56 protein-coding genes and 1 tRNA gene (1 of these 57 cut by a window edge) are annotated in these 55,475 nt (G+C 66.1%); 36 read left to right on the forward strand and 21 right to left on the reverse strand.

From position 1 onward, the window contains the following. The first annotated feature begins 273 nt into the window (after window positions 1-273). A complete protein-coding gene (gene cofG, locus FJT57_RS08550) occupies window positions 274-1,449 on the forward strand; it encodes a 7,8-didemethyl-8-hydroxy-5-deazariboflavin synthase subunit CofG (RefSeq protein ID WP_144904126.1) in 1,176 nt (391 codons plus the stop codon). Window positions 1,450-1,468: 19 nt separating this feature from the next. On the opposite strand, the gene FJT57_RS08555 is transcribed toward cofG, so the two are convergent. Further along, a complete protein-coding gene (locus FJT57_RS08555; protein WP_144904128.1) occupies window positions 1,469-2,017 on the reverse strand; it encodes a metal-dependent hydrolase in 549 nt (182 codons plus the stop codon). 89 nt (window positions 2,018-2,106) lie between these two features. Further along, window positions 2,107-3,504 (reverse strand): 7,8-didemethyl-8-hydroxy-5-deazariboflavin synthase subunit CofH, encoded by a 1,398-nt coding sequence (gene cofH / locus FJT57_RS08560; protein ID WP_144904130.1) that lies wholly within the window; start codon window positions 3,502-3,504, stop codon window positions 2,107-2,109. A gap of 196 nt (window positions 3,505-3,700) precedes the next feature. Between cofH and FJT57_RS08565 the strand changes: the two genes are divergently transcribed. The 4 genes from FJT57_RS08565 (at window position 3,701) to FJT57_RS08580 (ending at window position 6,563) form a co-directional block, all read left to right on the forward strand. Next, window positions 3,701-4,783 (forward strand): phosphoribosylaminoimidazolesuccinocarboxamide synthase, encoded by a 1,083-nt coding sequence (locus FJT57_RS08565; protein ID WP_144904132.1) that lies wholly within the window; start codon window positions 3,701-3,703, stop codon window positions 4,781-4,783. A gap of 131 nt (window positions 4,784-4,914) precedes the next feature. Continuing rightward, window positions 4,915-5,166, forward strand: coding sequence for a phosphoribosylformylglycinamidine synthase subunit PurS (purS, locus tag FJT57_RS08570; RefSeq protein WP_144904134.1), 252 nt, complete (start codon window positions 4,915-4,917; stop codon window positions 5,164-5,166). Further along, window positions 5,166-5,843 carry a phosphoribosylformylglycinamidine synthase I gene (gene purQ / locus FJT57_RS08575; RefSeq protein ID WP_144904136.1) on the forward strand — a complete coding sequence of 226 codons (678 nt, stop codon included), beginning with the start codon at window positions 5,166-5,168 and terminating at the stop codon, window positions 5,841-5,843. Before purS ends, purQ begins: the two co-directional genes overlap by 1 nt. A gap of 207 nt (window positions 5,844-6,050) precedes the next feature. Beyond that, the gene (locus tag FJT57_RS08580) at window positions 6,051-6,563 is read left to right on the forward strand and encodes a TspO/MBR family protein (RefSeq protein WP_144904138.1); all 513 of its coding nucleotides are present in this window, start codon (window positions 6,051-6,053) and stop codon (window positions 6,561-6,563) included. Window positions 6,564-6,590: 27 nt separating this feature from the next. On the opposite strand, the gene FJT57_RS08585 is transcribed toward FJT57_RS08580, so the two are convergent. After that, window positions 6,591-7,688 carry an archaeosine biosynthesis radical SAM protein RaSEA gene (locus tag FJT57_RS08585; protein ID WP_144904140.1) on the reverse strand — a complete coding sequence of 366 codons (1,098 nt, stop codon included), beginning with the start codon at window positions 7,686-7,688 and terminating at the stop codon, window positions 6,591-6,593. A gap of 204 nt (window positions 7,689-7,892) precedes the next feature. On the opposite strand from FJT57_RS08585, the gene FJT57_RS08590 reads away from it, so the two are divergent. Further along, window positions 7,893-9,830, forward strand: a complete 1,938-nt coding sequence (locus FJT57_RS08590) for an aldehyde ferredoxin oxidoreductase family protein (protein ID WP_144904142.1) — start codon at window positions 7,893-7,895, stop codon at window positions 9,828-9,830. Between the two features lie 215 nt (window positions 9,831-10,045). Here FJT57_RS08590 and FJT57_RS08595 read toward each other — a convergent pair whose 3' ends face one another. Continuing rightward, on the reverse strand, window positions 10,046-10,945 hold the full coding sequence (locus tag FJT57_RS08595) for an MBL fold metallo-hydrolase (protein WP_144904144.1): 900 nt from the start codon (window positions 10,943-10,945) through the stop codon (window positions 10,046-10,048). A gap of 111 nt (window positions 10,946-11,056) precedes the next feature. On the opposite strand from FJT57_RS08595, the gene FJT57_RS08600 reads away from it, so the two are divergent. The 8 genes from FJT57_RS08600 (at window position 11,057) to FJT57_RS08635 (ending at window position 17,508) form a co-directional block, all read left to right on the forward strand. Then, a complete protein-coding gene (locus tag FJT57_RS08600; protein ID WP_144904146.1) occupies window positions 11,057-11,455 on the forward strand; it encodes a DUF5778 family protein in 399 nt (132 codons plus the stop codon). Window positions 11,456-11,581: 126 nt separating this feature from the next. Continuing rightward, window positions 11,582-12,493, forward strand: a complete 912-nt coding sequence (locus FJT57_RS08605) for a methyl-accepting chemotaxis protein (protein WP_144904148.1) — start codon at window positions 11,582-11,584, stop codon at window positions 12,491-12,493. Between the two features lie 124 nt (window positions 12,494-12,617). Continuing rightward, window positions 12,618-13,688: a siroheme decarboxylase subunit beta gene (gene ahbB / locus FJT57_RS08610; protein WP_144904150.1), complete on the forward strand. Its 1,071-nt coding sequence runs from the start codon at window positions 12,618-12,620 to the stop codon at window positions 13,686-13,688. 25 nt (window positions 13,689-13,713) lie between these two features. After that, window positions 13,714-14,502 (forward strand): precorrin-2 dehydrogenase/sirohydrochlorin ferrochelatase family protein, encoded by a 789-nt coding sequence (locus FJT57_RS08615; RefSeq protein ID WP_144904152.1) that lies wholly within the window; start codon window positions 13,714-13,716, stop codon window positions 14,500-14,502. Continuing rightward, complete coding sequence (gene hemA / locus FJT57_RS08620; protein ID WP_144904154.1) at window positions 14,487-15,917, forward strand: glutamyl-tRNA reductase; 1,431 nt, start codon at window positions 14,487-14,489, stop codon at window positions 15,915-15,917. The genes FJT57_RS08615 and hemA overlap by 16 nt, the downstream gene beginning before the upstream one ends. 103 nt (window positions 15,918-16,020) lie before the next feature. Then, on the forward strand, window positions 16,021-16,296 hold the full coding sequence (locus tag FJT57_RS08625; RefSeq protein WP_144904156.1) for a 4a-hydroxytetrahydrobiopterin dehydratase: 276 nt from the start codon (window positions 16,021-16,023) through the stop codon (window positions 16,294-16,296). A gap of 12 nt (window positions 16,297-16,308) precedes the next feature. Next, window positions 16,309-16,686 (forward strand): LWR-salt protein, encoded by a 378-nt coding sequence (lwrS, locus tag FJT57_RS08630; protein ID WP_144904158.1) that lies wholly within the window; start codon window positions 16,309-16,311, stop codon window positions 16,684-16,686. Between the two features lie 114 nt (window positions 16,687-16,800). After that, window positions 16,801-17,508 (forward strand): HAD family hydrolase, encoded by a 708-nt coding sequence (locus FJT57_RS08635; RefSeq protein WP_144904161.1) that lies wholly within the window; start codon window positions 16,801-16,803, stop codon window positions 17,506-17,508. A gap of 102 nt (window positions 17,509-17,610) precedes the next feature. On the opposite strand, the gene FJT57_RS08640 is transcribed toward FJT57_RS08635, so the two are convergent. Together FJT57_RS08640 and FJT57_RS08645 are read right to left on the reverse strand one after the other, a co-directional pair. Then, window positions 17,611-19,539 (reverse strand): molybdopterin biosynthesis protein, encoded by a 1,929-nt coding sequence (locus FJT57_RS08640; protein WP_144904163.1) that lies wholly within the window; start codon window positions 19,537-19,539, stop codon window positions 17,611-17,613. Beyond that, window positions 19,527-20,885 carry a molybdopterin molybdotransferase MoeA gene (locus FJT57_RS08645; protein WP_144904165.1) on the reverse strand — a complete coding sequence of 453 codons (1,359 nt, stop codon included), beginning with the start codon at window positions 20,883-20,885 and terminating at the stop codon, window positions 19,527-19,529. Before FJT57_RS08645 ends, FJT57_RS08640 begins: the two co-directional genes overlap by 13 nt. Window positions 20,886-21,105: 220 nt before the next feature. On the opposite strand from FJT57_RS08645, the gene FJT57_RS08650 reads away from it, so the two are divergent. The 8 genes from FJT57_RS08650 to FJT57_RS08685 all read left to right on the forward strand — a co-directional run bounded on the left by FJT57_RS08650 (window position 21,106) and on the right by FJT57_RS08685 (window position 27,792). Beyond that, on the forward strand, window positions 21,106-21,474 hold the full coding sequence (locus tag FJT57_RS08650; protein ID WP_144904167.1) for an Hsp20/alpha crystallin family protein: 369 nt from the start codon (window positions 21,106-21,108) through the stop codon (window positions 21,472-21,474). A 7-nt stretch (window positions 21,475-21,481) separates the two neighbouring features. Next, entirely contained in the window at window positions 21,482-23,158 is a 1,677-nt protein-coding gene (locus FJT57_RS08655) for an ABC1 kinase family protein (RefSeq protein WP_144904169.1), read from the forward strand. Between the two features lie 133 nt (window positions 23,159-23,291). After that, window positions 23,292-23,735, forward strand: coding sequence for a DUF5518 domain-containing protein (locus FJT57_RS08660; RefSeq protein ID WP_162524320.1), 444 nt, complete (start codon window positions 23,292-23,294; stop codon window positions 23,733-23,735). 86 nt (window positions 23,736-23,821) lie between these two features. Further along, window positions 23,822-24,196 (forward strand): translation initiation factor IF-5A, encoded by a 375-nt coding sequence (locus tag FJT57_RS08665; RefSeq protein ID WP_144904171.1) that lies wholly within the window; start codon window positions 23,822-23,824, stop codon window positions 24,194-24,196. Between the two features lie 6 nt (window positions 24,197-24,202). After that, window positions 24,203-25,030, forward strand: coding sequence for an agmatinase (gene speB / locus FJT57_RS08670; protein ID WP_144904173.1), 828 nt, complete (start codon window positions 24,203-24,205; stop codon window positions 25,028-25,030). A gap of 124 nt (window positions 25,031-25,154) precedes the next feature. Continuing rightward, on the forward strand, window positions 25,155-25,925 hold the full coding sequence (locus FJT57_RS08675; protein ID WP_144904175.1) for a Nif3-like dinuclear metal center hexameric protein: 771 nt from the start codon (window positions 25,155-25,157) through the stop codon (window positions 25,923-25,925). Window positions 25,926-26,001: 76 nt separating this feature from the next. Further along, window positions 26,002-27,072 carry a deoxyhypusine synthase gene (locus tag FJT57_RS08680; RefSeq protein WP_144904177.1) on the forward strand — a complete coding sequence of 357 codons (1,071 nt, stop codon included), beginning with the start codon at window positions 26,002-26,004 and terminating at the stop codon, window positions 27,070-27,072. Between the two features lie 111 nt (window positions 27,073-27,183). Beyond that, window positions 27,184-27,792 carry a translation initiation factor IF-2 subunit beta gene (locus FJT57_RS08685; protein ID WP_144904179.1) on the forward strand — a complete coding sequence of 203 codons (609 nt, stop codon included), beginning with the start codon at window positions 27,184-27,186 and terminating at the stop codon, window positions 27,790-27,792. A 15-nt stretch (window positions 27,793-27,807) separates the two neighbouring features. Here FJT57_RS08685 and FJT57_RS08690 read toward each other — a convergent pair whose 3' ends face one another. Next, the gene (locus FJT57_RS08690) at window positions 27,808-28,110 is read right to left on the reverse strand and encodes a hypothetical protein (RefSeq protein ID WP_144904181.1); all 303 of its coding nucleotides are present in this window, start codon (window positions 28,108-28,110) and stop codon (window positions 27,808-27,810) included. Between the two features lie 316 nt (window positions 28,111-28,426). Here FJT57_RS08690 and FJT57_RS08695 point away from each other — a divergent pair, with 316 nt between their 5' ends. Continuing rightward, the gene (locus tag FJT57_RS08695; protein WP_238993947.1) at window positions 28,427-29,479 is read left to right on the forward strand and encodes a hypothetical protein; all 1,053 of its coding nucleotides are present in this window, start codon (window positions 28,427-28,429) and stop codon (window positions 29,477-29,479) included. Between the two features lie 206 nt (window positions 29,480-29,685). On the opposite strand, the gene FJT57_RS08700 is transcribed toward FJT57_RS08695, so the two are convergent. Continuing rightward, window positions 29,686-31,068: a DUF389 domain-containing protein gene (locus FJT57_RS08700; RefSeq protein WP_144904183.1), complete on the reverse strand. Its 1,383-nt coding sequence runs from the start codon at window positions 31,066-31,068 to the stop codon at window positions 29,686-29,688. A gap of 140 nt (window positions 31,069-31,208) precedes the next feature. Next, window positions 31,209-33,365 carry a hypothetical protein gene (locus tag FJT57_RS08705; protein ID WP_144904185.1) on the reverse strand — a complete coding sequence of 719 codons (2,157 nt, stop codon included), beginning with the start codon at window positions 33,363-33,365 and terminating at the stop codon, window positions 31,209-31,211. A 330-nt stretch (window positions 33,366-33,695) separates the two neighbouring features. Between FJT57_RS08705 and FJT57_RS08710 the strand changes: the two genes are divergently transcribed. Together FJT57_RS08710 and FJT57_RS08715 are read left to right on the forward strand one after the other, a co-directional pair. After that, entirely contained in the window at window positions 33,696-35,087 is a 1,392-nt protein-coding gene (locus FJT57_RS08710; protein WP_144904187.1) for an FAD-binding oxidoreductase, read from the forward strand. A gap of 135 nt (window positions 35,088-35,222) precedes the next feature. Beyond that, window positions 35,223-36,590, forward strand: coding sequence for a hemolysin family protein (locus tag FJT57_RS08715; protein ID WP_144904189.1), 1,368 nt, complete (start codon window positions 35,223-35,225; stop codon window positions 36,588-36,590). Between the two features lie 100 nt (window positions 36,591-36,690). Here the strand turns inward: FJT57_RS08715 and FJT57_RS08720 are convergent, their stop codons facing one another. Then, window positions 36,691-37,863 carry an inorganic phosphate transporter gene (locus tag FJT57_RS08720; RefSeq protein WP_144904191.1) on the reverse strand — a complete coding sequence of 391 codons (1,173 nt, stop codon included), beginning with the start codon at window positions 37,861-37,863 and terminating at the stop codon, window positions 36,691-36,693. A 135-nt stretch (window positions 37,864-37,998) separates the two neighbouring features. Between FJT57_RS08720 and FJT57_RS08725 the strand changes: the two genes are divergently transcribed. Together FJT57_RS08725 and FJT57_RS08730 are read left to right on the forward strand one after the other, a co-directional pair. Beyond that, window positions 37,999-38,676 carry a hypothetical protein gene (locus FJT57_RS08725; RefSeq protein ID WP_144904193.1) on the forward strand — a complete coding sequence of 226 codons (678 nt, stop codon included), beginning with the start codon at window positions 37,999-38,001 and terminating at the stop codon, window positions 38,674-38,676. A 151-nt stretch (window positions 38,677-38,827) separates the two neighbouring features. Then, window positions 38,828-39,973 carry a cobalamin-independent methionine synthase II family protein gene (locus FJT57_RS08730; RefSeq protein WP_144904195.1) on the forward strand — a complete coding sequence of 382 codons (1,146 nt, stop codon included), beginning with the start codon at window positions 38,828-38,830 and terminating at the stop codon, window positions 39,971-39,973. Between the two features lie 108 nt (window positions 39,974-40,081). Here the strand turns inward: FJT57_RS08730 and FJT57_RS08735 are convergent, their stop codons facing one another. The 4 genes from FJT57_RS08735 to FJT57_RS08750 form a co-directional block, all read right to left on the reverse strand. After that, window positions 40,082-40,462, reverse strand: a complete 381-nt coding sequence (locus FJT57_RS08735; RefSeq protein WP_144904197.1) for a hypothetical protein — start codon at window positions 40,460-40,462, stop codon at window positions 40,082-40,084. A gap of 158 nt (window positions 40,463-40,620) precedes the next feature. Next, window positions 40,621-40,695, reverse strand: a tRNA-Val gene (locus tag FJT57_RS08740). A gap of 82 nt (window positions 40,696-40,777) precedes the next feature. Continuing rightward, window positions 40,778-41,311: a cob(I)yrinic acid a,c-diamide adenosyltransferase gene (locus FJT57_RS08745; RefSeq protein WP_144904199.1), complete on the reverse strand. Its 534-nt coding sequence runs from the start codon at window positions 41,309-41,311 to the stop codon at window positions 40,778-40,780. Next, window positions 41,308-41,553: a glutaredoxin family protein gene (locus FJT57_RS08750; protein ID WP_144904201.1), complete on the reverse strand. Its 246-nt coding sequence runs from the start codon at window positions 41,551-41,553 to the stop codon at window positions 41,308-41,310. The genes FJT57_RS08745 and FJT57_RS08750 overlap by 4 nt, the downstream gene beginning before the upstream one ends. 115 nt (window positions 41,554-41,668) lie before the next feature. Here FJT57_RS08750 and FJT57_RS08755 point away from each other — a divergent pair, with 115 nt between their 5' ends. Further along, complete coding sequence (locus FJT57_RS08755) at window positions 41,669-41,848, forward strand: zinc finger HIT domain-containing protein (protein WP_144904203.1); 180 nt, start codon at window positions 41,669-41,671, stop codon at window positions 41,846-41,848. A gap of 58 nt (window positions 41,849-41,906) precedes the next feature. Here the strand turns inward: FJT57_RS08755 and pyrF are convergent, their stop codons facing one another. Further along, window positions 41,907-42,761 carry an orotidine-5'-phosphate decarboxylase gene (pyrF, locus tag FJT57_RS08760; RefSeq protein ID WP_144904205.1) on the reverse strand — a complete coding sequence of 285 codons (855 nt, stop codon included), beginning with the start codon at window positions 42,759-42,761 and terminating at the stop codon, window positions 41,907-41,909. 100 nt (window positions 42,762-42,861) lie between these two features. Between pyrF and hmgA the strand changes: the two genes are divergently transcribed. Beyond that, window positions 42,862-44,142, forward strand: a complete 1,281-nt coding sequence (gene hmgA, locus FJT57_RS08765; protein ID WP_144904207.1) for a hydroxymethylglutaryl-CoA reductase (NADPH) — start codon at window positions 42,862-42,864, stop codon at window positions 44,140-44,142. An 8-nt stretch (window positions 44,143-44,150) separates the two neighbouring features. On the opposite strand, the gene FJT57_RS08770 is transcribed toward hmgA, so the two are convergent. The 4 genes from FJT57_RS08770 to FJT57_RS08785 form a co-directional block, all read right to left on the reverse strand. After that, entirely contained in the window at window positions 44,151-44,531 is a 381-nt protein-coding gene (locus FJT57_RS08770) for a hypothetical protein (protein WP_144904209.1), read from the reverse strand. A 4-nt stretch (window positions 44,532-44,535) separates the two neighbouring features. Next, window positions 44,536-45,075, reverse strand: a complete 540-nt coding sequence (locus tag FJT57_RS08775; RefSeq protein ID WP_144904211.1) for a DUF5817 domain-containing protein — start codon at window positions 45,073-45,075, stop codon at window positions 44,536-44,538. Between the two features lie 181 nt (window positions 45,076-45,256). Continuing rightward, window positions 45,257-46,519: an isocitrate dehydrogenase (NADP(+)) gene (icd, locus tag FJT57_RS08780; RefSeq protein ID WP_144904212.1), complete on the reverse strand. Its 1,263-nt coding sequence runs from the start codon at window positions 46,517-46,519 to the stop codon at window positions 45,257-45,259. A gap of 109 nt (window positions 46,520-46,628) precedes the next feature. Next, the gene (locus FJT57_RS08785) at window positions 46,629-47,486 is read right to left on the reverse strand and encodes a hypothetical protein (RefSeq protein ID WP_144904214.1); all 858 of its coding nucleotides are present in this window, start codon (window positions 47,484-47,486) and stop codon (window positions 46,629-46,631) included. Window positions 47,487-47,657: 171 nt separating this feature from the next. Between FJT57_RS08785 and FJT57_RS08790 the strand changes: the two genes are divergently transcribed. Next, window positions 47,658-48,338 (forward strand): DsbA family oxidoreductase, encoded by a 681-nt coding sequence (locus FJT57_RS08790; RefSeq protein ID WP_144904216.1) that lies wholly within the window; start codon window positions 47,658-47,660, stop codon window positions 48,336-48,338. 11 nt (window positions 48,339-48,349) lie between these two features. Here FJT57_RS08790 and FJT57_RS08795 read toward each other — a convergent pair whose 3' ends face one another. Continuing rightward, the gene (locus FJT57_RS08795; protein ID WP_144904218.1) at window positions 48,350-48,760 is read right to left on the reverse strand and encodes a winged helix-turn-helix transcriptional regulator; all 411 of its coding nucleotides are present in this window, start codon (window positions 48,758-48,760) and stop codon (window positions 48,350-48,352) included. A 142-nt stretch (window positions 48,761-48,902) separates the two neighbouring features. On the opposite strand from FJT57_RS08795, the gene FJT57_RS08800 reads away from it, so the two are divergent. The 6 genes from FJT57_RS08800 (at window position 48,903) to FJT57_RS08825 (ending at window position 54,624) form a co-directional block, all read left to right on the forward strand. Then, entirely contained in the window at window positions 48,903-50,000 is a 1,098-nt protein-coding gene (locus FJT57_RS08800) for a ring-cleaving dioxygenase (protein ID WP_144904220.1), read from the forward strand. After that, the gene (locus tag FJT57_RS08805) at window positions 49,997-50,659 is read left to right on the forward strand and encodes an alpha/beta hydrolase (protein ID WP_144904222.1); all 663 of its coding nucleotides are present in this window, start codon (window positions 49,997-49,999) and stop codon (window positions 50,657-50,659) included. Before FJT57_RS08800 ends, FJT57_RS08805 begins: the two co-directional genes overlap by 4 nt. Window positions 50,660-50,750: 91 nt before the next feature. Then, window positions 50,751-51,641 (forward strand): type II methionyl aminopeptidase, encoded by an 891-nt coding sequence (map, locus tag FJT57_RS08810; protein ID WP_144904224.1) that lies wholly within the window; start codon window positions 50,751-50,753, stop codon window positions 51,639-51,641. A gap of 11 nt (window positions 51,642-51,652) precedes the next feature. Next, a complete protein-coding gene (locus FJT57_RS08815; RefSeq protein WP_144904509.1) occupies window positions 51,653-52,234 on the forward strand; it encodes an HIT family protein in 582 nt (193 codons plus the stop codon). A gap of 129 nt (window positions 52,235-52,363) precedes the next feature. Continuing rightward, entirely contained in the window at window positions 52,364-53,161 is a 798-nt protein-coding gene (locus FJT57_RS08820; protein WP_144904226.1) for an SDR family oxidoreductase, read from the forward strand. 377 nt (window positions 53,162-53,538) lie between these two features. Continuing rightward, window positions 53,539-54,624 (forward strand): cation diffusion facilitator family transporter, encoded by a 1,086-nt coding sequence (locus tag FJT57_RS08825; protein ID WP_144904228.1) that lies wholly within the window; start codon window positions 53,539-53,541, stop codon window positions 54,622-54,624. Between the two features lie 9 nt (window positions 54,625-54,633). Here the strand turns inward: FJT57_RS08825 and FJT57_RS08830 are convergent, their stop codons facing one another. Beyond that, on the reverse strand, window positions 54,634-55,475 hold the 3' portion of the coding sequence (locus FJT57_RS08830; RefSeq protein WP_144904230.1) for a tRNA (N(6)-L-threonylcarbamoyladenosine(37)-C(2))-methylthiotransferase. Its footprint extends 412 nt past the window's final position; only the last 842 of its 1,254 coding nucleotides appear in the window; the start codon falls outside the window, past its right edge; the stop codon is at window positions 54,634-54,636.

Consider the following 55,475-nt stretch of genomic DNA (forward strand, 5'->3'; position numbering starts at 1 on the left):
CGCGTCGAGCGGTCGTGAACTGACGTCGGGTGTTGGGTAATCGACGTTGGCCGAGGTACTGTCGTGACGCCCTATCGTGGCGAACAGTCGGCACACGCGGTGTGGCGGGATCGATCCCCGTCAGATCCCGCGTCGGTGTGCCGAGCTATCGCGTGTCGACGCGGGGCGTTCGTTACGTCACGGCGTGACTGGCCGCGCCTTCGGGGATAAACGCTCGGAGCAGTGACCGGAACCAGGACGGTTTTTGTGCGTCGGTTTCGAAGTCCGTTCACGATGTTTCCCGCGGCCGAGAAGTACGGCGTCGACGTCGACATCGACGAGTCCGACGTCCAACGACTGCTCGCAGTGACGCCGGACGACGTCGCGGCCGCAGCCGAACTCACCTTCTCCCGGAACGTCTTCATCCCGTTGACCACCGCCTGTCGGTACACGTGTACGTACTGCACCTACTACGACGTCCCCGGAGAGGCGACGCTGCTCTCTCTCGACGACGTCCGCGAGCGACTCCGCATCGGTGCCGACGCGGGGTGTACGGAGGCGCTCTTCACCTTCGGCGACAAGCCGGACGACCGCTACGAGGAGATTCACGCGCAGCTGACCGAACGGGGGTACGAAGATGTCATCGGGTACCTTCGAGACTGCTGTGAGATCGCGTTAGAGGAGGGGTTGCTCCCGCACTCGAATCCCGGCGATCTGACCGAGACCGAGTTCGAGCGGCTCGCGCCCGTCAACGCGAGTATGGGCGTGATGCTCGAAACCACCGCGGACGTCCGGGCGCACTCCGGAACGCGGCGGAAAACCCCCGGGCAGCGGCTCAACACGATTCGCGCGGCCGGACGGGTCGGGGTGCCGTTCACGACCGGCGTGCTCGTCGGCGTCGGCGAGACGTGGCGCGACCGCGCCGAAAGCCTGCTCGCGATCCGCGCGCTCCACGAGCGCCACGACCACGTCCAGGAAGTCATCGTCCAGAACGTCGTCCCCAACGAGCGTTCGGATTTCGAGCGGCCGTCAGTCGAGACGATGCGACGAGCGGTCGCAATGGCGCGCGTCGCGCTTCCCGAGGAGGTGTCCGTGCAGGTGCCGCCGAACCTCTCGCCGACTCGAACGCTGCTGGACTGCGGCGTCGACGACCTCGGCGGCGTCTCGCCCGTCACGGAGGATTACATCAATCCCCAGTACGCCTGGCCCGCGCTCCGCGAGTTAGAGTCGATCGCCGACGACGCCGACGTTCCGCTGTACGAGCGCCTGCCGGTGTACGATCGGTTCCTTCCGGAGACCCTGCGCCGAGCGGATTTCGCGGGACGACCCGCAGCGGGAGAGTGGCTCCGGCCACCGGTCGAGGCGGCGCTCGCTGCCGACGATGCCCACGGTCACCGGTATCGGGCCGTCGCGCAACGAAGCGGACCGCTCGACGTGGAGCCGTCGCGGGTGAGCGGTGCCGAGGACTGAGGCGGGACGAGAAACCGGATCAGATCCCGAGCCACTCGGGAACGCGTTTTCTGAACAGCGTGTAGGCGACCGCGAGGAGGACACCCGCGACGACGAGAGCGCGGAGCCAGCCGTCGAACGCCACGATCGCTGGGACCGCGAAGACGACCGTGAGCAGGAGGTCCTCCGGTGCGCCGTCGTACCGGACGAGGTAGCGCGGGCGGAGCCACCGGCGGCGCGGATGCAAGTAGACCGCGCGATCGGAGGTCCGTTCCCACGGCCGGAGTTCCTCGCCCGCGCCGAACCAATCCGAGACCGAGTGCAGCCCGGCTGCGAGGAAGAACAGCGCGGCAGCGACGGTCACCGGAGTCGGGGCGAAGAGGGCGACCGCGCCGACGAGAACACCCAGTACCGAGTAGTACACCGGAAAGTGTAGCGTCCTGCGGTGGGTGCCGACGAAGAGGTCGATGTCGGGGAGGATCCCGCCGAGAATCGCACCGATCGCAGCGGCAAGTGTGAACTGCGGTGCGACCGCGACCACCGGAACCGCGAGGAGGAGACCGGCGGCCACGTGCGTCGTGACCATCATCGATCGGGAGGAGGGGCGCGGCCGACTTGAGCCTGCGGGCTCGAACGGCGGGACGCGTGATATGTAGAGTTTGAAAGAGGCGAGGGCGCTCAATCGTCCGCCTGTGCGGGGCCTCGCGTGTCACTCGTAGCGCCGTCGAGCATCGGCGTACCGTCCGCACGCGGACCGAGCGTCGGGCCGTGGACCGGCGCGTCGACGTCGATTCGACGGCGCGTCCGGTAGTCCGTCGAGCGTTCGACCGCGGGCCGACCGATCGCCGAGATCATCTGGACGTACTCCTCGAACGATCGAAACTCGCCGAAGGAACCGCCAGCCCGCGTCGTGATCTCCTCGGAGAGAATCGTGCCCATAAAGTCGTTCGCGCCGCAGTTCAGCAGTTTCAGCGCCTTCGCGTTCCCGTACTTGACCCACGAGGACTGGACGTTCTCGACGTTGTCGAGGAAGAGCCGCGCGACGGCGACGAGCAGTTCGTCCTCGTCGTCGCTCGCGCCGCCGGAGACCACGCCGCACTGGTACAGCGGCGTGTTCTCGTGGACGAACGACAGGGGGACGAACTCCGTGATCCCGCCGGTCCGGTCCTGCAGGTCGCGGATCACCTGGAGATGACGCACGCGGTGGGCCTCGTTCTCGACGTGCCCGTACATCATCGTCGCCGTGACGTCGAGTCCGGCCTCGACCGCGCCTTCCAGCGCTGCGATCCACTCGTCGGTGGAAATTTTCCCGGGGCAGATGACCTCTCGGACCTCCTCGACGAGGATCTCCGCGGCGGTGCCGGGCGCGGAGTCGAGACCAGCGGCGTTCAGGTGCCGATAGACGTCCTCGTAGGACCAGTCGGTGCCGCGTCGCGCGTGCTGGGCCTCCTCGGGCGTCATCGAGTGGAGATGGACGCCGCCGACGGACATCGCGCGCATCTGCTCGACGTACGTTCCCGGGTCGGTCTCGTATATCTCCGGCGGCTTGTAGTCGACCTGGCTCGCGGGGTCGTCGAAGGCCGAGAGAATCTCGCGGTGTTCGTCGTTCAGCGCGAGGGCGGGATGGAGCCCCGACACCGAGGTCACCTCGTAGATCCCCATATCGAGCGCGTCGTCGACGATTGCCCGCGACTCTTCGGGCGTCTTGGTGAACCCCGCGTGCTCGCCGTCGGCGTCGGCCTCGAACCGGTGGGCGGTGTCCTTGAAATTGCAGAACAGACAGCCGGTGTTGCAGGCGGTCGTGACGTTGTTGTTCAGGTTCGCGACGAACGTCACGTCGTCTCCGACGACCTCGGGGGGCCGCCTGTCGGCGGCTTCGAGCACCCGCTCCTTTCTGACGGGATCGATGCGCGCATCGCCGGTCCCGGTCGTCAGCAACTCGATCCCGTCGTCGACGGTCAGGCGCTCGCCCGCCCGCGCCTTCACCAGCGCGTTCTCGAACGACTGGTCCGTCTCGGGGCGGATATCGAACTCGAAGTCGGACCGGTCGTCGATCGGTACCGCTGGCTCGCGCATACCACTCACCGAGGCGTGGGAGACCAAAAAGTTGGGCCTCCCGGCGGTCCCCCCCCCCTGTGGGGTCGCATTGGGGGAAGGGGTGGGGAGGAGACGAGGAGTGATATGCGCGAAGATGGATATACAGGGACAATCCTCGGCAGAAGTACGCACGGGAGTGGAAGGATTCTTGTGTGCTCCCGCGTCAGTTCGGCGTATGACGAGCGTCAAGGAGTTCCGCGTCGAGTCGGAGCCGACCGCGACCGACCTCGGCCGCGGCCGGTTCGTCTTCACCGACCAGTACTCCGTCTTCGACTGGGGAGAGATGCCCGATCACGTCCCGCGAAAGGGAGCGTCGCTGTGCGCGATGGGCGCGTACAACTTCGAGCTGTTGGCCGAGCACGACGTCCCGACCCACTACGCGGGCGTCTATCGCCGGAGCGACGACGACAGCGCTGGCGACGCGGCCGAGGACTCCCCCGTCGCCCTCGACGAGTGCGACGAACCGCCGACCGAGATGGCGATCGAACTCACGCAGGTCCCCGACCTGCCGTACCTCGGCGACGACGAGTACGACTACGACGCCTACCACGACGCCGCGGGCGAGAACTACCTGATCCCCCTCGAAATCGTCTTCCGAAACACGGTCCCGGTCGGATCGAGCCTCCGCTCGCGCGGGTCGCCCGCCGAGTACGGCGTCGACGTCGACGCCTCCGAGGCAGACCTCGATGCCGACGGCTGGCCCGAAGCGGTCGTCGAACTCCCCGACCCCGTCGTCGAGTTCTCGACGAAGTACGAGGAGCAGGACCGCTATCTCGCGCGCGAGGAGGCCGAACGGATCGCGGGCGTCGCCGACCTCGATGCGCTGGAGTCGGTCGCGCTCGCGGTGAACGGCGTCCTCAATCGGCGCGCCGAGGAACGGGGCTTCGTGCACGAAGACGGCAAGATCGAGTGTCTCTACCACGGCGGCGAGATCGTCGTCGCCGACGTCGTCGGCACGTTCGACGAGAACCGCTTCTCCTACCGGGGGCAGGAGCTCTCGAAGGAGGTCGTCCGCCAGTACTACAAGCGGACCGATCCCGAGTGGGTCGCCGCCGTTTCCGACGCGAAGTCCCGGGCCCGCGAGGAGGGCGTCGCCGACTGGCGGACGCTCTGTGAGCGCGAACCGTCGCCGCTTCCGGCGGACGTCGTCGATGCGGTCTCCGACCTCTACGCGGCGGGTACGAACGCCTACACGGGCGGGAACTGGTTCGACGCGCCGGACGTCGACGACGCGGTCGACGCCGTTCGCGATCTGTAACGGCCGGACCGTTCATTATCCAAGCACATACAGCGTCGAGAACACACGTAGTACCGCGTCGGGAATCCATATTCGTGCATATCAGAATCACTCCAAAACGTCTTTTACACACGACCGCGCACTACGAATCGATGACGACGTACACCGCGACGGTGACGGTTCGCCTCAAGCGGGGCGTGTTGGACCCCGAAGCCGAGACGACCAAGCGCGCGCTCGAACGCCTCGGCTTCGAGCTCTCGGCCCTCCGCTCGGCCGACCAGTTCGAGATCGACCTCGACGCCGACTCCGCCGACGAGGCCGAAGCGCGCGTCGACGAGATGGCCGAGCGACTGCTCGCGAACCCGACGATCCACGACTACGACGTCGGGGTGACCGAAGCCTGATGACCGTCGCAGTAATAACGTTCGGCGGCTCGAACTGCGACCGCGACGCGGTCCGCTCGCTCGCACACGTGGGCGTCGAGGCCGAGCGCGTCTGGCACGAGGACGGGCTCCCGGCAGACGTCGACGGCGTCGTCCTCCCCGGCGGCTTCTCCTACGGCGACTACCTCCGAGCGGGCGCGATGGCCGCCCACTCGCCGATTATGCGGGACGTGCGGGACGCCGCGGACGACGGCGTGCCGGTCTTGGGCGTCTGCAACGGCGCGCAGATCGGTTGCGAATCGAAGCTGACGCCCGGCGCGTTTACGACGAACGCCAGCGCGCGCTTCCAGTGTGAGTCCGTGCACCTGCGCGTCGAGCGCGCCGACACGCCGTGGACCGCCGCCTACGACGCGGGCGACGTGGTCGAGATCCCGATCGCGCACGGCGAGGGTCGCTTCGAGATCACCGAGGAGCGGTACGACGACCTCGTCGCCGAGGACCGAGTCCTGTTCCGCTACTGCGATTCGGCGGGGAACATCACAGAGAAGGCGAACCCGAACGGCTCCCGCGGCAACGTCGCGGGGATCCTCGGCGAGCGCGAGAGCGTCGCCGTGATGATGCCGCACCCCGAGCGCGCGACGCTCCCCGATCTCGGCCGGAGCGTCGACGGACAGGGCGTGCTCTCGGCGTTCGTCTGATCGATGTTTCTCTGATCGGTGAGGAGGCGCAGTCAGGAAAGCGCGTCGTCGCCGCCGATCAGACACAGAATGCGTCGTGAACGTGGTCGAACCGTCCGCCGTCGACGCATCCGAACCGTCCGCCGTCGATGCATCCGAACCGTCCGCCGTCGACGCATCCGAACCGTCCGTCGGTCCTATTATGTCGACAGCGACCGATGTTTTCGTATGGCCTCCCTCCAGGCGAGACTCAGCCGATTCCCCCGTGAGCGGCCGCTCATCGCGCTCGTCGTCGCGATTCTCTCCGTCGAACTCGTCGGCGCGTCCGGCGCGGTTTTCACCGCGCAGGGGCTCGGCGAGTGGTACGACTCGCTCGTCCGGCCCGCCGTCGCGCCGCCGAACTGGGTGTTCGGCCCCGTCTGGACCGCGCTGTTCGCGCTGATGGGCGCGGCGCTGTGGCTCGTCTGGAAACGGGCGACAGAAGAGCCCGAAGCGGTCCGCGTCGCTACCGTCGTCTTCGTCGTCCACTTCGCGTTCAACCTGGGTTGGTCGGCCGCGTTCTTCGGAATGCGGGAGATCGGTCTGGGTCTGGCGGTCATCGCCGTACTTTGGGCGCTCATCGTCGCGACGATGCGGGCGTTCGCTCGCGTGGACCGGCGCGCGGCGCTGCTGCTCGTTCCGTACCTGCTCTGGGTCACCTTCGCGGCCTACCTCAACTACCAGTTCTGGGTGCTGAACTGACCGACACCGAGTTCTGAACCCGGAGCGTTACCGGACCAGCGGCATCCCGTAACTCGTCTCCGCCTCGACGACGTACTCCCACGTGTCCTCACACTCGCAGGAGACCTGCGAGAACACCGAGGGATCCTGTCGGCGGTCGAAGTCCTTGATCGCCTTCTGTACTCTGTCGTCGCACTCGCCGCAGTTGTGCGGCCCGCGGTCGGAGCCGTGGCCGACGGGGTCGGAGACGACGATAGCGTCGACGTCGGCTGTCGCTTCGAGCACCTGCGCGACCGACCAGAGCCACGGCGGGCGGTAGCCGCCGCGGAAGAACAGTTCGTCGACCATCGTGTACCGCTGAACGTTCGTCGGGTTCATCGAGACGGTGTGACAACCGTCGACGGCGGCGCATCTCCGGACCGAGGAGATCATATCGTCGATCGCCTCCGACTCCGAGAGGAACGGCGGCTTCATCAGGAGGTACGCCTTCACGCCCGCGGAGACGCCGTCGGCGTCGATGTCGGCGTCGCGGGCCTCCTCGCAGGCGGCCTCGAAGTCGGCGAAGTCGAAGTACTTGTTCACGCAGTCGTGACGGACGCGGTCGGTCGCGGTCTCCAGCCCGATCGCGACGTCAGTCGAGAGGCCGACGTCGGTGAACTCGGCGATCTTCTCGCGGTCGACGAAGTCCGGGAGCGACTCGACGACGATGCGCTCGCGGTCGGCGAACGTCTCGGCGATCGCTTGTCGGGTCCGGGCCCCGACCTCGCGCTCGTCGAGGAACGAGCCGGAGGTGTAGATCTTGATGAGGTCGGCGGGCTCCTCTGCCTCGTCGGCCTCGTGTTCGAGACAGACGTCGATCTGATCCATCAGCGCCTCGTGAGCGACGCTGCCGCCCTCGACGGACTCGGCGACGTAGCCGCACATCGTGCAGCCGCCTGCGCGGGCCCACCGACAGCCGCCGGTGTTGAGGATGATCGTCAGCGACCGGACGACCCCGTCGGGCGTGTTGTCCTCGTCGAGCCAGACGCGCGTCGGCTCGTGCGGATCGTAGTGTTTCTCCTTTTCCGATCGGATCTCCCGCATCACCTGATTGTGGGCGTCCATCCCCCGCCCCCGCTCGTAGACTTCGGGGCTCGATTGACTCATTGCCACCCGTTACTCGACGGGTCGGTAAATCTCCGTCGTCTCCGCGCGCGTCGCTGTGAAGGATGCGACACGGGGCGGACGCCGTTCGCACGACCTCCCGGGACGGCGGTCGCCCCCGACGCGCAGGGGAGTAACGTATTCCGGTTACCCAAGAGCGATAACGACTAACAGATTTCGGACCGTACTAAACTATGGACATTAACTATGAGTAATTTGGGAGGATTCAACGACCGCGTCGCCCGGATCGATCTCACGAGCGGGGACGTCGGCTACGAGGGAATCGACGAGGAGGAGGCGCGCAAGTACATCGGCGGGCGCGGCCTCGGCGTGAAGTACGTGTTCGATCAGGGCCCGGACGTCGATCCGGAGGGTCCGGAGAACCTGCTCGCGTTTATGAACGGCCCGCTCACCGGCACGCAAGCGCCGATGAGCGGTCGGATCGCTGTCTGTACGAAATCACCGCTGACCGGAACCGTGACCGACTCTCATCAGGGCGGTTGGTCCGGCGCACGCCTCAAGTGGGCGGGCTTCGACGGCCTCCTCTTCGAGGGGCAGGCCGACGAGCCGGTGTACGCGTACGTCGAAGACGGCGACGTGGAGCTCCGCGACGCCTCCGAACTGTGGGGCCTCGGCATTCACGACGCGATGGACGCCATCGAGGAGGGACACGACGGCCAGTTCGGCAAGAACCTCTCGGCGATGGTGATCGGGCCGGGCGGCGAGAACGGCACGAAGTTCGCCGCCATTTTGAACGAGGATGACCGCGCCTCGGGCCGCGGCGGCACCGGCTGCGTGATGGGTTCGAAGAATCTGAAGGCAGTCGTCATCAAGTCCGGCACGAAGATGCCGAAGCCCGAGAAGCCGGAGACGTTCACCGAGGGCTACCAGCAGGCGATGCAGCTCATTCGGGAATCGGACGTCACCGGCCCCAACGAGGGCGGGCTGTCGCTGTACGGCACGAACGTCCTGATGAACCTCGCCGAGGAGTTAGACGGACTCCCGACCAGAAATGGAAGATATACCTCGACGCACTCGGAAGCGGAGGAAGATCCGAGCGAACCGAACATCGACTCGGAGAACGTCTCCGGTGAGAACGTCCGTGAGAACATCCTCGTCGACGAACCGACGTGTCACTCCTGTCCGGTCGCCTGCAAGAAGGAGACGGAGGTCACCTACGAACGGAAAGGCGAGGAGCTGAACGTCCGCGGGGAGTCCTACGAGTACGAGTCCGCATACGCGCTCGGCCCGAACTCGATGAACGACGACCGCGACAGCATCGCCGTGATGATCAATATGTGCAACGACCTCGGGATCGACACCATCGAGGCGGGCAATATGATCGCGATGGGGATGGAGATGACCGAGCAGGGCAAACTGGACGACCTCGGGGACGGGGTCGAGTGGGGCGACGTCGAGCATATGATGGACCTCCTCGAAGAGATGGCCCACCACGACTCCGAACTCGGCGAACTCCTCGCGAAGGGACCCCGTCGCGTCGCGGAGGAGCGCGACGCCCACGACAACTCTCTGGCCGTCAAGGGGCAGACGATCGCCGCCTACGACCCCCGTGCGATGAAGGGAATGGGCATCGGCTACGCGACCTCGAACCGCGGCGCGTGTCACCTCCGCGGCTACACGCCCTCCGCGGAGATTCTCGGTATCCCGGAGAAGGTCGACCCGACCGAGTGGGAAGGTAAGGGCGAGCTCTGCGCGCTCTTCCAGGACCTGCACGCGATCTCTGATTCCTTCGATATCTGCAAGTTCAACGCCTTCGCGGAGGGGATCGACGAGTACGTTGCGCAGTACAACGGAATGACCGGCCGCGACGTCACCGAAGACGAGTTGATGGCGGCGGGCGATCGAATCTACACGCTCGAACGCTACTACAACAACCTCGTCGGCTTCGACGGCTCCGACGACTCGCTGCCGGGTCGCTTCGTCGAGGGCGACGAAGCGGTCCCCGGGCAGGGCGCCGCAGAGGGACAGCTCTGTGAGCTCGAACAGATGAAAACGGAGTACTACGAGCGTCGGGGATGGGTCGACGGCGTCGTCCCCGACGAGCGGCTCGAAGAGCTCGAGATCGACATCGGCCCCGGTACGGGCGTCTCCCGCGGCGACAGCCCGGCACCGGCTGACGACTGACAGCGACGACTCCGACGGGGCTTCACGAGTCTCTGCGGACAGGTGCGAACCACGCAACGTTTTTTGATCGATTACTCGCGCTCGGAGACCTGTCTGTGGCTCAGGCAGCGATTCGTCAGTGGCTCAGGCAGCGATTCGTCAGTGGCTCAGGCAGCGATTTGTCAGTGACTCAGGCTGGTATTCGTCTGCGGCTCAGGCCGAGATCACACTGCGACTCAGGTATCGAGCGACGTGAGCACGCCGCGGACGTTCAGACTCGCCTCCGCGCGGGCCTTCCGCTCGCCCCATACCTCGACCATCTCCGAGTGGGTCTCGAAGTGTTCGATGACGGCCTCGTCGTCGCCGAGTTCCGCGCGTTTCTGCCGAACGGCCTCGACCCACTCGACGAGCGTTCGCTTATACGCCTCCAGCAAATCCGGGTCGTACGGGACGTCCCCGAAGTGCGTGAAACAGAGCGTCTCCGGTGCGAGATCCTCGATGGTTCGGACGTCGTCGAGGCACCCCTCGATGTCGAACTGCGGCGGCGGGGACGTCTCGTTGATGACTCCCTTCTCGGGCACGTAGACGCCAGCGGCGTCGCCGGTGAATAACAGTCCGTCGTCGGGCTCGAAGAACACCGTCTGGTGCGGCGCGTGCCCCGGCGCGTGGATCACCTCGACCGTCCGGTCGCCGAGATCGATCTCGTCGCCGTCGACGAGCGCCTCGATGCGATCGTCCGGTATCGGCTTCGGTTCGGCGTAGAACTCCCAATGGTCGCCAACGGCGTCTTTCGTTCCGGCGATGAGTCGGGCGGGGTCGACGAGGTGCGGCGCGCCGATTTCGTGGGTGTACACCGTCGCGTTCGGACACCCATCGACGAAGTAGCCCGCGCCCCCGGCGTGGTCGAGGTGGACGTGGGTCACGAGGACGTGCCGGACGTCCTCGCGGTCGATACCGAGCGCGTCGAGCGCGTCGAAGACGGCGTCTCGATGCCGACCGGTTCCGGTCTCGATGATCGAGGGTTCGGTGCCGTCGATGATGTACGCCGCGCCGTGCCGCGGGATGCCGTGCAAGCCGACGTCGACGTAGTGGACGTCGTCAGTTCCTGTCACGCGAACGCGATCGCCGATAGCCATAGCGGATGGCCGCGGTGCGACGGAAAAAGCGTTCCGTCGGTGGCCTCGTTCTCCGAGCCGACGCCGACGGGAAACCGCCACCCGTTTATCTCACCCGGGCGACGACCACGTATGAGCGAGACGCTCGACGACGACCTCTATCAACGCACCCTCGCGCTCCTCGAACCCGGCGACATCGAACTCGTCGGCGCGATCGTTCACACCGACCTCGCGAGCGCCGAGGACCTCGAAATGCAGGAACTCACCGTGGAGATCAACGAGGTGCTCGCCGACCACTCCGAGAAGGGCAAGACGTACATCTACGCCGGAAACGACACCGAGGAGTTCGCCTCGAACCAGTTTCAGGGCCTGACGCTCGACGACGAATCGTTCGTCTGGGAGTGCCAGCAGTTGCTCCGCGAGGGGACGTTCGATCTCGTGTTCTACTACGAGGCCGGACCGGAGCAAGACGCGCTCGCCGCCGACCTCGAATCCCTCGACCGCGTCGATCGGGTGACACCGGTCCCCTGAGTTTCAGTCGTTGTTTTCAAATTCAAATCAGATACAAAAACGCGGCCAAAAAGTGGATCGTACGAGTATCAGATGCGATATTTTTGGGATAGATTTTATTAAATGAGAACCAGTCCGTCCTTGTGAATGTCAACCCAAGACACACAAGAGACACGGGACACGGTCGACGTCGCCAAATCACAAGGCGATGAGGACATCGAAGAGGCAGCGCACGCACTCGTCGAGCTGAACAGCGCGGCCGACGACATCGCGGGCCGGACCGAGGGGATCGCGACGCTCGCCCAAGAACAGGCAACGGGGATGTACGAGGTCCAGAGCGAGGTCTCCGATATGAGCGCGGCCGTCGAGGAGATCGCCTCCTCCGCGGAGGAAGTCGCGAGCGAGAGCGAGCAGGTGAATCAGCTCGCCTCCGAGGGTCGCTCCTCCGCACGGGACACCCGCGACGCGATGAAGCGCATCGACGCGGCCTCGGACGAGGTCGACGGCCGAGTGCGGCGAATCGACGACAGCGTCGAGGAGATCGACGAGATGGTCGCCGTGATCAACAACATCGCCGATCAGACCAACCTGCTCGCGCTGAACGCCTCGATCGAGGCGGCGCGGGCGGGCGAAGCCGGATCCGGGTTCGCCGTCGTCGCCGAGGAGATCAAGGCGCTCGCCGAGAAATCCCAACAGCACGCCAACGAGATCGAAGCGCTCGTCGACCGAGTCCAAGACCACACCGAGGAGGCCGTCGACGGGTTAGACGACAACGAGGCCGCCGTCGAGGAGGGAATCGACGAGGTCGAATCGACGCTGTCGCGGCTCGAAGATATCGACGACTCCATCGAGGAACTGAACGGCGGCGTCGAGGAAGTCGCGTACGCGACCGACGAGCAGGCGGCGAGCACGGAGGAGATCGCTTCGATGGTGGATCAGACCGCCGCGAACGCGGAGAGCATCAGCGACGACACCGACGCGATCAGCGCGGCCGTCGAAGAGCAGGCGGCGATGATCTCGGAAGTCAATGAGGGGTTTCAGGCGTTCCTGGACGAGTAGAGAGGCGAGCGGAGACCGAACCGCGGTCACACCGAATTCAGACCTCTGGCGGCGGCACCGCGGCAGCACCGTCGCAGCCGCGCCGTTCGAGACGCTTATCCTTCCGGCGATCACTGTGTAGCGTATGAGCGAGGCAGACGCGGTGGAGCCGACGCTTTCGGATCTCGACCGCGCCGTCATCAACGCCTTTCAGGGCGGGTTTCCCGTCGTCGAACGACCGTTCGACCCCGCCGCGGCCGCCCTGCGCGAGCGCGGCATCGACGTGAGCGCTGCGGCACTCCTCGATCGAATCCGCGAGCTCGACGAATCGGGCACGCTGAGTCGCTTCGGCGCGCTCGTGAACGCCGAGGAGATCGGTGGCACGGCGACGCTGGTCGCGATACACGCGCCCGAGGAGCGCTTCGAGGAGGTCGCAGAAGCGGTCAACGGCCACCGGGAGGTCGCGCACAACTACGAGCGCGAGCACCCGCATCTCAATATGTGGTTCGTCGTCAGCGTCGCCGACGAGGACCGCGTCGGGGAGGTGCTCGCGGAGATCGAGGACGAAACCGGCGAGCAGACGTACAATATGCCCAAGCGCCGGGAGTTCCGCGTCGAGGCGAAGTTCCTCGTCGACGGCCCGATTCCGGGGGGCGACGTGGACCTCTCGGATCTCGGCCCCGACGTGACCCCCACCGACCGACAGACGTTGACGCCCGCGGAGCGCGACCTCGTCGTCGAGATCCAGGGCGGGCTACCGATCACCGAGACGCCGTACGCGGACGTCGCCGACGCGATCGACGCCGACACCGGGTGGGTCGTCGAGACGGTCAAGCGCTTCGAGAAAGCGGGGAAGATCCGGCGGGTCGGCGTCGTCCCGAACCACTACGCGCTCGGCTACACCGAGAACGGGATGACCGTCTGGAACGTCCCCGACGACCTCGTCGAGACGGTCGGCCCCGCGGTGGCGTCGCTGCCGTTCGTCACGCACTGTTACCGACGCCCGCGCCACGGAGACGTCTGGCCGTACAACTTCTTCGCGATGACGCACGGCCGCTCCGAGGAGGAGAGCGACCGGCGGATCGAAGCGGTGCGCGAGACGATGGCGGAGTACTGGGACGTCGGCGACGACGACTGGGACTCGCTGTTTTCGACGCGAATCCTGAAGAAGACGGGTATCAGGCTCGACGAACGGGCCGCGGCGAACGTCGAGTGACCCGAACCGGAGCGGCGAGGGGACGATGATTCCGCTGTATCACGACTTCACCGGCGATACCGTGTTGATTTTCGGCGGGGGGTCCGTCGGCGCGCGGAAAGCGCGCCGGTTCGCCGCCGAGGCGCGCGTCGTCGTCGTGAGCCCCGAGTTCGACGAGCGAGACGTCGGCACGTACGGTCCCGACGAGTGCGACTTCGGCACGAACGACTCCGACGAGAGGGACGAGAGTGCGGGGGACGTTGGAGAGGACGGCTCCACGGAGGTGGAACTGGTTCGGGCCTGTCCGACCCCGGACGAGGTCGAGGAGTGGATCGACCGGATCGATCCGGTGCTCGTCGTGGCCGCGACGGACGACGAAGACGTGAACGAGGCCGTCGCCGCCGCGGGGCGCGACCGGGGACTCCTCGTCAACCGCGCAGATCGAAGCGCAGTTGCAGACTCGCAGGACGACGGCGCATCGGGTGACGGGATCCGAGGAATCCGCGATGTTGTCGTCCCGGCGACCGTGACCGACGGCGACGTGCGAGTCGCCCTCTCCACCGGCGGTCGGAGCCCGGCCCTCGCGAAATACCTGCGCGAGCGCATCGAAGCCGAAATCGAGGGGGCCGAGGAGATGGCGGCGTTGACGGCGGAGCTCCGAGCGGAACTGCGGGCTTCTGACCTCGATCCGTCGGCGCGTCGTGATGCGATCCGCGCGGTGGTTCGAGACCCGCTAGTTTGGAAGGCTTTACGTACGGGGGCGTCCAATCCCCGCCGAGAGGCGACACGCGTGATACGGAATACGATTGGGGGTGACCGATGGACGCGGGAGTGATCCGTGGGTCTCGTGTGTCGCACGAACGGGCGAGCGTCGAGGACATCGAGGACGCAGCGTGCGGGGACGTACGCGCGGTGGTCGAGACGCTGCTCGACACGCAGGGCGTCAGCGAGGCGTTCGCCATTCAGACGTGCAACCGCGCGGAGGCGTACGTCGTCGCCGACACCGTCGACGACGGACGCCGCGCACTCGAACGCGTGCACGGCGACGCCAGCGGGGATGTCGTCGTCGAGATGGGCCACGAGGAGAGTCTCCGGCACCTGATCCGCGTCGCCGCCGGGCTGGAATCGCTGGTGCTCGGCGAGGATCAAATCCTCGGGCAGTTCAAGCGCGCGATGGAGATCGCGCGCAACGCCGGTGCGCTCGGTCCGACCTTTGAGACGGGGCTCACGAAAGCGGTCCACGTCGGCGAACGGGCGCGGACCGAGACGGCGATCAACGAGGGGGCCACGTCGATCGGATCCGCGGCGGCGCGACTGGCCGAGGCGGAGATAGATCTCAACGGGACGACCGCGCTCGTCGTCGGAGCCGGTGAAATGGGCAAGCTCGCTGCGGAGGCCCTCTCCGAGTCCGGCGTCGCGGAGCTGATCGTCGCGAACCGGACGGTCCCGAACGCCGAACGGATCGTCGACCAAGTGGCGGTCCCGGCGACGGCGATTCCGCTCGAATCGTTGAACGGGGCGGTGGCCGACGCGTCGGTCGTCGTCACCGCGACGAGCACGCCGGAGTACCTGCTCGAATCCGGAGACGTCAACGACGCGGGCGAGACGCTCTTCATCGATCTCGCGCAACCGCGGGACGTTCACCCGGAGGCGGCGACAGTCGAGGAAGTCGTCGTCCGCGACATCGACGCGTTGGAGTCGGTCACAGAACAGACGAAAGAGGACCGGAAGGCCGCCGCAGCGGAGGTCGAAGCGATGATCGACGAGGAGTTCGACCGGCTGCTCGACGCCTACAAACGGCGGCAGGCCGACGAGGCCATCAGCACGATGTACGAGGCCGCAGAGCGGGTCAAAGCCCGCGAGGTCGACACCGCACTCACCCGATTGGAGGCGCAGGGCGAGTTGACCGACGAACAGCGCGAGACCGTCGAGGCGATGGCCGACGCGCTCGTCGGGCAGTTGCTCTCCGCCCCGACGAAGAGCCTCCGCGACGCCGCGACCGAAGACGACTGGGCGACGATCCAGACGGCGATGACGCTGTTCAACCCCGAGTTCGGCCCGTCGCGGTCGTCGGTCACCCGGCGGCCGGGACGCGAAGCGGAGGGCGCGGAGCAAACTGATAGTGCGGAGGGGACGGAGAACGCTGCGCTCTCGGACGCCGCGGGGCTCCCGAAGTCCGACGAGACCGCCTCGGACCGGTCGGATGAGGAGCTGCTTCAATACGCTCTCGAAAGCGTCTCCGACGATTGAAACCGCACGAATTGAAACCGCACGGAACGGTTTCCGCGCGTCGCGATCGCTGGAGGTCACCACCGGGAGAAACGTTATGCGCCCGGCGACTGAGATTGTGCGTATGGCCGAGTTACTCGACGATGAGGAGATCCGGACGCAGCTCCCCGACGGCTGGGAGCGCGACGGCGACGAGATCGCGCGGACGTACGTATTCGACGACTACCTCGCGGGAATCACCTTCGTAACTCACGTCGGCGAGGTCGCCGAAGAGGAGTTCCACCACCCCGAGATCCGGGTCGGCTACGAGGAGGTCGAAGTCCGTCTCACCAGCCACGAGGAGGGCGGGATCACCGAGAAAGACATTCGCCTCGGGAACCTCTTCAACGCGGAGTACTGACGCGTTCGGGCCGTGCACGCCGCCTACGTCTTTCGCGTGACTGTAAGGTTCAGACCGTCGCCGGGCGTTTCGGTCTCTCCGGAAACGGTCGAGACGGTCGTCGAAGTCGCCGCCGACCCGCCCGGCGAGGACGGGTGGCTGTTCTTCCGGGATGCGCTCTGGCGCGGGAACGTCGGCGACGAGCGCTACGCCCGCGACCTCGCCGAGTCGTGGCTGTCGGTGCCCGTCGAAGACGTCCAGTTCAGCGAGTTACGGCTTGACGAGGCCTACCGCCGCGCGCTGGAGGAAGCGATCGAATCGATGCCGGAGGCGTTCGGCGGCGACAGCGCGCGCGACGTCCTCCACAGACACCTCGGTTCCAGTATCCGGGTCGTCGAAGGCGAGACCTGAAGCGAGACACGACGATCTCGCACAATTTTTGGTTCGTTCGGACTCGCTTCGCGGATCGAATCCCCCGACAACTCGGCGAAATGCACTTACGGCGGTGCGACCTACGGTCCGTCGATGCCCAGCGACGCCGACCCACTCGAATACGATTTCTGGCTGTTCGATCTCGACGGGACGCTCGTCGACGCCGAGTGGTCCTACACCCGCGAGGTGTTCGACCGCGTCGGCGACAGGCTCGGTCGGGAGTTCAGCGATCGGGAGGCCGAAGTCCTCTGGCACGGCCTCGGCGGCGCGCGGGACCCACAGCTTCAGGCGTGGGGGATCGACCCCGAGACGTTCTGGACGGCGTTCCACTCGGTCGAGGATCCCCAGGCCCGAGCGGAGGCGACGTACCTCCACGACGACGCCGCGACCCTCGTCGGCGACCTCCTCGCGGCCGACGTGCCGATCGGCGTCGTGACGCACTGCCAGGAGTTCCTCGCCGATCCGGTCGTCGAACACCTCGACGTCGGCGACTGGTTCGACTCGTTCGTCTCCTGTACCGCGGAACTCGGGTGGAAACCCGACCCGGCTCCGGTCTATCACGCCATCGAGCGGCTCGGTCTGGATCCGACCAAGCCGGGCCGGGGCGTCCTCGCCGGTGACGGCGCGAGCGACATCGGCGCGGCGTGGAACGCCGGACTCGACGGCATCCACGTCGAGAGACACCCGCCGGAGCGCCGCGGTCGGTGTGTCCTCGCGGATTACCGCGTCGGCTCGTTCGGCGAACTGTCGCTACCGAATCACGGCGGCAACGTCGCCGCCGACGGCGGTCGTCCCGACTGAATCGTCCGGGAAAATCGGGCGCGTACGCCCCGGCAGATGCCCGGCACGTACGCTGCCATCACTCAGCGTTGTAGCCGCCGTTCAATCGCTCTCGTACGCCGTTCAATCGCTCTCGTAGCCGCCGAGCGACGCGAAAACGTCGTCCGCGGCAACCAGACGATCTTTCAGCTCTTCGATGCCGGGCTTCGCCGTCCGCTTCGGGTTCGCACGGACGCGAACGGACTCAGTCCCGAGCGGGACGAAGCCGAGGCCCAGCCGTTCCGCGGTCGCGCGGAGGCCGAGGCCCGCGTCGGCGTTTCCGCGAGCGACCGCGCGAGCGGGACTTTCGAAGCCTTTCGATCCGATCTCGTAGCTGCGGATGGCGTCTGCGAGGTCGTGCTGGGAGACGCCGCGGGCGTCTGCGAGGTCGTCCAGAGCCGCATCGAGACTCGCGCGAACCCCCGCGTCGCGCCCCCGGTTGACGAACGCGAGGTCGCGGTCGACCAGGTCGGCGAGGTCCGCGACCCCCTCGGGGTTGTCCGCCGGGACGACGAGTCCCCACTCGCGCGTCCAGCCGCCGAGGTCGACGGTGTCGACGTCGCGCTCGACCGGTCCGGCGACGACGGCTACGTCGGGGACGCCGCCAGCCAGTCGTCGGAGCCCCTCGCGGCTGCCGACCGGGAGGAACCGGGGGTTCTCGAGTCGGTCGAGCAGCCGCGAGAGCGCGGGGTCGTCCTCGCCGACGGCGAACAGCGTCGGCGGACGGACGTCCGGTGAGAAGAGTTTGACATCGACCGCTTCGCCTTCGCCGAGGTACTCCGTATCGGGGTCGACCGCGACGACGCCGTCGGCCTCGACGAGCGAGGTCGTCGCGCCCGAGCCCTTGTCGACCGGGTAGACGAGCGTCTCTCCGTCCGCGTCGGTGACGAGGCCGACCGGCATCAGGCGGAGTCGGCCCTCGCCGTAGCGCTCGCGGACGGCCATCTTCCCTCGGACGGTCGCGGTCCGCGGCTCGGGAAGCCCGGCGGCGGCGCGGACCGCGGGCGCGACGAAGGTCCGAAAGATCGTGAGCGCGGAGACGGGGTAGCCGGGGAGCCCGACGTACGCGCTCTCGCCGACTTCGCCGATGAGCATCGGCTTGCCGGGCTTGACGGCGACGCCGTGCAGTAAGAGGTCGCCGCGTTCCTCGATGACCTTGTAGATAACGTCGACTGCGGAGGCGGAGGTCGAGCCGGAGGAGAGGACGAGATCGCACTCCTCGGCCGCCTCGACGAGCAGTCGCTCCATCTCCCCGTAATCGTCGCCCGCGTGGGGGTACAGCCTCGCCTCGCCACCGGCCTCCTCGACGCCCGCAGCGATCGTGTAGCTGTTGACGTCGTAGATCTGACCGCGCTCGCTGTGGAGGTCCTCGCCGGGGCGGACGAGTTCGTCGCCCGTCGAGACGATGCCGACCGTCGGTTTCCCGCGGACCGGAACCTCGTCGACGCCGAGCGCAGAGAGGAGTCCGATCTCGCGGGCCGTGAGTCGCGTTCCCGGTCCGAGCGCGCGGGCACCGGCGGCGATGTCGGTCCCCGCCAGCATCACGTTGTCGCCGGGCGCGACGGCCGTACGGACGACGACGGCGGTCGGCGGCTCGTCAGACTCGTTGCCGTCGTCGGAGTACACTTCCGCCGTCCGCTCGACCATCACGACCGCGTCCGCGCCCTCGGGCATCACTGCGCCGGTAGAGATTTCGGCGGCCTCGCCCTCGCCGACGACGACGTCCGGCTCCGTTCCGGCGTGGACGGCACCCACGAGATCGAGTTCGATCGGGTCGGCCTCGTCAGCGCCGAAGGTGTCGCGGCCGCGGACGGCGTAGCCGTCCATACTGGCGCGGTCGAATCCCGGGACGTCGAGGTCGGCGTCGACCCGCTCGGCGAGGACGCGACCGCGCGCGTCCGACAGCGAAACGGTCTCGGACTCCGGATCGAGGTCGAGCGACGAAATCGTCCCGTGGGCGACCGCGGGATCGACGAGGTCGCGGAACTGTCGGCGGTCGCTCACGGCAACCACTCCCAGTGTTCGACGGTCACTGTCTCGCCCTCGTCGTAGCCCTCTCGACCTTCGGGGACGGCGACCCAGCCGTCCGCCAGCGCGACAGAGGAGAGCACGCCCGAGCCCGAGGCGCGCGTCGGCGTCGCGGTCGGGCTGTTCGAATCCTCGCCGTCAGCCTGGGATCTGCCTCCGTGGTCAGCGTGGGACCCGCCTCTGTGATCAGCGTGGGACCCACCCTCGTCGTCGACTCGAACCCGCGCGAACGTCCTGACACCGGGCTCGCTCGGGATCTTCTCCGCGAGCGTCGCCCGCGTGGTCGGCGGCGGGACGTCCGGGAGATGCCCGACGTGCTTGAGGAGCGGCCGCAGGAACTGGACCGCGTTGATGATCGCGGCGACGGGATAGCCCGGAAGCATCACGACCGGCGTCTCCTCGACGACGCCGAGCGCGACTGGGTGTCCCGGTTTGAGCGCGACGCCGTGGACCAGCACCTCGCCAAGTTCGTCGACGACCTCCGGGATGAGGTCGCGCTCACCGACCGATGAGCCGCCGGTCGTCACGACGACGTCCTTCGTCAGGTCGCGCTGGATCGCCGCCCGCAGCGCGGACTCGTCGTCGGTGACGACGTTCCGGTACGTGGGGACGCCGCCCCAGCGCTCGACCAACCGAGAGACGGTGAGCCCGTTCGTCTCGATGACCTCGCCCGGGCCGGGGTTCTCCTGCACCAGTTCCTCGCCGGTCGGGATCACGCCGACGGTCGACCGCTCGTAGACGGTCACGTTGTCGACGCCGACGGACTTCAGGAGGCCGAGGTCCGACGGCCGCAGGCGGTGGCCGGGCTCGAACAGCTGTTGGCCTTCGGCGACGTCCTCGCCGACGGGGGCGACGTTCTCGCCCTCGGTGACGGCGTCGAACACGTCGAGGTCCCCGCCGACCTGCTCGGCGTGCTCGATCATCACGACCGCGTCCGCGCCCTCCGGAAGTTCGCTCCCGGTGTGCACGCGGACCGCCGTTTCCGGGCCGACGGCCGTCTCCGGGACCGATCGGGGCTCGTCGTCGGCGACGCGGAGGACGCCCGGCGAGCGGTCCGATGCGCCGAACGTGTCGCGGGCGCGGACCGCCCAGCCGTCCATCGCCGAGCGTTCGTAGTCGGGGACCGCGCGCGAAGAGGCGACGGACTCGGCCAGCGCTCGCCCGTCTGCGGGCACGAGCGCGAGCCGCTCGGTTCGATCGTGGGGAATCGCCGCATCGAGCAGTGCCCGCCGGGCGTCATCGATCCGGGTCCGGTGTTTGAACCCGGCCGACTGCCGCTCGGGCGGCTCGTCGTCGCCGTCAACAGTCTCGTCGGTGTCCGCAGAATCCATACCCGACCTACGTCCGGAAGTACAAAAAGAGCCGCGGCACGGGTCGCGTGCCGGAACCCCGCTCGGCATCGTGGATCACGGACCGAGCCACGGCCACGCAGCGCGGATCATTCATACGCGACAGCGGCAACAGTCGCCTCCGAGCCGAATATAGCTCTTGTGTCCGATTACGTGAAAATCAACCGCGGCCTTTTTCGACCCGCCATCCCTACGAGAGGACATGACAACACTGCGGGACGCGCTCCGGGGACTTCCGGAGTCGGTGTTCGCCGATCTGTTGGAGTCCGACGACGCCTATCGGATCGTCCTCGATCTCCCCGGAGTGACGGCCGAGACGGCCGAGATGCGCGTCGAACGCGGCCGACTCGTCGTCGAGGCGAGACGGGAGAAAGCGGTTCCCTCGGCGTTTTCGTACCTCGAAGAGGGCCGACCGCTGTTCGTCGACGCCGAACTGCCCCTCCCGCCGGACGCGACCGGGGCCGGGGCGTCCGCGGAGGTCGACCGCGGCGTATTCACCGTCACGCTGCCGAAGCGAGACGCCACGCCGGAGCGGACGATTCCGATCACGTCGGCCGGAGACGACGCCTAACAGCCGGGTGGGCACACTGGTGAACCTCCGCGCGTACTGGCGATTTCTCCTCGTCGTCCGACAGTTTCTCCCGCTGATCGTCGCCTACACCCGGGACCGACGCAGATACGTCCTCTTCGGGGGAAGTCGGCGCGTCGACGCCGAGACCCGAGCCGAACGAGCGGAGATCCTTCTGGAATCGCTCTTGACGCTCGGTCCGACGTTCATCAAGCTCGGACAGCTCCTGTCGACGCGACCGGACATCTTGCCCGCGGAGTACATCACCGTGCTGTCGAGCCTCCAGGACGACGTCCCGCCCGCACCGTGGGCGGAGTCGAGACAGGTCCTCGAAGCGGAACTCGGCCCCGTCGACGACGCGTTCGACGATTTCGACCGCGAGCCGATCAGCGGCGCGAGCCTCGGACAGGTGTACACCGCGCGCTACGACGGCGAGCCGGTCGCGGTGAAAGTGCGTCGACCGGGGATTGAAGAGCTCGTCGAGGCCGACCTCCGGGTAATTCGGTGGTCACTCCCGATCGTTCGACGGTTCATCGGACAGGGACGGGCGTTCTCGTTGGACAACCTGGCCGACGAGTTCGCGAAGACGATTCGTCAGGAGATGGACTATAGTCGGGAAAAGCGGATCCTCGAAGAGATCAAGGGCAACTTCGCCGACAACCCGAAGGTCCGGATCCCGCGGCCGATCGACGCGCGGTCGGGGCCGCGGGTGCTCACGATGGAGTACCTCCCGGGGACGAAGATCAACGACGTCAAAACGCTCGATGAGAAGGGGATCGACCGGACCGAACTGGCGACGACGCTCCAGCGGGTCTACCTACAGATGATCGTCGACGACGGCGTCTTTCACGCCGACCCGCACCCGGGGAATCTGGCCGTCACCGACACCGGAGAGATCATCTTCTACGACTTCGGGATGTCGGGGACGGTCGAGCCGTTCATTCAGGAGAAGATCATCGACTTCTACGTCGCCGTCGCGAACCAGGACATCGGCGCGATCCTCGACACGCTGATCGAGATGGGGACGCTCTCGCCGGAGGCCGACCGGCAGGTGATGGGCGACGTCCTGGAGTTGGCGATCGCCGACGCCCGCGGCGAGGACATCGAGCAGTACCGCGTCCAGCAGATCATCGAACAGGTCGAGTCGACGATCTACGAGTTCCCGCTGCGGCTACCGCGTAACCTCGCGTTGGTGCTGCGGGTCGCGACAGTCGTCGAGGGGGTCTGCGTGACGCTCGATTCCGAGTTCGACTTCATCGCCGTCGCGACCGACTATCTGCAAGAGGAGGGTTACTACGAGGAGACTGCGCGACAGCTGCTCGAAGAGGGCGGCAAACAGCTGCAGGAGACTTCCCGCGCGCTCTTCGAGGTACCGCCGAAGCTGAATCGAGCCCTGGACCGCGTCGAGAACGAGAACCTCACGGTCAACGTCCGGCTCGAAGACGAGAACGACGTGCTCGAGAAACTCGCCCGACGGATCGTCTACGGCCTCTTCGTCGCGGTCGGCGCGCTTTCGACGGCGATCCTATACGCCTTCGAGCCGTCGAGCGTCGTTCCGGCGGCCGTCGCCGCGGTGTTGACACTCCCCGCGCTCGTCGCGCTGTACCGGTCGTTCCGAAAGAAGCGAGGGATTCGCGCGAAACCGCAGTTCACTCGACAGAGTATGCGCGAGCGCGACCGAGACTGACGAGCCGCATCGCTCTCGTATGCTGTCCCTGTCGCGTTGTCACTGCCCCGCCGAGCCTGGCACGGGTCTGTCACGTTATCACGGCTGAGTATTTGACGCGTAGATTTATCCGGAGAAGCGGAGAGGTTCGCGTATGACGCGGTGGCGTGCCGTCGCGGGCGGGTTCGCACTCGCGGCCTCTAGCGAGGCACTCGTCTTCATCGCGACGGGACGCGTGACGCTCGTCGGCGGGCTCGCGGGGAGCGCCCTTGCGGGCTATCTCGCCGGGGACGAACCCTCAGAGGGCGCGTGGCACGGTCTCCTGACGGCGATGGCGTGGGGGATCGTTCTCATCCCGGGGCTCGTCGCGATGTCCGTCGTCACCGATGCGCCGCTACCGTTCCCGATCGAGTTCCTGCTTCCCTTCCTCGATTCGGCCGGAGAGGCGACGACGATGATCCTCCTGAGCGCGAGCCTACCGAACGTCGCCGCCGGGGCGCTCGGAAGCCTCACGAGAGCGCAGGATGAACGGACCAGCGATCAATCGAACGGGCGGCCGACCCCCCGACCGGCCGACGGAGAACCGGAGGACGCCTGACCGCGCGCAGACGGTCGTACCGGCGCGTCATCGCGCGTCGCGGCGTTTCCAAACCGTTTATACCGACCACACGTCAATCCCGACGTATGCCGAAAGAGCAGAAGCAGGTCCGCGAACTGCAGGAAGGCAGCTACGTGATGATGGACGACTCGCCGTGTAAAATCAACGCCTACAGCACCGCGAAGCCCGGAAAGCACGGGAGCGCGAAGGCCCGGATCGAAGGCCGTGGCGTGTTCGACAGCAAGAAGCGCTCGCTGAGCCAGCCCGTCGACGCGAAGGTGTGGGTGCCGATCATCGAGCGAAAGCAGGGCCAGATCGTCTCCGTCACCGACAACGACGCCCAGATTATGGACCTCGAAACCTACCAGACGTTCACGATGCGCATCCCCGAGGACGAAGAACTCTCGCCCGACGACGAGATCGAATACCTCGATTACGAGGGCCAGCGGAAGATCATCTGATCGGAGATGTTCCCAGGGGCGACCGCATCGCGTGCCGACGCCGCGTACGTCGTCGTGGGCGCCCCGCTGGATATCTCGACATCGTTTCGACCCGGGACCCGCTTCGGTCCCGAGAGAATCCGGCGGTTCGCCCGGCCGTTCGACGACTACGACCGGCGGACCGACCTGCGTTTTTCTGACTGTTCCGTCCACGACCACGGCGACGTCCGCGCGTGGGACGACGCCCCCGAGTACCTCGCGTGGCTCTCCGGCGAACTTGGAGACGTCGTCCGCGACGATGCCGTTCCGCTCCTCCTCGGCGGCGAGCACACCGTGACGGCCGCGGGCGTCGAGGCCGTCGATCCGGACGTGTTCGTCTGTCTCGACGCGCACCTCGATCTCCGGGAATCTTACGACGGCAACGCCTACAGCCACGCGACCGTGACGCGGAGAGTGGTAGATCACGCGAGCTCTCTCGACGCCGACGTCGGGGAAGCGATCATCCTCGGCGCGCGGACCGGTTCGCCCGAGGAGTGGGAGCGCGCCGAACGCGAGGACGTGACCGTCGTCGCCCCCGAGAACGTCGGCGACTTCGACCTCGAAGCGCACCTCGACGGCCGCCGCGCGTACCTGAGTGTGGATATCGACGCCGCCGATCCGGGATTCGCTCCGGGAACCGGGACACCGGAGCCGTTCGGACTCGCTCCCCGGGAGCTACGCGACGTCGTCAGAGCGGTCGCCCCCCACGCCGACGGATTCGACGTCGTGGAGGTCAACGACCGCGACGACGGGCAGGCGGCGTCGCTCGCGGCCAAGCTGTGTCGCGAATTCGTGTTCGCACACGCCGACCGGTGAGCCCGAAACAGTTCATACGGGTATGAGCGGTCCACACGCGCGGGCCGCGCGAACGAGTCCACGCTCGACAGGCCACGCGAACAGTTGATACAGATACAAGCGCCCGGCGTTCGTCGGGTGGGGTATGCAACTCTCGACACTCGCCGAGCGACTCGACAATCGCCTCGACACGGACGCGTACGCCGACGTCGACGCCAGCCCGAACGGCCTCCAGGTCGGCCCCGAGGAGATGGCCGTCGAGCACGTCGCCTTCGCGGTCGACGCTGCGGCGGCGACGATCGACGCGGCCGCCGACGCGGGCGCTGACGCGCTCCTCACCCACCACGGCCTCGTCTGGGGCGGTCTCGATCGCGTGACGGGTCGCGACTACGGGAACATCGCCGCGCTCGTCGAAAACGACCTCGCGCTCTACGTCTCGCACCTCCCGCTCGACGGACACGAGACGCTCGGGAACGCGGCAGGCCTCGCCGATCACCTCGATCTCGACGCCGACTCCCGCGAGCCGTTCGGCGCGCTCGGTCCCGTCACGATCGGTCAGCGCGGCCGCGCGTCGGAAGCGTACTCCGTGCCCGAACTGCGTGAGCGGCTTTCAGATCTCGACACGGACGAGAGAGAGCCGCACGTACTCGATTTCGGTCCTGAAGAGATTCGCGACGTCGCGATCGTCACCGGCTCCGGCGTCGACTGGCTGGGGGAGGCCGCAGACGCAGGCGTCGACGCGCTCGTCACCGGCGAGGGGAAACAGCAGGTGTACCACGAGGCGCGCGAGGCGGGCGTGAACGTCTTCTTGGCCGGGCACTACGCGACCGAGACGTTCGGCGTGGAGAACCTCGCGGGGCTGGTCTCCGAGTGGGGACTCCAGACGACCGTACTGTCGCACCCGACGGGACTGTGAGCGACAATAGAGCGAATACGCCCCCGGAAATCGACGAACCGCGACACATAACCGACCGGGTCGCACACGAACCGGTATGACCGAGGACGATCACGACGGGGAACCGCACACCCCACACCGCGAGGAGTTCCACGAGGCACCGATCGGGCACGCGCGGGTCCGCGGCGGGATGACCGTCGGCGAACTCGCCGACGAGTACGGCAAGGCTGGCATCGGCGCGGCGAGCGTCGACCGCGCCGTCGACGTCTACGCGGAGATGCTCGCCGACGAGGAGGTGCGGAACTTCTTCGGCCTCGCGGGCGCGATGGTGCCGACGGGGATGCGACAGGTCGTCGTCGACCTGATCCGCGACGGTCACATCGACGCGCTGGTGACGACCGGCGCGAACCTGACCCACGACGCCATCGAGGCGATCGGCGGCAAGCACCACCACGGCCGCGCGGAGCCGCACGACCCGCATCCGGCCGCGCCGGACGCCGAACCGACGGGCGAGACGCCGCGCGATCACGACGAACATCTCCGCGACGAGGGCGTCGACCGGATTTATAACGTCTATCTCCCCCAAGAGCACTTCGCGCTGTTCGAGTCGCACCTCCGCGAAAACGTCTTTCCCGCCGTCGAGCGGCGGGTGTCGATCCAGGAGTTCACCGCCGAGTTGGGACGGGCGAACGCCGAGCAGAATCGCGAACGAGACGTCGAAGAGGACGCGGGCATCGCCGCGGCGGCATACGAGCACGACGTCCCGATCTACTGCCCGGCGATCCAGGATTCAGTGCTGGGGATCCAGGCGTGGATCTACTCGCAGACCTCCGAGTTCGGATTGGATGCCCTCGGAGATATGACCCACCTCTCGGATCTCGCGTTCGGCGCCGAGCGCGCGGGCGCGATGGTCGTCGGCGGCGGCGTCCCGAAGAACTACGTGCTGCAGACGATGCTCACGATCCCCGACGCGTACGACTACGCCGTCCAGTTGACGATGGACCCAGACCACACCGGCGGGCTCTCGGGCGCGACGCTCGACGAGGCGCGGTCGTGGGGGAAGCTCGAAAAGTCCGCTCGAAACGTCACCGTCGTCGGCGACGCGACGATCACGCTCCCGCTGGTCGTCGCCGCCGCGCGGGAGCGGGCGGGCGAGTCGGGGATCTGAGCGCGTCGTCAGCGTCCGTGGCCTGCTGGATCGGTACATTCGGACTCGGGCTCGTCGCACGCGAACGCGAGACACGGAACGGCTATACGGCCTCAACTATTTTTGGGACGTATGAACTACGCAGATTCTCTCGACAGGGCGCTCGACGCGCTCCCGGAGCGGAACGAGGAGGAGTCGCGGCTCAGAATCCCCGATCCCGCGGGGGAGACCGACGGCGCGTTCACGCGGCTGACAAACATCGGTGACATCGCGGACGCGCTCGGCCGCGACGTCGAGCACGTCCACCGGAACATCCAGCGCGAACTCGGGACGAACGGCCAGCTCGAGGGCGACCGCGCGCGGTACAACGGATCGTTCAACGTGGCCGACTTCGAGGCCGCCATCGACGAGTACGTCGCCGAGTACGTCACCTGTACGGAGTGCGGCCTGCCGGACACCCGTCTCGTGACCGAGGACGGCGTAGATATGCTCCGCTGTGAGGCCTGTGGTGCCTTCCGACCGGTCGCAAAGCGCGCCGCCAAGACGCAGTCTCAGACCGGCCCGGCCGTCGAGGAAGGGGCGACCTACGAACTGGAGATTACCGGCACGGGCCGCAAGGGCGACGGCGTCGCCGAGAAGGGCAAGTTCACCATCTTCGTTTCCGGCGCGCAGGAGGGCCAGACCGTCCGCGCGATCATCGAGCGAACGAGCGGGACGCTGGCGTTCGCCCGCGTCGTCTGAGCGGCGTTCGGGTTTTTATCGCCTGTTCACGACCGATTCCGGAGCAACGACGATGACGGCCAGCAGCGAGAGCAGCACGAGGATCGCGGTGATGCGGAGGACGCCCGCGACCCGCCGTTGATCCTTCGGAAGCGACTCCGCGACGCCGGAGAGCGCGGAGCCAACGAGCATAAAGAGGCCGCCGAGGAAAGCGGACTCGCCGACGATCCAATTGTAGGCGTACAGCGCCGCGAAGGCGAGCGACCCGGCGAACATCACCGCCGCGGCGGGTCGGCCTGATGGCTCACTGAACAGCGCGTCGCGGAGTCTGGAGGGCATCGACGGACGGATTCGTCCGATGAGACATATAGGTGGCTGTCGGTTCGATCGTTGTCCGCGGCTCGCAACGCTCTTTGAACTCCCGTCGCTACAGTCAACCGGCCGATGACGACGGCACCGTTCCGAGCCGGGGTGGCACTCGGCGACGACGAACCCTATGAGTGCCGAGGCCCGTTTTCGATCCCCGTAGTTCCGAGAAGCGGTGAGCGACTGCCGGATACTCTCGGCTGCTAGCCGCGACAGTATCTGGAGACTACCGATTATAGTGACTACATAGTGATTTGCGCACAGCAATATGATCGAACGTATCATTTTGATGTTCGTTATATCGAACCAGCCCTCAGATCCGGATGAGACAGAGGCTGAGGAGAACCCTTCCGAGGCGACCTCCCGAAGCCCCGTCATCTGGTTGGTTCGGTGGGTTCTCCTGACCGGGGACCGACGGGTACTCGCACTCTTCACTGAGATCGTCATCCTGTTGACGCTGCTGACGGTCGGTACCGTCTGGGAGTTCGAGATGGAGCGCCTCGTCACCGAAACGCGGGCGGTCCAGACCCTGTTCAACACGCTCCTCGGTGGGATAATCCTCTTTGTCTCGGTCGTCCTCTCGATCAATACTGCGGCTCTCGCCCAGGAGTTCGCTCCCCTCCAAGTCAAACTGGCACGCATTGAGGATTCTATCGAGTTCCAGATCGAACTGGAGGAACTCGTGGACGACGGCATCAGTCCGGCCGGGCTACAGCCGTTTCTCCAGTACGTTATCAGGGCGATTCGCTCGGAAGCGGAATCGATCCGGACTATCGATGACTCAACGACAGACGAGCGAGCGCGGACGGACCTGCTTGCACTCGTCGACGATATCGACACACGATTGTCGCTGATCGAGGATCGGATCCGACAAACCGAACCTCGGATTTCGATCCTCCTTTTGAGCACGCTCGATTACCCCTATGCCCGCCACATCAACGTGACCCGCCGCCTGAAGGCCACCCACAAGGATGCACTCACAGAATCAGACCAGGATTCGCTCGCGGCACTGCTCCGTATACTCACGATCCTCGCGTCCGGTCGAGAGTACTTCACGACGCTGTATTTTAAGCGGGAACTCCGGAACCTCTCGAGTGCCCTCCTCGTCCTCTCGCTCCCGGTCATCGTCTTCACGTCGTACGTCCTGCTCGCGATGGATACCGGGCTCTTCCCGCAAACCACGATCCCTGGGATCCGATCACGACTCCTCTATGTCAACGTCGCGTTCGTCATCGCGCTCTCTCCGTATGTCCTTCTCAGTTCGTATATGCTGCGCATCCTTACCGTCTCGAAACACTCGCTCGAATCGACCGTATTCACCCTGGATTCTGATGTGGATTGAGGTTCGACAGATGATTCTGCACTCGGCCGACAGCCAACTAGCGGAACGACGTCGAATCACGTCGCAACCGATACAACGGTGGTCCGGGTCGGTACCGAGACGGCTGACTCGATAGGGCCGCAAAGAACAGCCACCATAGATAGATGTGCGTCGTGAGTACGGTGGCCACGTGACGCGACGTATCGACAGATCTGCACACTCGAGATTCACCCCTCGGCATCGAACTGCTGAACCTCGATGAATTCGACTCTGACGTTTACGTCCCGACCCGTTCGATCTTCGATCGCGGCCCCGAGATCCGCGGCGAGTCCGGGTGACGACGCACCGGCCGACCGGTGCACGACGACCCGAACGTCCGGGGACGTCGAGCCGGGGACGACGACGAACTCGACGCGGGTCTGGACCAGTTCGAGGTCTTCGTACGCCTCGTCGTCGAGGACGTCGCTGACGGCGCTGTTGACCTCGTTCTCGAACGAGGCCTGTGCGGTGAAGAGGCCTCCGGATCCGAGAACCGCGGCGACGAGCGCGACGGCGACGACGGCGGCCCCGAACCTGGGCAGCGACGACGTGTCGGCGTCCGTCGATCGGTACCCGAACGCACGGAGCGTCGCGAATCCCGCGACGTTGACCGAGACGAGGTTCGCGACCAGGAGAACCGCCGCACCGACGGCCACACCCGGTTCGCTCCACGCGATGCCGATACCGGTGGCGGCGGCCGCCGGGATGAGGGCGGCCGCGATCATCACCCCGACGATGGAGACGGGGAGCGCCGTCGCGAGGCCGACCGCGCCAACAATCCCCGCGGCGAGCCCGACCGCGAGCGTGAGCAGCCCCGGCGAGGTCCGTTCGCCGACCTGTGCGATCGTCTCCACGTCGACCGTGGGAGAGACGAACCCCGAGAGCTGTAACGCGACCCCGAACGCGGCCGCGCCGAGAATGGCGAGCGAGAGACTGAAGAGCTGCGCGCGCACGCCGTCGGTGAGCATCTCCCAGTCGCCGACCGTCGCCCCGACGCTCGCCGTGAGCGCGGAGCCGACCTGCGGAGCGATGACCATCGCGCCGACGACGAGCGCCGCCGAATCGACCAGCAGCCCCGCGACGGCGACGAGCGCGCTGACGACGGTCATCGAGTAGTACGGCAGCGGGTCGGGATGGAGGTCCAACGCCGTCGTTCGGAGTTCGTCGGGAGCGATGCTGTCGCCCGCTTCGGTGCCGGTGACGAATCGATTTTCGAGCTCCGCAAACCGCTCCGTTTGCGCCGATTCGGCAGCGAGAGTGACCATATAGCGTTGGTCGATTCCCGCCTCGTCGAACCGGTCTGTGAGATACTCGACGGCCTGGTTTGGAAGGGGAAACTCCACGAGAAGATCGTGATCAGTCGTCGCCGAACCAGTATCAGTAGCTGTCTCCGAACCTGCATCAGCAGCCGTCGCCGAACCTGCATCAGCAGCTGTCTTCGAATCGGTACCGGCAGTCTCGAACTCCACGCTCGCGGTCTCAAAGGTGAGGTAGTCGATCCCCTCCTCGTCGAGAATGGAAAGCACCGGCTCCCTGTGATCCTCCGAGAGGAGCAACTGGACCAGTCGCATAGTCGCTCTGCGGTTCGGCGACGTATTGCTATGCAGAGAATAACGGGTATCGATTGGGTATTCGAAGGCGTATCTACGAAAGAGGATGAGCAAAAGGAGGGAAACAGACGAGACTCCGGACCGGGCCGAACGGACTGAGGTTACGACACCTCCGTTTCCATCGCCGTCCGTGCCCGGTCGATCGCCGCAGTCAGGCGCGGGTCGATCGCCGCCACGGCACTATCGCTGTAGGCCCGCTGCCTGTCGCCGGAAAGCAGTTCGAGCGCCTCCTGCAGGAGTGAAATGACGTTCGAAAGCCGCTCGTTCGCGGCGTCTGAACCGTCACGTTCTGCGATTCGCACCGCCGATTCAGCCTCTTCACGGGCGCGAGACAGACGGTCGAGCACCGGATCGTCGTCGCCGACGTCCTCTCGGACGGTGGCAGCGAGTTCGTGGAGATCGGCGAGTTCATCGCGAAGCACGCTCGCAATCGATCGTTTCCCGGTTTCGACGTCCTCCCGGACCACCTCGAAGTCGTCGTCGAAGTCGTCCGGACCGACCCGGTAGGCCCCGCGAGTCCCGTTCCGATCGACGATTTCGACCGTGTAGCGCCCCCCGCGGTGGACAGCCACAGCGAAGCGATCCGATTCGACCGGCTGACCGTCGAAGACGACGCCAGCGTACGCTTCGATGACGCGGACGCGAGAAACGCCGTTTGCGTCCCGCCCGTCGCCGCGGATCCAGCCAGCGTCCTCGTTGGTGACGAGCGTCAGCTCCCCGTTCGTACCCGTCCGGACGAGCCCACCCTCGTGGACGAACCGGTAACCCAGTGGCGCGAATCCGGGCGCGTTGACGACCAACTGGTGTGCTCCGGGCTCGACGTGGAGGTAGCCGAACACGCCACCGCGAGTGACCGTGGCCTCCGGGCTCTCACTCGCGAGTCGGACTGCAGCCTCGATCGGTAACGCGTGGAGTGAGACGTCGATGAGTCCATCGAGCGCGTCCCGAGCTTCGTCTGAGACTCGATCCAACGCACCGTCGGACCCGGTGGCGAGATAGCGGACGCGTCCGACGACGCGGTTCGACAGGCCCGACGGGGCGCTTCCGTCGATTCGACGTCTGTGAGCGGGATCGGTGACATCGTCGAGCGGGTTGCCGTAGCGGTCCTGCTCCCACGGGATGCCGACGGACGTGATGTGGTCGGCGAACTGCTCCTCGACGAATCCGGGAATCGCGAATTCGAAGCTCAACTGCGGCCCGACGAAGTCCGAGACGGCGTCCCGAACCGCGGTGAGCGGCGCGAGCCGATAGTCGCCGTCCGACGCTGTCGAGCTCTCAGAATGCGTGAGTACGAGTCCGGGCTCGCGGAGGGGGAGCCCCATCGGCGGGCGCGGAATCCCGTGCCAGTCCTCGACGGTCACGCGTTCGTCGATGAAATCCGCTCGATCGACCGACAGCGCCGGGTGCTGGTCGAGCCGATACCCGTCGAGTTCCGGCATCGCAAACGGGAGTCTCGCGCCCTCGTCGCGCGGAAGCCCGTAGGCGAACGGGGCGGCCAGGTTTTGTGTGACGTCCAAGATGTCGTTGGTCACGTCCGACTCCCACTCGCCCGTGGAGAGCCGTTCGAAGCTCGGGATCACGCCGTTGACCTCGCTGGCGCTCGAATGCGACCCGACCTCCGAGAGGATCCCGATCCGGCGGCCACCGGAGAGATCGGGATCGAGGAATTCGTTGTTGGGGCTCCCCCTCGCGTGTGCACTCGCAGACAACAGAATCGGAGCGTCAGTTTCACGATCAACGAACACCTGGAGCAGTTCCCAGTCGTGCCAGTGGAAGTTGACCGTGAACTGATCGAACACCGAATAGCACCAGTACTGGACGACGTCGACGCCGTCGACCGCTTCGACGACGTTGTAGAACACCGTCGGGTCCGGTGGTGCGCCGGTCTCGGCGAACGCGCTCGAATACTCCGCAAGCGCCGTAAACCCGTCGACGACCGGTTCTCCCTCCGTCTCGACGACGTACTGTCGCGGGTCGGTAGGAAACCACTTCTCCAGGTCGCCGAAGTACAGATCCGGTGCGTACCGTCGAACTAATTCGGGTACTGCATCGGGTTCGTCGCTGTCTGCAGACGGGTCATCCCCCTCCGTCGGCACCGCCGTCGGCGTCGACGCGGGGTCCGGCGTCTCATCCGAGCGGGTCGCGGCCCACGCCCCGGCGATGCCGCTGCCACCGAGAACGGCGAGCGCAGCGTACGTGAGGAACCGACGACGGGACTCAGATGGCCGCTTGCCGCCGTCCTCGTGAGGAACTGACATCGCTACTCTGAGAGCGTAGTACGCGAGTGGTGTATAATTAGTTTCCTGACAGAACATCGTCGGATTTGCAGCTGATAACCGTCACATTTGCGACAGAGGACCGCCGCGTTTGCAACTGAGGACCACCGCGTCTACATCTGAAGGCCGCCATATTCGCATCCGGAAAGTACCGGGTTTACATCTGAGGACGCAATCGATTGCACGACATCGTGCGGTCGCGCGCACAGACGCACAAACCGCCGATCGCTCCCTCGGAAAGTCGCTCGCGACCGGGGCCGCGATGGAGGCGCTGACGACAGACCTTTACTTCGAGTCGATCACCGCTTCGGTATGACGTACGACTGTGGGTTTCTCGCCGAACTCCCTCTCTCGGCGGATCAGCTCTCTTTTGCGTCGACGGCGCGGGAGGAGTTCGCCGCCGACTTCGGGACGACGGCGGACGCCGAACGCGCCCCCGACGCCGTAGTCTGGCCGGAACGGACCGAGGACGTCTCGGCGGTGCTGGCCGCCGCCGACGAACGCGGGGTTCCAGTCACGCCGTATGCCGCCGGAACCGGGATGCAGCGCGCGGCGGTCCCCGTCGGCGGCGGGATCACGCTCGCGATGGCACGGATGGACGAGGTCCGCGAAATCAGGCCCGCGGATATGCAGGTCGACGTCGAGCCGGGCGTCATCGGCGACGAGTTGAACGGCGCGCTCGAATCCGAGGGCCTGTACGTCCCGTCGTTCCCGCAGTCGGCTGCGTTCTCGACGATCGGCGGGATGATCGCGACCGACGCCAGCGGGACGAAAACCGTGAAGTACGGCGAGGTCGCAGACTGGGTCCTCGAACTCGAAGTTGTCCGCGCGGACGGATCGATCATCGAAGTCGGGAGCAAAGCGCGCAAGACCTCGGCGGGGTACAACCTCAAAGAGCTGTTCGTCGGGAGCGAGGGGACCCTGGGAGTGGTCACGCGCGCGACGCTCGACCTCGCGACGCGGCCACCGCAGACCGTCGGCGGGCGGGCCGTCTTTTCGACACTCGGAGACGCGGCCGGAGCGATCACCGACGTCGTCCGCGCCGGAATCGACGTGGCGACGCTGGAACTGATCGATCCGCTGACCGCGGAGATGGCCAACGCCTACACCGGCTCGGACCTCCCCGCGACGCCGACGGTGTTCTTCGAGATCCACGGGCGGGCCGTCGATGCCGAGCTCGACGCGTTGCGTGCGCGGTTTGAGGCCCACGACGCCGCCCGAATCGCGAGCACTGCCGACGACGAGGAGATGGCCGAACTGTGGCGCGCCCGCCGCGAGATCGGCCACGCGCTCACGGAGTGGGACCCGGATCGAGAGCTGGAGGTGGTCGGCGACGTCACCGTCCCGATCGGCTCCTATCCGACAATTATCGCGTTCATCGGCGAGATCGCCGACGAGTACGGGCTCCCGATCCCCGCCTTCGGTCACGCGGGCGACGGCAACGCGCACTACGCGCTCCTCTGCGATCCGGGCGACGCCGAAGAACGAGAGCGGGCTCACGAGGCCTCAGATCGAATCATCCGGAAGGCGATCGACCTCGGGGGGACCTGCACCGGCGAACACGGTATCGGCGCGGACAAACGCTCGCACCTCCGGGCGGAGGTCGGAGACGGCACGGTCGAGACGATGCGAGCGATCAAAGACGCGCTGGACCCGAACGGGATCCTCAATCCGGGAACCGTCCTCGACGAGGTCGATCAGTAAGGATCGAATCTCGGGGAGCGTTGAGAGCGACCGGAAGGACTCCCAAACGGAGGGGTCCACTATTTTAGTGGATGGCCCGAAAGGTAGCGATATGACCGCACTGAAATCGATCGGAAGCCGGGTCGGAGCGCATCGATGGTGAACGTCGCGCTCTCGATCGGGCAGGTCCTCCTCGCGCTCGTGCTCGTGGTGCTAAACGGGTTCTTCGTCGCCGCCGAGTTCGCCTTCGTCCGGGTCCGCGGGACGTCTGTCGAACAGCTCGCCGAGGAGGGCCGTCCGGGCGCGAAGTCGCTGCAGGGCGTGATGATGGACCTGGATAATTATCTCGCGGTGACGCAGCTCGGCATCACGCTCGCCTCGCTGGGGCTGGGTTGGGTCGGCGAGCCCGCCGTGGCCTCGCTCATCGAACCGGTGTTGGAACCGATTCTCCCGCCCGGTCTCATCCACCTCGTCGCGTTCGCGATCGGGTTCAGCATCATCACGTTCCTCCACGTCGTCTTCGGCGAGCTCGCGCCGAAGACGCTCGCGATCGCACAGACTGAGAAGCTCTCGCTGCTCCTCGCCCCGCCGATGAAGCTCTGTTACTTCCTCTTCTACCCGGGGATCGTCGTCTTCAACGGGGCGGCGAACGCGTTCACGCGACTGATCGGCGTGCCACCGGCTTCGGAAAGCGACGAAACGCTCGGCGAGCGGGAGATCCGTCGAGTGCTCGCGCAGTCCGGCGAGAAGGGAACCATCGACGTGGCGGAGGTCGCGATGATCGAACGCGTGTTCGACCTCGACGACACCCTCGTTCGGGAGGTGATGGTTCCCCGGCCGGACGTGGTAAGCATTCCCGCGGACGCCACGGTGGCCGACGTCCAATCGGTGGTCTTCGAGTCGGGTCACACGCGCTACCCGGTGCTCGACCCCGACGACAGCGACCAAGTGGTCGGGTTCGTCGACGTCAAGGACGTCCTGCGAGCGAGCACGATGGAGAGCGAAGCGGAGACGACCGCTGGCGACATCGCGCGGGAGATACTCGTCGTCCCCGAGACGACCGCTGTCGACGACCTCCTCTTGCAGTTCGGCGAGGAACACCGGCAGATGGCCGCCGTCATCGACGAGTGGGGTTCCTTCGAGGGGCTCGCAACGGTCGAAGACGTCGTCGAGGCCGTCGTCGGGGACCTCCGCGACGGCTTCGACGTTGACGAGCGCGAGCCAGCGATACGGAAGCACGACGACGGCGGGTACGACATCGACGGGGGCGTACCCCTCTCGGCAGTCAACGACGCGCTGGACGTCGATTTCGCGAGCGATGAGGTCGAGACGATCGGCGGACTGGTCCTCAGCCACTTCGACCGGGCGCCAGAGGTCGGCGACGCCGTCGACATCGACGGACACAGTGTCGAAGTGACGAACGTCGACGGGACCCGAATCTCGACGGTGTGGGTCCACGAACGCGACGATGGGGAGTCAGTGGACGGCGAGCGGAACGGCGAGGAATCGGTAGACGACGAGTAATCCGGCGAACGAGCCGGGATATCGAGATAACGGACGCGCCGCGCGTGGAAAGGTTGTCACCAATCGACAGCGACACCGTTACCAATCGACAGCGACACCGTTACCAGACGCGAAACAGCACCGAGAACGTGGCGTAGGCACCGACCGTCGAGATGATCGGGACGACGTTCTGCATCACGATCACGCGACCGGTAGTCGTCGGATCGAAGAGGTCCGACGCCGCCGGGATCGTGTGGTCCTCCTCCTCGCCGATCGGCGGTGCCTCCTCGCCGGGTTCCTCGGCCGCGAGCGCGCCGACAGAGACGTTCGGGGTCCGCTCGCCGCGGACGACCTCGACGAACGTGGCCGTCCGGGTCGCCCGCCCCCACCCGAGGCCGACGATCGAGGTCGTCGCGATGATGACGAACGAGGCGGGGATTCCGATCGCGGACAGTCCCACGACGATCACCGAGGAGACGATCGCAACGATGATCGCGGCCGTGAGCGGGAGGTCCGTGATGTCGTTTCCGAGCGTGTCCAGCGTTCGGCGCGCGATGGTGAACGCGCCGACGGCGACCGCGGTACAGCCGAGCAGGATCAAGAGGTCGATGTCGACACCGACACCGACGAGCGGCGCGATGGCGTTCGCGATGTTCGAGGTCCCCGAGGAGAAGGCCATCAGACAACCGATCGCGACGACGACGACCGCGCCTCCGAACTCCCGGCGTGTCGTATTCGGCCCCAATCGGGGACGGGGGACGGTCCCGGAACGATCCAGTTCAGTCAGCGGGCCGGGCGTACTCACGATCGCGACCCAGCGGTTGATCCGCGGGTAGAGATACCGGCCGATCATCCCGGAGACCCAGAAGCCGACGATGGGGGCGACGATCCACCAGATCGCGATCTCGCCCATCACGGCCCAGTCGAGTTCGCCGGAGGCGACGCCCAGTCCGGCGATCGCACCGACTGCCGTCATCGACGTCGACGCCGGGACGCCGTAGTAGTTGCCGACGAACAGTGCGCCGCCGATGAAGAAGAGCACGATAATACTCGATTCGATGCTGAACACGCCCGGATCGGTGACGAGTTCGGTTCCCAGCGTGTCAACGACTCGCCGACCGATAGTCCACGCGCCGACGAAAAAGAACAGGGACATCAACGCCGCCGCGGCCGTTTTCGATATCGCATCGGATCCGACAGCCGGTCCGAATGCCGGTCCCGTCGTCGCGCCGCCGATATTGAACCCGACGAATAGCGCGACAGCCAGTCCCACGAGAAGAAGTAGTTCCACCATACGTGGTGAACGCGTCGCAGTCGGTTAAGCGGTCGGAACGCGGAATCGCCTCCGACAGTGTATTGGCCCTCGATCCCCGATTGCGGGTATGGATTTAAAGAGCGAACGAGTGAGCGCAGTTGAGATCCGGAATCGATGAATCCGGCGCGCGTTGATTTTGTCACCGACCTCGCCTACGGGGTAACGATCTTCATCGCGATCGGACTCATCCTCGTCGTCGGCACGGGGATCGGAATCGCGTTCGGGCTGGGTGTACTGCTCTCCTACGTGATTCACATCGGGTGGAAGATGTCCCGGTTCGATCCCGACTGGATGACTCGTGAGGTGGCTGACCGACTCGAAGACACCGTCAGCCAAGAGGTCGAGAAGACCGTCGGTGATACGGTGAGCAAGGAAGTCGAGAAAACGGTCGAGGAAGTCGAAAAGACCGTCGGCGATACGGTGAGCAAGGAAGTCGAAAAGACCGTTGAGGAGGTCGAAAAGACCGTCGGCGATACGGTAAGCAAGGAAGTCGAGAAGACCGTCGGTGATACGGTAAGTAAGGAAGTCGAAAAGACCGTCGGCGATACGGTAAGTAAGGAAGTCGAGAAGACTGTCGAGGAGGTCGAAAAGACCGTCGAGGATACAGTGAGCCAAGAAGTCGAGAAAACCGTCGAGGACACGGTGAGCAAAGAGGTCGACGAGGTCGCCGAAAAGGTCGGAGAGACCGTCACCGAGGAAGTGACTGAGAAAGTCGAACAGACGGTCAGTGAGGAAATCGAGGGGGCGATAGACGGAGAGGAAGCGGAATCGAAATCGGCCGAGGGATCCTGACTGTAACCTCCCCCACGCCAGTCACAGCAGTCGGCAGATGCGGGCGACAGATTCGCCGCCGTTCGCGCACAATATAACTAAAAGGAATAATTATAGGACAGATAGTAACCACAAGTCATATTAATGGCGACGTGGTTGCTCCGAGTACCGAATGACTCACGATCGCATCCTGACGACACACATCGGAAGCCTGCCACGGACACCGGAACTGCTCGAACTCCTGACTCGACGACAGGACGGCGAGGACGTCGACGAGGACGAGTGGCACGACGCCGTCGTCGACGCCACGGACACCGTCATCCAGCGGCAGGCCGACATCGGCCTCGACATCATCAACAACGGCGAACAGCCCCGCGTCTCGTTCAACTGGTACGTCGCCAACCGGCTCTCGGGTATCGGCGGTACGCGCGAGGCCCCGCTGTGGGACGACCTCGCCGACTACCCCGAGTACGCGGAGGACGCCTTCCACGCCGAGGGGATCGACCTGACCAAACAGCCGTCGGTCACCGGTCCCGTCGAGTACATTGGCGAGGACGCTGCTCGCGAGGAGATCGACACCTTCTACGAACTGCTCGATGCCTCCGACCACGACTTCGAGGGGACATTCATCACCTCGGCGTCGCCCGGAGTCGCCGCGGCGACGCTCGTCAACGAACACTACGATTCCCATAAGGAGTACCTCTCGGTCGTCGGGAACGCGCTGAAGAAGGAGTACGAACTCATCGCCGAAACCGGGGCGACGCTTCAGCTCGATGCCCCCGACCTGTTGACGACCGGGCACCGCGGATTCGGCGACCGACCGATCGAGAAGCTCAAACCGGTCGTCCAGATGCACGTCGACGCGCTCAACGAGGCGACGAAAGACATTCCGGACGAGCAGATCCGCGTCCACACCTGCTGGGGCAGCTACGAGGGCCCGCACCACCGCGACAAGCCGCTCGAAGAGATCATTCCGATCCTCTATGACCTCGACATCGGCGGCCTCTCGATCGAGGAGGCCAACCCCCGCCACCAACACGAATACCGCGTCTTCCGCGAGCACCCGCTGCCCGACGACTGGACGCTCATCCCCGGTGTCGTCGACGTGAAGACGAACGTCGTCGAACACCCCGAAGTCGTCGCCGACCGCATCGAGCGCGTCGCCGACGCCGTCGGCGATCCCACGCGAATCGTCGCCGCGCCCGACTGCGGGTTCGACACCCAGGCGGGGCTGGCGATGGTCCACCCCGAGATCGCGTGGGCCAAACTGGAAGCGGTCGTCGAGGGCGCCGAAGTGGCCACAGACCGACTGTTCTAACCGGCCGTACGCTTGATTCGGTCGGGCTGTCGAGAGCGGACTCGCTGCCGCTGTAGCTAATGCGGATGTTCGCTGACAACGGTCGAAATATCCAGTAGCGTAGCCGGACTACGTGGTTTCCCCTTTCCACGACTCCAGCAACGGGACGACGCTAAACACGTAGTCGTCGTAGACGCCGTCGAGGTTCGTCGGACTCTCCTCGGCAGTGTGCTCTCGACAGAGAGCGGCCGTCGCTTCGACAGCGCCCTGACCGGTTTCCTCCTGATACCGTTCAAGCACGAGAAACGCTGCGGGCTCCTCGCAGTTGCGGCGGTGGCACGTGAGCGGGGCGTCCGGCGAGTCGCGTTCGTCTGCTGTGATCTCCGCGGGTTCCTCCTCGGACGGTTCAGCCTCCTCTGCCCGGCCTAGCGCCTCTTCGATCTCTCGCTTCCGTTGCCGTCGTTCCTCGTCTGCGGCTTGTTTTTCTCGTCCCTCTTTGGTATCAGCCATATCTGTCAATTCGCAGGCAAGCATCATAAAGCAGGACCTGGGCGGACGGTGCAGGTGTGGGCCCGAAGCGAATTACGAGCCACAGTCGAACGGTGCTCGCTTCACTAGACGGAAACGCTGGTGTGTTCCGACTCCTTCGTGATCGTCAGGAAAACGTATGGGTCGGGGCGGATTCGAACCGCCGACCTGCTCCGTGTGAAGGAGCCGTCATAACCGGACTAGACCACCGACCCGCGCAACGAATTTTCCGCGTGGCCGGACTTAAGCGTTCTTCTTCGTTAGTTCGGACCGAGGAGAGACGACCCGACATACGACTCAGTACGACGGCGACTCCTCCGGAACACCGTCGCGAGCGTTGACGAGTCGACCGAGTACGAACAAGGCATCGGAGAGGCGGTTCAGGTACCGGATCGCCTCCGCGTTGACCGGTGCGTCGGCCGCGAAGTCGACGGCCCGACGCTCCGCCCGGCGGACGACCGCCCGCGCGTGATGTAACGTCGCGCCCGCCTCGCTCCCGCCGGGGAGGATGAAGGACGTCAGCGGAGCGAGTTCTTCCTCGGCCGCGTCGATGGTCGTTTCCAGTTCCTCGACGTGGTCGGCGGTCACGACGGGATCGTCGTCGTCAGGCTCCGGGTTCGCGAAATCGGCTTGAAGGACGTGCAGGTGGTTCTGGATCCGTTCGAGCGTCTCGTCGACGTCGTCGTATCCGGTCGGGCGCGCGGTGCCGAGGAGCGCGTTCGCCTCGTCGACGGTGCCGTAGGCTTCGATCCGCGGGCTCGTCTTCGAGACGCGCGACATATCGCGCAGGTCCGTCATCCCCTCGTCGCCGCGTCCGGTGTAGATTTTCATTGCCCCGCAAGTGTCCGCTCGACGTACGTCAGGATGTTCTCGCTCTCGCACATCGTGACGCCCCGTCCGTCGTCGACGAGGACCGGAACGGCGCGCTGGCCGCTGACACGCTTGACTTCGTTACGTTCGGAGTGCAGCGCGTCGACCCAGACGGTGTCGTACTCGACTTCGTGCCCCGTGAGCGCGTCGTGGACCGCCTCGCAGAACGGACAGCCGTCAAGCGCGTACAGCGTGATGCTCATACTCGACAGTGCGGACGCCGGAGCAAAGAGGTTTGCTCGACCAGCGACCGAATCGCTGCTCTCGCTCACTAATTTGCCCCCGTGAGTGAAGTAGTCGGGTCGCGTATCTCCTCGTATGAGCGTCACGGGTCTCTGTCAGGTGTGCGAGGGCCGCGAGGCCGAGTACGCCTGTCACCGCTGCGGCGCGGCAGTCTGCTCGCTCCACTTCGAGACGGAGAACGGGCTCTGCGTCAACTGCGCCGATTCGGAGGGCGTCGACGACGATGACGACGGGAACGTGCCCGGATTTCGGTAGCGCGGGAGTGGTGTCACCCGTCGCCGGTGTCGGGTCGAGCCATCGCCGAAGTGAGATGTCACTCGTCGCGGTAGCGGTTCAACTGCGTTTTGAGCCGACGCGCGGCGTCGCCAGCGGCTCTCGCGAACGCCTCGCCCTGGTCCTCCCCGGCGAAGATAATCCCCCGCGAGGAGTTGACGAGGCCGACGCCGACACCGGACGACGTCCGGTCTCCCGACGAGTCCGGCTCGTCTAACTCGGCGAGTCCGTACTCGACGGCGGCCTCGGCGTCGCCGCCCTGCGCGCCGATGCCCGGCACCAAGAACGGGAGGTTCGGGACCTGCTCGCGGATCGATTCCAACTCCTCGGGCGCGGTCGCGCCGACCACGAGGCCGACGTTTCCGTGTTGGTTCCACAGGTCCGCGAGCGCGGCGACCCGTTCGTAGAGCGCTTCGCCGGAATCTAATTCGAGGTCCTGCAGGTCCGCCCCACCGGGGTTCGAGGTGCGACAGAGGACGAAGACGCCCTTGTCCGCGCGGTCGAGAAACGGCTGCAGCGAGTCGCGTCCCATATACGGGTTCACCGTGATCGCGTCGACGTCGTCGAGCAGTTTCGCGTACTGTCGCGTCGTGTTTCCGATGTCCGCGCGCTTGGCGTCCAAGAGGACCGGGACGTCTTTGCCCTCCGCGTAGGCGATCGTCTCTCGGAGCGCCCGCCAGCCCTCCGCGTCCTCGTAGAACGCCGCGTTCGGCTTGTAGCAGGCGGCGTGCTCGTGCGTCGCGTCGATGATCCGGCGGTTGAACGCCCACTGCGGGAGATCCTTATCGAGAAGGTGCTCGGGGAGTCGCGAGCGGTCGGCGTCGAGGCCGACGGAGACGACGCTGTCGACCCGCTGGATTCGGTCGCTCAGTCGCTGGAAGAACGGCGCGGTCATAGTCGCTCTCGCAGTCGAGGCGACGAGTAGATTTCCCTTCGGACTCGGCACCGTCACAGAAACCGGAAACCGTTAGGGTGACCCCGCGGAAGGGGCCGGTATGACAGACGCCGCCGACCTCGCCGCGCGCGTCCGCGAGGGCGACCTCCGGCTTCACGAACTGGACGACCACGCCGACGCCGACACCGCCGCTGAGGCGCGTCGGCTGCTCGTCGAATCCGAGACCGACGCGACGCTTGACGCCGTCGGTAACTACGGCTTCCCCGCTGAACGGGCCGAATCGAACATCGAGAACATGCTCGGCGCAGTCCAGATTCCGATGGGCGTCGCGGGCCCCGTTTCAGTCAACGGGGGGACTGGCGGCGATACCGCAAGCGGCGACGGTGAGGGCGTGTACCTGCCGCTCGCGACGACCGAGGGCGCGCTGCTCGCGAGCGTGAACCGCGGTTGTTCCGTCCTTTCGGCCGCGGGCGGCGCGAATGCGAGAATCATCAAATCGGGGATGACCCGCGCGCCGGTGTTCCGCGTCGAGGACGTCGTCGAGGCCGAAGCGCTCGTCTCGTGGGTCCGCGACAACGTCGACGCCCTGATCGAGGCCGCCGAGTCGACGACGAGCCACGGGGAACTCCTGGACGTGACGCCGTACGTCGTCGGCAACTCCGTCTATCTCCGGTTCCGCTACGACACGAAGGACGCGATGGGGATGAATATGGCCACGATCGCGACCGAAGCCGCCTGCGACGTCATCGAGGCCGAGACCGACGCGGAGCTCGTCGCGCTCTCGGGCAACCTCTGTACCGACAAGAAGCCCGCCGCGATCAACGCCGTCGAGGGGCGCGGCCGCTCGGTCACGGCGGACGTGACGATTCCCCGCGAGATCGTCGAGGACCGCCTGCACACGACGCCGGAGGCGATCGCGGAACTGAACACCAGAAAGAACCTCGTCGGCTCCGCGAAGGCGGGGAGCCTCGGCTTCAACGCCCACGTCGCGAACGTCGTCGCCGCGATGTTCCTCGCGACCGGGCAGGACGAGGCCCAGGTCGTCGAGGGCGCGAACGCCATCACTACGGCGGAGGCGCGCGGCGGCGTCTCCGAGTCGGGAGACTCGGAGGCTCGCCGGACATCGTCCGGCGGCGACCTCTATCTCTCCGTTTCGCTGGCGTCGCTCGAAGTCGGCACCGTCGGCGGCGGGACGAAGCTCCCGACGCAGGCCGAGGGGCTCGAAATCCTGGGCGTCCGTGGCGGCGGCGACCCCCCTGGCTCGAACGCGGACGCGCTCGCCGAGTACATCGCCGTGGGCGCGCTGGCTGGCGAGCTCTCGCTCCTCTCGGCGCTCGCCTCGCGGCACCTCTCCAGCGCACACGCCGAACTGGGCCGCTGAGCGGCGGCCTACTTCTCGATCGGAGACGTTGTCTCGGTTCCGCCGGATTCGAGCGCGCTGACCACGAGTACGGTCCCGACGGTCACGAGCACGAATCCGGCGACCAGGAGCGGCGTTCCCGGGACGCCTGTTTCGACCTCGGCCCCGCTCGCGCCGAGGCCGACTGACAGCACCAGCCAGCCGACGCCCGACAGCGACAGCCCCGCGCCGCGGCGGCGCTGCCCCTGTATTACCGCGGCCGTGGCGAGGAACGTGTGTCCGGCGAGGAAGGCGACGCCCGCGACGACGAGCCGCCCGGTGACGGCGAGTACCGCGCCCGCGACGAAGCAGACGCCGACGACGACGCGCGCGACGGTGCCAGCGGTTCCGGGAGTTCTGGAAGTCGACATCGGGTTAGAGGAGTCGGTAGGTGCCGCGGGATTCGGTCACGTCGCCGCGTCGGGACAGCTTCGTCAGGAGTTTTCGGGCCTGGTCTGCGGGAACACCGCGTTCGGCCGCATACGCTGCGACGTCGTCGTCGGTGGGGTCGTCGCACTCGCGCAACGCCGCCCGGATGACATCGAGTCGGTTGCCGGAGGAGCGACCGGTTCCCGTCTCGGCCTGCTCGCCCGCGGCTTCGATCTCGTCGGCGTCCAGTCCCGAACCGGTCAGGTACTCGTCGTCGTCGACGGCGGCCCCACGCTCGTCGATCTCTCGCTCCATCTCGGCGACGTGCGCCGTCTCCGCGAACGCTTCGCTGTTCCCGCCTCGCTTCGCGAGGAGCGCCGAACGGGCCTGTCTGACCGCCTCTCGATCTTCGTCCTCGGCGAATCGGCGGAGCTTCTTCGTCTGGTACGTCCGCCCGCAACGCGGACACGTCGCGGTCTTCGACGCGCGGGCGTCCTTGAGGAGCCACAGGTGCTCGCAGTCGGTGCAGCCGACGACGGCGTACATACGACTCCGTTGTTCGGGATCGGATTTGAACGTTCGGCTCCGCGTGGCAGTTCGGAAACCCGGAGCTCCGGGACAGTAGAACGCTCGAAAAGTGGAATTTTCAGAAACGAAACGCCCGAAAAGTTACACACCCGAAAAGTGAACCGTCGGAAACGCGGAACGGGAGAGTCGAAAGACCGCCTCAGGCGAGCGCTTCGATGTTCTCGACGACCGCGTCGGCGAACTCGGAGGTAGCGAGCTTCGTGCCGCCTTCGATCTGTCGGTGGAGGTCGTAGGTGACCTTCCCCTCGGAGATGGTCTTCTCGACGGCGTCGCGGATGAGCTGTCCGGCGTCCTTCCAGCCCATGTACTCGAACATCTCCCGTCCCGAGAGGATCATCGCGGTCGGGTTGACCTTGTCCTCGCCAGCGTACTTGGGCGCGGAGCCGTGGACTGGTTCGGCCAGACAGAGGCCCTCGCCGAAGTTCGCGCCCGGCGCGATGCCGAGGCCGCCGATCTGCGCGCCAGCGGCGTCCGACATATAGTCGCCGTTGAGATTCATCGTCGCGATGACGCCGTACTCGCTCGTCCGGGTGAGAAGCTGCTGGAGCATGTTGTCAGCGATGCGGTCCTTGACGACCAGCACGTCGTCGGGGGCCTCGCCGTCGTACTCCTCCCAGAGTTCGTCCTCGGTGATGACGCCGTCGTCGTACTCCTCCTCGGCGACCTCGTAGCCCCAGTCGCGGAACGCGCCCTCGGTGAACTTCATGATGTTCCCCTTGTGGACGAGCGTGACCGAGTCGCGGTCGTTCGCGAGCGCGTACTCGATCGCCTCGCGAACGAGACGCTTCGATCCGAACTCCGTGATGGGCTTGATGCCGATGCCGATCGGGCCGTCGTGCATCACGTCGTCTTGGCCCATCTCGTCTTCGACGAACGCCTTTATGCGCTCCACCTCGTCGGTTCCGGCCTCCCACTCGATGCCCGCGTAGACGTCCTCGGTGTTCTCCCGGAACGTGATCATGTCCATCGCTTCGGGGTTCTTCACGGGCGAGGGAACGCCGTCGATGTGGTACGTCGGGCGGACGTTCGCGTAGAGATCGAGCTTCTGGCGGAGCGCGACGTTCAGCGAGCGGTAGCCAGCGCCGACGGGGGTCGTGAGCGGTCCCTTGATCGCGACGCGGTGCTCGCGGATCGCGTTGACCGTGTCGTCAGGGAGGTTCTCGCCGTACTTCTCGCGGGCGGACGCGCCAGCGTAGAGGCGCATCCACTCGACGGAGCGGCCCGTCGCCTCCGCCGCGGCGTCGAGAACCTGCTGCGCCGCCGGTCCGACGTCGGTTCCGATTCCGTCACCGTGAATGATCGGAATGATCGGCGTGTCCGGAACGTTCAGCTCTCCGGTCTCCTCGTCGGCGAGCGTGATCTTCTCCCCGGATTCGGGGACTTCGATCTGGTCGTAGCTCATAAACATCCGCTTCTTTCCGCACCGGGCGTAAATTACTGCCGTTATCGCTCCGCGTCGCGTCCGATTTCTCCGGAATCACGCAGCAGAGAGACTGCTGGACCGGGAAGCCTTACTCCACGACGAGCCACGGAACGTCCACGAGCGGGGGGATGTGCGTCTCGATGTGGTGCTCCCAGACGCCCTCTTCGCCGAACGCCTCGCCGTGGTCGGCGGTGACGACGACCCGACCGTCGAGTTTCGGGATCAGCTCCGCGATCGATTCCAGCGCGATGCGGAGGTTCTCCTCGTGGAGTTCGAAAGCCGTCTCTCGCGTCCCGTTTTGAACCAGATCGACGGGGTCGAGTTCGAGCCACAGTCCAGCCTTCTGGGCGAGTTCGCTGCCTTCGAGTGCGCTCTCGATCCGCGGGCGCACGCTCTGCCCGATCGAGGCGAACGGACCACCGTCGGCCGCCGTCTGTTCGCGTTCGTCCTGTCGTCGGATCCCCTTCTGGATCTGCCTGAGCTTCTGTCCGGCACCGCGAGAGAGATACGGCGCGTGCGGCTGCATGTAGTGGAGGACGGTCCGCTCGTTGCGCTCGACGAGTTCCGAGTGGGATTCGAGCGACGCTTCGAGGTTCTCTGGCGGGACCGTCCCGAGGTCGTCGTCCCAGCCGTGTTTCCAGACGTCGACGACGTCGGTGATGTGTTCGTTCGCGGTCCACTCGTAGTCGCAACTGGCACCCCACTTGAGTTCGTTCAGCGGAATTCCCAGGTCGTTGATAAACGGATTCCCGGAGAAGTACGCGATATCGTGGCGGTCGGTAAACGTCCGAGAGGCCCACTCGGGCGTCGACGATCCCGCGCTGCGGCGCTTTTCGACCGTTCCGTCGAGATACTCGTCGTAGACGTCGGAAAACACGTCGTATCGGCACGCATCGAGAACCAGACAGTAATCCCAATCGGACTCCAGGAAGTCCTGAGGTTTCATTACCGGGTGCCCGTATTCGCTCGGGCACCGTAGGTGTACTGTTTCGGAAAAGCGGCGTGCCGACGCGAGTCAACGCGTGTCGACACGATAGAAGGGTCTCTCGGGGCTGACAGTTCCCGCTCGCGCACAGACGGGATGGCTTCTTACGTCCGGATCCCGTCCCGTCGAGCGATGAGTGACGGCACAAGCGACGCGGGAGAGTCGGAGCGAGGAGAGACGGCCGAATCCGAACGGGAACCGATCACGATCTACTCAGACTACGTCTGTCCGTTCTGCTATCTCGGGCGACGCTCGCTTTCGGCGTACCAAGCCGAGCGCGATGCGGAGCTCCCAATCGAGTGGCGGCCGTTCGACCTTCGCTCTGGAAAACGGAACGCCGACGGGACGATCGATCACGACGCCGACGACGGCAAGGACGACGCCTACTACGAGCAGGCCACACAGAACGTGAAAAAGCTCCGCGAGAAGTACGGGGCCGACGAGATGCAAGTGGAGTTGGCGACCGACGTCGACTCGCTGCCCGCACAGCTCGTCTCCGTCGCGGTTCGAGAGCAGTACGACTACGAGACGTGGCTCGCGTTCGACGAGGGCGTTTTCGAGGCGCTCTGGCACGACGGCCACGATATCGGGGACGAATCCGTCCTCGTCGACATCGCCGAGAGCGCCGGTATCGACGTCGAGGTCGTCCGCGACGTACTCGGCGACGAGGAGCGACGAGCGGCGCTTCGCGAGCAGTTCCGCGAGGCACAACGGAGGGGAATTACGGGGGTTCCGACGTTCGTCTACGACGAGCACGCCGCCCGCGGGGCCGTCCCGCCCGAACAGCTCGAACGGCTCGTCGAAGGCGTCTGAGCCGGTGTGGATTACTCGGCCAGCTCGGTCTCGGTCGTCGTTTCAGCGTCCGAAGATCCACCGTCGGCGGCCACCGCAGCCGGGTCCTCGCCCGTCGGCGTCGCGTGCAGCCACTCGTCGGCCCACGACTCGATCTCGTCGAACACCGGACAGAGCGACCGCCCCTTCGGCGTCAGCGAGTAATACGTCGCCACCGGCGCGTCCTCCTCCAAGCGGCGGTTGACGAACCCGAGCTCCTGGAGGTCGTCGAGAACGCGCGAGAGCGTCCGCGAGCTGGCATCGGTCGAGCGCTTGAGCTCGTTGAAGCGCTTTTCGCCCTCCTGCAGGTCGTGGAGGACGATGAGTCGCCACTGCGAGCCGATCTGTTCGAGGGAGTCGATCACCGAGCAGGCCTCCTCGTCGTATTTCTCGTCTGGGGACACTGGCGTCACCTGGTGACTCCTTCGTCCGGGAAGGTACAAATGGTTTCGCTTCTTTAGTAGGTAACAGAGCGATACTGGAGTCGGAACCGCTGGCGCTGTCGTCTCCGCGGTCGCGGCGCTCCGGAAACGCGAGGAGAGATCAATGCAATCGAACGCACTACATACGAACGGAATCCATCACGTCTCGGCCGTCGCGGGCGACCCGCGGGAGAATCTCCGCTTTTACACGGAGACCCTCGGCCTGCGGTTCGTCAAGCGGACGGTCAACTTCGACGACACGACGACGTATCACCTCTACTACGGCGACGAGACGGGCTCACCGGGCACGGCGCTCACGTTTTTCCCGTTCGAGGGCACACGGCGGGGGCGACCCGGGCGCGGGCAGGCGGTCGCGACGGCGCTTTCGGTCCCCGAGGGAAGCCTCGACTACTGGACGGACCGACTTCGCGAATCGGACGCGACCGTCCGCGACCGCCTGAGGCGCTTCGGTGCGTCCGTCTTGCCGTTCGAGGACCCCGACGGACAGCCGCTCGAACTCGTCGAGACCGACGCCGACGACTCCCCGATCGAGCCGTGGACCGGCGGACCGGTCCCCGCGGAACACGGCGTCCGCGGCTTCTTCGGCGTCACGCTGCACTCCGCGGAGCCAGAGGCGACCGCGAACGTCCTCGACGTGCTCGGGTTCGAGCGCGTCGGCTCGGAGGCCGAGCGCGACGACGGCGCAGAGCGCGTTCGCTACGCCGCGACCGGAGATCACGCGACCGTCGTCGACGTGCTTCATCGCGGGCCGCCGCGGGGTCGTCCCGGCGTCGGGACCGTCCACCACGTCGCGTTCCGCGCGGCCGACGAGGCTGAGCAACTGGCGTGGCGCGACCGCCTCTCCGATGCGGGACAGTTCGTCACGCCGCAGAAGGACCGGCAGTACTTCCAGTCGATCTACTTCCGCGAGCCCGGCGGGATCCTCTTCGAGATCGCGACCGACGGGCCCGGGTTCGACGTCGACGAGTCGGTCGACGAGCTCGGCTCGGAACTGAAGCTCCCCTCGTGGCTGGAAGACGACCGCGAGCGCATCGAGGCCGGGCTGCCGTCGCTGGACAGTGTAGACGGTGGTTCGATGGCGGGGCGGGATGACAGCGATCCGATGGCGGATGGTGAAGACAGCGGCCGGACGGCGGACAGCGCGGACGGCGACTCGGAGGAAAGTACAAAGGCCACGGCCGACGGAGGTGCGAACGAATGAGCCGATCACCCAGTTCAGATGCCGACCCGCACGGCGACCAGCCGATCCGGACCGCGGGCGCGTCGCCCACCGAGGCGGACGCCGCGGTCGTCCTGGTCCACGGTCGCGGCGCGCGCGCCGACGGGATGCTCCAGTTCGCCCGCGAGTTCGGTCGCGACGGAGTCCACTACGTCGCCCCGCAGGCCCAGCGCGGCACGTGGTACCCGAACCGCTTCGTCGCCCCGATCGAGCGGAACCAGCCCTACCTCGACTCGGCGCTGGCGCACGTCGGCCGCGCCGTCGATGCCGCGCGAAAGGGCGGACTCCCGACCGAAAAAGTACTCCTCGTCGGGTTCTCGCAGGGGGCGTGTCTCGTCTCGGAGTTCGTCGCGCGCGATCCGAAGCGCTACGGCGGCCTCGTCCTCCTCTCGGGCGGGCTGATCGGCGAGGAAGGCACCGAGTTCGACCACACCGGTGATGTCGAGGGAATGCCCTTCTTCGTCGGCGTCAGCGACGACGACCCGCACATCCCGATGTCGCGCGCGGAGGAGACCGTCGAGGTCTTCGAGCGACTGAACGCCGACGTGCGCTTCGACCGCTACGAGGGCCGCGGTCACGGCATCTTCGAGGAGGAGATCGAGTATCTCCGCGAGTCGGTCGCGGCGCTCGTCGGCGCGTAGTGCGCAACTACTCGACGTTTCACCGCAACTCACGAACGAACCGAGTCTCGCCTTCGGAACCTCTATGGGTCGCTCGTCCGATGACCCCGGTATGAGCGACGGACCCCTCGACGACGAGACGCTGGAAAAGTACCGGGAGGCCGGGTCGGTGCTTCGGCGGGTACTCGACGAAGCCGCCGAGAAAGTCGAACCCGGCGTCACCCAGTTGGAAGTGGCCGAATTCGCCGAATCGCGAATTTGCGAGCTCGCCGACGGCTGCGCGTTCCCCGCGAATATCAGCGTCGACGAGGAGGCTTCGCACGCCTCGCCCGGACGCGACGACGACACCGAATTCGGCGAGGAGATGGTCTGTCTGGACTGCGGGGTCCACGTCGACGGCTACATCGCCGACGCCGCCGTGACCGTGGACCTCTCGGGCAACCCTGAACTCGCCGAAGCGGCCGAGGAAGCGCTCGACGCCGCTCTCGATGCGGTCGCGCCGGGCGTCGAAACCGGCGAAGTCGGCGCGGAAGTCGAGGACGTGATCCGCGGCTACGGCTACACGCCGATTCTGAACCTCTCGGGACACGGCGTCGCCCAGTGGGACGCCCACACGGGGCCGACGATTCCCAACCGAGGCACCGAACGCGGCGTCGAACTCGAAGTCGGCGACGTCATCGCCATCGAGCCGTTCGCGACGACGGGTCGCGGAAAGGTCACTGAAGGCTCGAAAGAAGAGATCTACAGCCTCGAACGCGACCGCTCGGTCAGAGATCGGTCGGCACGAAACGTCCTCGAACAGGTGAAAGATGAGTACAAGACGCTGCCGTTCGCCGCCCGCTGGCTCGACGACTCGCGCGCGGAGATGGCCGTCAAGCGGCTGAAACAGCAGGGCGTCCTCCACGGCTACCCGGTGTTAAAGGAGGACGACGGCGAACTCGTTAGTCAGGCCGAGCACACGGTCGTCGTCACCGAGGACGGCTGTGAGATCCTGACAGCGTGAGCGAGAGAACGATGGAGCAGGTCTTCGCCCCCTGGCGGATCGAGTGGGTCGAGCGCGACCCCGAGGAGAAGACCGTCGACGGGTGTCCGTTCTGCGTGCTGCCCGAGCGCGACGACGACCGCGAAAACCGGATCGTCGCCCGCAGCAAGCACGCGTTCGTCATCCTGAACAACTACCCGTACAACCCGGGGCACGTGATGGTCATCCCCGACCGCCACACAGGCGAGTGGGGAGACCTGAGCGACGCCGAACTGCTGGACCACGCGCGACTGAAGGTCGCCGCGATCGACGCCCTCAACGAGGGGTTCCAGCCCGACGGCGTGAACGCGGGCGAGAACCTCGGCGGCAGCGCCGCGGGCGGTTCGATCGACGCGCACGTCCACACGCATCTCGTGCCGCGCTGGAGCGGCGATACGAACTTTATGCCCGTGATCGGAGACACGAAAGTCATCGTCGAGGCCCTCGACGACACCTACGACCGCCTGCACGAGGCCTTCGCGTCGCTTCCGGCGGCGACTGCCGAAGAAGGAGAGGCGAGTGACGACGACACCGACGGACCGACGCGCGCTGTGGGACTCGACTTCGACGACTGAGACTGGCCGACTTCCGACGACCCCCGTTCGAGTTCGCCCGGTCGCGTTTCGCTCCGGATGACGGGAACGGCGCATCCGCCAATCGACCAACGAACCAATGCTTTTGTGAGCGGGAGTATCTCCCGGAGTATGGACCTAGAGATCGCGGGAAACACGGCTCTCGTAACGGCATCGAGCAGCGGACTGGGGAAGGCCTCAGCAACGGCGCTCGCCGAGGCGGGTGCAAACGTCGTCGTCAACGGCAGAGACGAAACACGGCTGGAGGACACGGTCGATGAGGTCCGCGACGCTGCCGCGGCCACTGCCACTGTAATCGGACACGCGGCCGACCTCACCCATCCAAACGCGGGCGATTCCCTCGTCGATCAGACGGTAGACCGATTCGGCGGGTTGGACCATCTCGTTACGTCGACCGGAGGGCCGCCCGCGATGCCGTTTCTCCACACGCGTGATGAAGACTGGTATGACGCGTTCGATCTGCTCGTAATGAGTGCCGTTCGGACGATCCGCGCGGCGGAACCGCATCTGAAAGAGAGCGACTATGGAACGATTGTAACGATCGGATCGTTGCGTGTCAAGGAGGCGACCGACAACCTCGTACTCTCGAATGCAGTCCGCTCGGGGGTGATCGGTCTGGAAAAGACGCTCTCGAAAGAGTTGGCACCGGATATTCGGGCGAACGCCGTCCTCCCGGGGACACACCGAACACCACGGGTCAAAAAGCGCATCGAAAACGGCGTTCGAGACGGTCGATACGACTCGTTCGAAGCGGGGCTCGAAGCGCGGGCAAGTAATATCCCACTCTGTCGTCTGGGCGACCCGCAGAGGTTGGGCCAAGCGGTCGCGTTCCTCTCTTCACCAGCTTCGGCGTTTATCGCGGGGACTGCCGTACCCATTGATGGGGGAGAGAGTGCCTCCACGATGTGAACGTCACGCCGAGTGGACTCGCTGCAGTTGCAGGCCCGCGGGCCTCGATTCCACGGCAGCATACCATCAGACGACACAGTTACGAACGCGGTGAGGTTCGGCACGTCAGCGCGGGCACGGCGGTGGCGACGGGTGCGAGAGCGGGGCTGGCCCCGAGGACGTCGCCAGCGGTGTGCCGAGTGTTAACCACTATCTAGCCTCGGTTCTGCGATGTGAGACAGTCTCCGGCGGGTGGTGGCTGTCGAAAATCAACTGAGGAGGGAATGTACGGGGATCTTCCGATGGCTGCGTCGCCGTATCCAGAGCGGTCTATCCCTCGACAATAGATTCATACGGCGACCGAAGCGACTTAGCCCCCCGAAGAAAACGCTTCGACGATGAGCGACGACCGGAGACGAACCGTCCGCCGCGTGGGTCTGGTGATCCTCGCGGTCAACCTCGCGCTCGTGCTCGCGAAGGGCGGCGTCTGGGGGCTCACCGGCAGCCTCGCCGTCGGTTCGGAGGCCGTCAACAGCCTCGCCGACAGCGTGTACAGCCTCGTCGTCGTCGCCGGGTTGTACCTGACGACGCAACCGCCGGATTTCGAGCACCCGCACGGCCACGAGCGCATCGAACCGTTCGTCTCCCTGTTCGTCGCCGTCGGCGTCTTCGTCGCGGGTGCGGCCGTGCTCTGGAACGCGACGATATCGGTCCTGAACGGCACCTACGGCGTGGAGGCCGGAACCGCGGGCGTCGTCGTGCTCCTCGGGACGGCGGGCGCGAAGTACGGCCTCTACCGCTACTGCCTCCGCGTCGGCGAGGAGCGCCACTCGCCCGCGGTCGTCGCCGCCGCGCTCGACAACCGAAACGATATCCTCACCGCGGGCGCGGCGCTCGTCGGCGTGCTCGGAGCCTCGTTCGGCGCACCCGTCTTGGATCCGATCGCCGCGGGCGTGGTCTCGCTCGGGATCTTCTACACCGGCTACGAAATCGTCAGGGACAACGTAAACTACCTCGTCGGGGCGGCGCCGCCGGAGTCGCTCCGCCGCGAGATCCTCGAACGCGCGCTCGCACATCCGAACGTCCGCGGCGCGCACGACGTCGTCGCCCACTACGTCGGCCCCGAGGTCGACGTGAGCCTCCACATCGAGGTCGAGGGCGATATGACGCTGTTCGAGGCGCACGACATCGAATCCGCCGTGGTGCAGTCCATTCGAGAGATGCCGGAGATCGACGACGTGTTCGTCCACGTCGATCCGAAGGAACTCGGCGAGTGGAAGGAGAACGCCGAGGCCAAGCGGCTCATCGGGACCGCAATCGCTCGGGACCGAGACGACGACGCGACTGGCGAGGACTCCCGCGGTCTCGACGACGACCCGGATACTGACACCGGTGGTCCGGATACGGGCGCTGACGGGCCTGACGTCGCTGCTGGTGAGTCGAACACGAGCGGTGAGACAGATTCTGACGACGGCCGTCAGTGAACGCGGGGGTCAGACCGGCTCGGCGAACGCGTAGACGGTCTGGTGGCTCGTCACCTCGACGTCGAGGAAATCGCCGGGCTCGATCCCGCGCTCGGACGCGTTGCGGACGATGAGCTGTCGGTAGGCCTCGTCGCGGCACTTCATCGAGTCGCCGGTTCCCTCACGGACGGCCATCACGCGGTGCGTCTCGCCGATCATCGACTCGTAGGCCTCGGCGACGATGTCGTGCTTCAGTTCGGACATCGCCTTCGAGCGCTCCTTCTTGATCGTCCCGCCGAGGCCCTTCATCTCGGCGGCGTCGGTGCCGGGGCGCTTCGAGAACCGGGTGACGTTCACCTTCTCTGGACGCACCTCGCGGAACAGCGCCATACTCTGGGCGTGATCCGCGTCGCTCTCGGTCGGGAAGCCGACGATGAAGTCCGTCGAGAGCGTCCAATAATCGAGTTCCCGGTCGAACGTGTCGACGATCTCGACGAACTGCTCGACGCGGTGTTGTCGCCGCATATCCTCGAGCACCGTGTCGGAGCCCGATTGCACGGGGAGGTGGATGAAGTTGTACAGTTCGTCGTGGCGGTCGAACACCTCGACGAGTTCCTCGCGGATGCCGTGAATCCCCCCCGGGTTCGCCATCCCGACACGGACGCGGAAGTCGCCGTCGATCTCCGAGCAGATCCGATCGAGCAGTTCGGGGAGCTTCCGATCGCCGGTGTCCCACCCGTAGACGCCGGTATCCTGCCCCGTTATTCTGAGTTCCTTCGCGCCCGCGTGAACGAGCGCGCGGGCCTTCTCGACGTTCTCCTCGACGGGCGGGGAGTCGACGCGACCGGTCGCGAACTTCGTGATGCAGTACG

This window comes from Halobellus captivus (assembly GCF_007655485.1).
Taxonomy (GTDB): Archaea; Halobacteriota; Halobacteria; order Halobacteriales; family Haloferacaceae; genus Haloquadratum; species Haloquadratum captivum.

Coding starts and splice junctions, on each gene's coding strand:
- cofG (WP_144904126.1), top strand. CDS start 274: ATGTTTCCCGCGGCCGAGAAGTACGGCGTCGACGTCGACATCGACGAG.
- FJT57_RS08555 (WP_144904128.1), bottom strand. CDS start 2,017: ATGATGGTCACGACGCACGTGGCCGCCGGTCTCCTCCTCGCGGTTCCG.
- cofH (WP_144904130.1), bottom strand. CDS start 3,504: ATGCGCGAGCCAGCGGTACCGATCGACGACCGGTCCGACTTCGAGTTC.
- FJT57_RS08565 (WP_144904132.1), top strand. CDS start 3,701: ATGACGAGCGTCAAGGAGTTCCGCGTCGAGTCGGAGCCGACCGCGACC.
- purS (WP_144904134.1), top strand. CDS start 4,915: ATGACGACGTACACCGCGACGGTGACGGTTCGCCTCAAGCGGGGCGTG.
- purQ (WP_144904136.1), top strand. CDS start 5,166: ATGACCGTCGCAGTAATAACGTTCGGCGGCTCGAACTGCGACCGCGAC.
- FJT57_RS08580 (WP_144904138.1), top strand. CDS start 6,051: ATGGCCTCCCTCCAGGCGAGACTCAGCCGATTCCCCCGTGAGCGGCCG.
- FJT57_RS08585 (WP_144904140.1), bottom strand. CDS start 7,688: ATGAGTCAATCGAGCCCCGAAGTCTACGAGCGGGGGCGGGGGATGGAC.
- FJT57_RS08590 (WP_144904142.1), top strand. CDS start 7,893: ATGAGTAATTTGGGAGGATTCAACGACCGCGTCGCCCGGATCGATCTC.
- FJT57_RS08595 (WP_144904144.1), bottom strand. CDS start 10,945: ATGGCTATCGGCGATCGCGTTCGCGTGACAGGAACTGACGACGTCCAC.
- FJT57_RS08600 (WP_144904146.1), top strand. CDS start 11,057: ATGAGCGAGACGCTCGACGACGACCTCTATCAACGCACCCTCGCGCTC.
- FJT57_RS08605 (WP_144904148.1), top strand. CDS start 11,582: ATGTCAACCCAAGACACACAAGAGACACGGGACACGGTCGACGTCGCC.
- ahbB (WP_144904150.1), top strand. CDS start 12,618: ATGAGCGAGGCAGACGCGGTGGAGCCGACGCTTTCGGATCTCGACCGC.
- FJT57_RS08615 (WP_144904152.1), top strand. CDS start 13,714: ATGATTCCGCTGTATCACGACTTCACCGGCGATACCGTGTTGATTTTC.
- hemA (WP_144904154.1), top strand. CDS start 14,487: ATGGACGCGGGAGTGATCCGTGGGTCTCGTGTGTCGCACGAACGGGCG.
- FJT57_RS08625 (WP_144904156.1), top strand. CDS start 16,021: ATGGCCGAGTTACTCGACGATGAGGAGATCCGGACGCAGCTCCCCGAC.
- FJT57_RS08635 (WP_144904161.1), top strand. CDS start 16,801: ATGCCCAGCGACGCCGACCCACTCGAATACGATTTCTGGCTGTTCGAT.
- FJT57_RS08645 (WP_144904165.1), bottom strand. CDS start 20,885: ATGGATTCTGCGGACACCGACGAGACTGTTGACGGCGACGACGAGCCG.
- FJT57_RS08650 (WP_144904167.1), top strand. CDS start 21,106: ATGACAACACTGCGGGACGCGCTCCGGGGACTTCCGGAGTCGGTGTTC.
- FJT57_RS08660 (WP_162524320.1), top strand. CDS start 23,292: ATGACGCGGTGGCGTGCCGTCGCGGGCGGGTTCGCACTCGCGGCCTCT.
- FJT57_RS08665 (WP_144904171.1), top strand. CDS start 23,822: ATGCCGAAAGAGCAGAAGCAGGTCCGCGAACTGCAGGAAGGCAGCTAC.
- speB (WP_144904173.1), top strand. CDS start 24,203: ATGTTCCCAGGGGCGACCGCATCGCGTGCCGACGCCGCGTACGTCGTC.
- FJT57_RS08675 (WP_144904175.1), top strand. CDS start 25,155: ATGCAACTCTCGACACTCGCCGAGCGACTCGACAATCGCCTCGACACG.
- FJT57_RS08680 (WP_144904177.1), top strand. CDS start 26,002: ATGACCGAGGACGATCACGACGGGGAACCGCACACCCCACACCGCGAG.
- FJT57_RS08685 (WP_144904179.1), top strand. CDS start 27,184: ATGAACTACGCAGATTCTCTCGACAGGGCGCTCGACGCGCTCCCGGAG.
- FJT57_RS08690 (WP_144904181.1), bottom strand. CDS start 28,110: ATGCCCTCCAGACTCCGCGACGCGCTGTTCAGTGAGCCATCAGGCCGA.
- FJT57_RS08695 (WP_238993947.1), top strand. CDS start 28,427: ATGTTCGTTATATCGAACCAGCCCTCAGATCCGGATGAGACAGAGGCT.
- FJT57_RS08700 (WP_144904183.1), bottom strand. CDS start 31,068: ATGCGACTGGTCCAGTTGCTCCTCTCGGAGGATCACAGGGAGCCGGTG.
- FJT57_RS08705 (WP_144904185.1), bottom strand. CDS start 33,365: ATGTCAGTTCCTCACGAGGACGGCGGCAAGCGGCCATCTGAGTCCCGT.
- FJT57_RS08710 (WP_144904187.1), top strand. CDS start 33,696: ATGACGTACGACTGTGGGTTTCTCGCCGAACTCCCTCTCTCGGCGGAT.
- FJT57_RS08715 (WP_144904189.1), top strand. CDS start 35,223: ATGGTGAACGTCGCGCTCTCGATCGGGCAGGTCCTCCTCGCGCTCGTG.
- FJT57_RS08720 (WP_144904191.1), bottom strand. CDS start 37,863: ATGGTGGAACTACTTCTTCTCGTGGGACTGGCTGTCGCGCTATTCGTC.
- FJT57_RS08725 (WP_144904193.1), top strand. CDS start 37,999: ATGAATCCGGCGCGCGTTGATTTTGTCACCGACCTCGCCTACGGGGTA.
- FJT57_RS08730 (WP_144904195.1), top strand. CDS start 38,828: ATGACTCACGATCGCATCCTGACGACACACATCGGAAGCCTGCCACGG.
- FJT57_RS08735 (WP_144904197.1), bottom strand. CDS start 40,462: ATGGCTGATACCAAAGAGGGACGAGAAAAACAAGCCGCAGACGAGGAA.
- FJT57_RS08745 (WP_144904199.1), bottom strand. CDS start 41,311: ATGAAAATCTACACCGGACGCGGCGACGAGGGGATGACGGACCTGCGC.
- FJT57_RS08750 (WP_144904201.1), bottom strand. CDS start 41,553: ATGAGCATCACGCTGTACGCGCTTGACGGCTGTCCGTTCTGCGAGGCG.
- FJT57_RS08755 (WP_144904203.1), top strand. CDS start 41,669: ATGAGCGTCACGGGTCTCTGTCAGGTGTGCGAGGGCCGCGAGGCCGAG.
- pyrF (WP_144904205.1), bottom strand. CDS start 42,761: ATGACCGCGCCGTTCTTCCAGCGACTGAGCGACCGAATCCAGCGGGTC.
- hmgA (WP_144904207.1), top strand. CDS start 42,862: ATGACAGACGCCGCCGACCTCGCCGCGCGCGTCCGCGAGGGCGACCTC.
- FJT57_RS08770 (WP_144904209.1), bottom strand. CDS start 44,531: ATGTCGACTTCCAGAACTCCCGGAACCGCTGGCACCGTCGCGCGCGTC.
- FJT57_RS08775 (WP_144904211.1), bottom strand. CDS start 45,075: ATGTACGCCGTCGTCGGCTGCACCGACTGCGAGCACCTGTGGCTCCTC.
- icd (WP_144904212.1), bottom strand. CDS start 46,519: ATGAGCTACGACCAGATCGAAGTCCCCGAATCCGGGGAGAAGATCACG.
- FJT57_RS08785 (WP_144904214.1), bottom strand. CDS start 47,486: ATGAAACCTCAGGACTTCCTGGAGTCCGATTGGGATTACTGTCTGGTT.
- FJT57_RS08790 (WP_144904216.1), top strand. CDS start 47,658: ATGAGTGACGGCACAAGCGACGCGGGAGAGTCGGAGCGAGGAGAGACG.
- FJT57_RS08800 (WP_144904220.1), top strand. CDS start 48,903: ATGCAATCGAACGCACTACATACGAACGGAATCCATCACGTCTCGGCC.
- FJT57_RS08805 (WP_144904222.1), top strand. CDS start 49,997: ATGAGCCGATCACCCAGTTCAGATGCCGACCCGCACGGCGACCAGCCG.
- map (WP_144904224.1), top strand. CDS start 50,751: ATGAGCGACGGACCCCTCGACGACGAGACGCTGGAAAAGTACCGGGAG.
- FJT57_RS08815 (WP_144904509.1), top strand. CDS start 51,653: ATGGAGCAGGTCTTCGCCCCCTGGCGGATCGAGTGGGTCGAGCGCGAC.
- FJT57_RS08820 (WP_144904226.1), top strand. CDS start 52,364: ATGGACCTAGAGATCGCGGGAAACACGGCTCTCGTAACGGCATCGAGC.
- FJT57_RS08825 (WP_144904228.1), top strand. CDS start 53,539: ATGAGCGACGACCGGAGACGAACCGTCCGCCGCGTGGGTCTGGTGATC.